The 57,671-nt window shown below is 71.3% G+C and carries 50 protein-coding genes, 1 tRNA gene and 1 pseudogene (2 of these 52 cut by a window edge); 40 read left to right on the top strand and 12 right to left on the bottom strand.

Annotated features, from left to right (window positions below; all coding sequences use genetic code 11):
* From AB0I72_RS04715 to AB0I72_RS04700, 4 genes are all read right to left on the bottom strand, one after another.
* Nucleotides 1-1,065, bottom strand: the 5' portion of a protein-coding gene (locus AB0I72_RS04715; RefSeq protein ID WP_358563024.1) for an AMP-binding protein. 804 nt of this gene lie to the left of the window's left edge; 1,065 of the gene's 1,869 nt are visible here — the first part of the coding sequence; it begins with the start codon at nucleotides 1,063-1,065; its stop codon lies off the left edge, out of view.
* A 131-nt stretch (nucleotides 1,066-1,196) separates the two neighbouring features.
* Nucleotides 1,197-1,655 carry a Cys-tRNA(Pro) deacylase gene (ybaK, locus tag AB0I72_RS04710; RefSeq protein ID WP_358563728.1) on the bottom strand — a complete coding sequence of 153 codons (459 nt, stop codon included), beginning with the start codon at nucleotides 1,653-1,655 and terminating at the stop codon, nucleotides 1,197-1,199.
* Between the two features lie 197 nt (nucleotides 1,656-1,852).
* The gene (locus tag AB0I72_RS04705) at nucleotides 1,853-2,629 is read right to left on the bottom strand and encodes an LON peptidase substrate-binding domain-containing protein (RefSeq protein ID WP_358563023.1); all 777 of its coding nucleotides are present in this window, start codon (nucleotides 2,627-2,629) and stop codon (nucleotides 1,853-1,855) included.
* Between the two features lie 219 nt (nucleotides 2,630-2,848).
* Nucleotides 2,849-3,409 (bottom strand): ferritin, encoded by a 561-nt coding sequence (locus AB0I72_RS04700; RefSeq protein ID WP_358563021.1) that lies wholly within the window; start codon nucleotides 3,407-3,409, stop codon nucleotides 2,849-2,851.
* A gap of 249 nt (nucleotides 3,410-3,658) precedes the next feature.
* Here AB0I72_RS04700 and hisD point away from each other — a divergent pair, with 249 nt between their 5' ends.
* The 11 genes and pseudogenes from hisD to AB0I72_RS04645 all read left to right on the top strand — a co-directional run bounded on the left by hisD (nucleotide 3,659) and on the right by AB0I72_RS04645 (nucleotide 14,048).
* Nucleotides 3,659-4,960, top strand: a complete 1,302-nt coding sequence (gene hisD / locus AB0I72_RS04695; protein WP_358563020.1) for a histidinol dehydrogenase — start codon at nucleotides 3,659-3,661, stop codon at nucleotides 4,958-4,960.
* 40 nt (nucleotides 4,961-5,000) lie between these two features.
* On the top strand, nucleotides 5,001-6,077 hold the full coding sequence (locus AB0I72_RS04690; RefSeq protein ID WP_358563018.1) for a histidinol-phosphate transaminase: 1,077 nt from the start codon (nucleotides 5,001-5,003) through the stop codon (nucleotides 6,075-6,077).
* Between the two features lie 51 nt (nucleotides 6,078-6,128).
* The gene (gene hisB / locus AB0I72_RS04685; RefSeq protein ID WP_358563016.1) at nucleotides 6,129-6,722 is read left to right on the top strand and encodes an imidazoleglycerol-phosphate dehydratase HisB; all 594 of its coding nucleotides are present in this window, start codon (nucleotides 6,129-6,131) and stop codon (nucleotides 6,720-6,722) included.
* Nucleotides 6,723-6,884 carry a hypothetical protein gene (locus AB0I72_RS04680; protein WP_358563014.1) on the top strand — a complete coding sequence of 54 codons (162 nt, stop codon included), beginning with the start codon at nucleotides 6,723-6,725 and terminating at the stop codon, nucleotides 6,882-6,884.
* A gap of 16 nt (nucleotides 6,885-6,900) precedes the next feature.
* The gene (gene hisH / locus AB0I72_RS04675; protein WP_358563012.1) at nucleotides 6,901-7,557 is read left to right on the top strand and encodes an imidazole glycerol phosphate synthase subunit HisH; all 657 of its coding nucleotides are present in this window, start codon (nucleotides 6,901-6,903) and stop codon (nucleotides 7,555-7,557) included.
* A gap of 46 nt (nucleotides 7,558-7,603) precedes the next feature.
* On the top strand, nucleotides 7,604-8,356 hold the full coding sequence (priA, locus tag AB0I72_RS04670) for a bifunctional 1-(5-phosphoribosyl)-5-((5-phosphoribosylamino)methylideneamino)imidazole-4-carboxamide isomerase/phosphoribosylanthranilate isomerase PriA (RefSeq protein WP_358563010.1): 753 nt from the start codon (nucleotides 7,604-7,606) through the stop codon (nucleotides 8,354-8,356).
* Nucleotides 8,353-9,126, top strand: a complete 774-nt coding sequence (gene hisF / locus AB0I72_RS04665; RefSeq protein WP_358563008.1) for an imidazole glycerol phosphate synthase subunit HisF — start codon at nucleotides 8,353-8,355, stop codon at nucleotides 9,124-9,126. The genes priA and hisF overlap by 4 nt, the downstream gene beginning before the upstream one ends.
* 235 nt (nucleotides 9,127-9,361) lie before the next feature.
* Nucleotides 9,362-9,559 carry a hypothetical protein gene (locus AB0I72_RS04660; RefSeq protein ID WP_116245207.1) on the top strand — a complete coding sequence of 66 codons (198 nt, stop codon included), beginning with the start codon at nucleotides 9,362-9,364 and terminating at the stop codon, nucleotides 9,557-9,559.
* Nucleotides 9,560-9,613: 54 nt separating this feature from the next.
* A pseudogene (locus AB0I72_RS04655) lies at nucleotides 9,614-9,784 on the top strand (type II toxin-antitoxin system HicA family toxin); the annotation flags it as partial.
* Nucleotides 9,785-10,191: 407 nt separating this feature from the next.
* Nucleotides 10,192-12,204, top strand: a complete 2,013-nt coding sequence (locus AB0I72_RS04650; protein ID WP_358563006.1) for an ABC transporter ATP-binding protein — start codon at nucleotides 10,192-10,194, stop codon at nucleotides 12,202-12,204.
* Entirely contained in the window at nucleotides 12,201-14,048 is a 1,848-nt protein-coding gene (locus AB0I72_RS04645) for an ABC transporter ATP-binding protein (protein WP_358563004.1), read from the top strand. The genes AB0I72_RS04650 and AB0I72_RS04645 overlap by 4 nt, the downstream gene beginning before the upstream one ends.
* A 28-nt stretch (nucleotides 14,049-14,076) precedes the next feature.
* On the opposite strand, the gene AB0I72_RS04640 is transcribed toward AB0I72_RS04645, so the two are convergent.
* Nucleotides 14,077-15,078: a sugar isomerase gene (locus AB0I72_RS04640; RefSeq protein ID WP_358563002.1), complete on the bottom strand. Its 1,002-nt coding sequence runs from the start codon at nucleotides 15,076-15,078 to the stop codon at nucleotides 14,077-14,079.
* Nucleotides 15,079-15,245: 167 nt separating this feature from the next.
* On the opposite strand from AB0I72_RS04640, the gene hisI reads away from it, so the two are divergent.
* The 14 genes from hisI (at nucleotide 15,246) to AB0I72_RS04570 (ending at nucleotide 27,445) form a co-directional block, all read left to right on the top strand.
* Nucleotides 15,246-15,590 carry a phosphoribosyl-AMP cyclohydrolase gene (hisI, locus tag AB0I72_RS04635; RefSeq protein ID WP_358563001.1) on the top strand — a complete coding sequence of 115 codons (345 nt, stop codon included), beginning with the start codon at nucleotides 15,246-15,248 and terminating at the stop codon, nucleotides 15,588-15,590.
* Entirely contained in the window at nucleotides 15,587-16,291 is a 705-nt protein-coding gene (locus AB0I72_RS04630; protein WP_358562999.1) for a Trp biosynthesis-associated membrane protein, read from the top strand. Before hisI ends, AB0I72_RS04630 begins: the two co-directional genes overlap by 4 nt.
* Nucleotides 16,291-16,605 (top strand): HGxxPAAW family protein, encoded by a 315-nt coding sequence (locus tag AB0I72_RS04625; protein ID WP_358562997.1) that lies wholly within the window; start codon nucleotides 16,291-16,293, stop codon nucleotides 16,603-16,605. Before AB0I72_RS04630 ends, AB0I72_RS04625 begins: the two co-directional genes overlap by 1 nt.
* A gap of 268 nt (nucleotides 16,606-16,873) precedes the next feature.
* Nucleotides 16,874-17,278, top strand: a complete 405-nt coding sequence (locus tag AB0I72_RS04620; RefSeq protein ID WP_358562995.1) for a CD225/dispanin family protein — start codon at nucleotides 16,874-16,876, stop codon at nucleotides 17,276-17,278.
* A gap of 112 nt (nucleotides 17,279-17,390) precedes the next feature.
* Nucleotides 17,391-17,909, top strand: coding sequence for a DUF2752 domain-containing protein (locus AB0I72_RS04615; protein ID WP_358562993.1), 519 nt, complete (start codon nucleotides 17,391-17,393; stop codon nucleotides 17,907-17,909).
* 88 nt (nucleotides 17,910-17,997) lie between these two features.
* A complete protein-coding gene (locus AB0I72_RS04610) occupies nucleotides 17,998-18,339 on the top strand; it encodes a CD225/dispanin family protein (protein ID WP_358562991.1) in 342 nt (113 codons plus the stop codon).
* Between the two features lie 249 nt (nucleotides 18,340-18,588).
* Nucleotides 18,589-19,395 carry an indole-3-glycerol phosphate synthase TrpC gene (gene trpC, locus AB0I72_RS04605; RefSeq protein ID WP_358562989.1) on the top strand — a complete coding sequence of 269 codons (807 nt, stop codon included), beginning with the start codon at nucleotides 18,589-18,591 and terminating at the stop codon, nucleotides 19,393-19,395.
* Nucleotides 19,396-19,793: 398 nt separating this feature from the next.
* The gene (gene trpB, locus AB0I72_RS04600) at nucleotides 19,794-21,011 is read left to right on the top strand and encodes a tryptophan synthase subunit beta (RefSeq protein WP_358562987.1); all 1,218 of its coding nucleotides are present in this window, start codon (nucleotides 19,794-19,796) and stop codon (nucleotides 21,009-21,011) included.
* A complete protein-coding gene (gene trpA / locus AB0I72_RS04595) occupies nucleotides 21,008-21,823 on the top strand; it encodes a tryptophan synthase subunit alpha (RefSeq protein ID WP_358562985.1) in 816 nt (271 codons plus the stop codon). Before trpB ends, trpA begins: the two co-directional genes overlap by 4 nt.
* 360 nt (nucleotides 21,824-22,183) lie before the next feature.
* The gene (locus tag AB0I72_RS04590; protein WP_358562983.1) at nucleotides 22,184-22,699 is read left to right on the top strand and encodes a MauE/DoxX family redox-associated membrane protein; all 516 of its coding nucleotides are present in this window, start codon (nucleotides 22,184-22,186) and stop codon (nucleotides 22,697-22,699) included.
* 56 nt (nucleotides 22,700-22,755) lie between these two features.
* Nucleotides 22,756-23,736 (top strand): thioredoxin domain-containing protein, encoded by a 981-nt coding sequence (locus AB0I72_RS04585; protein ID WP_358562981.1) that lies wholly within the window; start codon nucleotides 22,756-22,758, stop codon nucleotides 23,734-23,736.
* A gap of 52 nt (nucleotides 23,737-23,788) precedes the next feature.
* On the top strand, nucleotides 23,789-24,901 hold the full coding sequence (lgt, locus tag AB0I72_RS04580; RefSeq protein ID WP_358562979.1) for a prolipoprotein diacylglyceryl transferase: 1,113 nt from the start codon (nucleotides 23,789-23,791) through the stop codon (nucleotides 24,899-24,901).
* A 99-nt stretch (nucleotides 24,902-25,000) separates the two neighbouring features.
* Nucleotides 25,001-26,182, top strand: coding sequence for a hypothetical protein (locus AB0I72_RS04575; protein WP_358562977.1), 1,182 nt, complete (start codon nucleotides 25,001-25,003; stop codon nucleotides 26,180-26,182).
* A 168-nt stretch (nucleotides 26,183-26,350) separates the two neighbouring features.
* Nucleotides 26,351-27,445, top strand: a complete 1,095-nt coding sequence (locus AB0I72_RS04570) for a hypothetical protein (RefSeq protein WP_358562975.1) — start codon at nucleotides 26,351-26,353, stop codon at nucleotides 27,443-27,445.
* A 92-nt stretch (nucleotides 27,446-27,537) separates the two neighbouring features.
* Here the strand turns inward: AB0I72_RS04570 and AB0I72_RS04565 are convergent, their stop codons facing one another.
* Entirely contained in the window at nucleotides 27,538-29,304 is a 1,767-nt protein-coding gene (locus tag AB0I72_RS04565) for a bis-aminopropyl spermidine synthase family protein (protein ID WP_358562973.1), read from the bottom strand.
* 580 nt (nucleotides 29,305-29,884) lie between these two features.
* Here AB0I72_RS04565 and gltB point away from each other — a divergent pair.
* The 3 genes from gltB to AB0I72_RS04550 all read left to right on the top strand — a co-directional run bounded on the left by gltB (nucleotide 29,885) and on the right by AB0I72_RS04550 (nucleotide 36,990).
* Entirely contained in the window at nucleotides 29,885-34,441 is a 4,557-nt protein-coding gene (gene gltB, locus AB0I72_RS04560; RefSeq protein WP_358562971.1) for a glutamate synthase large subunit, read from the top strand.
* A gap of 33 nt (nucleotides 34,442-34,474) precedes the next feature.
* A complete protein-coding gene (locus tag AB0I72_RS04555; protein WP_358562969.1) occupies nucleotides 34,475-35,929 on the top strand; it encodes a glutamate synthase subunit beta in 1,455 nt (484 codons plus the stop codon).
* Between the two features lie 167 nt (nucleotides 35,930-36,096).
* Nucleotides 36,097-36,990 (top strand): prenyltransferase, encoded by an 894-nt coding sequence (locus AB0I72_RS04550; protein ID WP_358563726.1) that lies wholly within the window; start codon nucleotides 36,097-36,099, stop codon nucleotides 36,988-36,990.
* 67 nt (nucleotides 36,991-37,057) lie between these two features.
* On the opposite strand, the gene AB0I72_RS04545 is transcribed toward AB0I72_RS04550, so the two are convergent.
* The gene (locus AB0I72_RS04545) at nucleotides 37,058-37,768 is read right to left on the bottom strand and encodes a maleylpyruvate isomerase N-terminal domain-containing protein (RefSeq protein WP_358562967.1); all 711 of its coding nucleotides are present in this window, start codon (nucleotides 37,766-37,768) and stop codon (nucleotides 37,058-37,060) included.
* A gap of 181 nt (nucleotides 37,769-37,949) precedes the next feature.
* Here AB0I72_RS04545 and pyk point away from each other — a divergent pair, with 181 nt between their 5' ends.
* Nucleotides 37,950-39,383, top strand: a complete 1,434-nt coding sequence (gene pyk, locus AB0I72_RS04540) for a pyruvate kinase (protein ID WP_358562965.1) — start codon at nucleotides 37,950-37,952, stop codon at nucleotides 39,381-39,383.
* Nucleotides 39,384-39,516: 133 nt separating this feature from the next.
* On the opposite strand, the gene AB0I72_RS04535 is transcribed toward pyk, so the two are convergent.
* From AB0I72_RS04535 to AB0I72_RS04525, 3 genes are all read right to left on the bottom strand, one after another.
* Nucleotides 39,517-40,476, bottom strand: coding sequence for a DUF1266 domain-containing protein (locus AB0I72_RS04535; protein WP_358562963.1), 960 nt, complete (start codon nucleotides 40,474-40,476; stop codon nucleotides 39,517-39,519).
* Nucleotides 40,477-40,693: 217 nt separating this feature from the next.
* Complete coding sequence (locus AB0I72_RS04530) at nucleotides 40,694-40,897, bottom strand: hypothetical protein (RefSeq protein WP_358562961.1); 204 nt, start codon at nucleotides 40,895-40,897, stop codon at nucleotides 40,694-40,696.
* Between the two features lie 94 nt (nucleotides 40,898-40,991).
* Nucleotides 40,992-41,067: transfer RNA gene (locus AB0I72_RS04525), tRNA-Leu, on the bottom strand.
* Nucleotides 41,068-41,229: 162 nt separating this feature from the next.
* On the opposite strand from AB0I72_RS04525, the gene AB0I72_RS04520 reads away from it, so the two are divergent.
* The 5 genes from AB0I72_RS04520 to AB0I72_RS04500 all read left to right on the top strand — a co-directional run bounded on the left by AB0I72_RS04520 (nucleotide 41,230) and on the right by AB0I72_RS04500 (nucleotide 46,401).
* Nucleotides 41,230-41,799: a response regulator gene (locus AB0I72_RS04520; RefSeq protein ID WP_358563724.1), complete on the top strand. Its 570-nt coding sequence runs from the start codon at nucleotides 41,230-41,232 to the stop codon at nucleotides 41,797-41,799.
* A 325-nt stretch (nucleotides 41,800-42,124) separates the two neighbouring features.
* Entirely contained in the window at nucleotides 42,125-43,690 is a 1,566-nt protein-coding gene (locus AB0I72_RS04515) for a branched-chain amino acid ABC transporter permease (RefSeq protein ID WP_358562959.1), read from the top strand.
* Nucleotides 43,691-43,702: 12 nt separating this feature from the next.
* The gene (locus tag AB0I72_RS04510; RefSeq protein WP_358562957.1) at nucleotides 43,703-44,692 is read left to right on the top strand and encodes a branched-chain amino acid ABC transporter permease; all 990 of its coding nucleotides are present in this window, start codon (nucleotides 43,703-43,705) and stop codon (nucleotides 44,690-44,692) included.
* Entirely contained in the window at nucleotides 44,682-45,554 is an 873-nt protein-coding gene (locus AB0I72_RS04505; RefSeq protein WP_358562955.1) for an ABC transporter ATP-binding protein, read from the top strand. Before AB0I72_RS04510 ends, AB0I72_RS04505 begins: the two co-directional genes overlap by 11 nt.
* Nucleotides 45,547-46,401, top strand: a complete 855-nt coding sequence (locus AB0I72_RS04500; RefSeq protein ID WP_358562953.1) for an ABC transporter ATP-binding protein — start codon at nucleotides 45,547-45,549, stop codon at nucleotides 46,399-46,401. Before AB0I72_RS04505 ends, AB0I72_RS04500 begins: the two co-directional genes overlap by 8 nt.
* Before the next feature lie 717 nt (nucleotides 46,402-47,118).
* On the opposite strand, the gene AB0I72_RS04495 is transcribed toward AB0I72_RS04500, so the two are convergent.
* Nucleotides 47,119-48,366, bottom strand: a complete 1,248-nt coding sequence (locus AB0I72_RS04495) for an ABC transporter substrate-binding protein (RefSeq protein WP_358562951.1) — start codon at nucleotides 48,364-48,366, stop codon at nucleotides 47,119-47,121.
* 381 nt (nucleotides 48,367-48,747) lie between these two features.
* A complete protein-coding gene (locus tag AB0I72_RS04490) occupies nucleotides 48,748-49,179 on the bottom strand; it encodes a hotdog fold thioesterase (protein WP_358562949.1) in 432 nt (143 codons plus the stop codon).
* A 116-nt stretch (nucleotides 49,180-49,295) separates the two neighbouring features.
* Here AB0I72_RS04490 and polA point away from each other — a divergent pair, with 116 nt between their 5' ends.
* The 6 genes from polA to uvrB form a co-directional block, all read left to right on the top strand.
* Nucleotides 49,296-52,091: a DNA polymerase I gene (gene polA / locus AB0I72_RS04485; protein ID WP_358562947.1), complete on the top strand. Its 2,796-nt coding sequence runs from the start codon at nucleotides 49,296-49,298 to the stop codon at nucleotides 52,089-52,091.
* 137 nt (nucleotides 52,092-52,228) lie between these two features.
* On the top strand, nucleotides 52,229-52,654 hold the full coding sequence (arfB, locus tag AB0I72_RS04480; RefSeq protein WP_358562946.1) for an alternative ribosome rescue aminoacyl-tRNA hydrolase ArfB: 426 nt from the start codon (nucleotides 52,229-52,231) through the stop codon (nucleotides 52,652-52,654).
* A gap of 562 nt (nucleotides 52,655-53,216) precedes the next feature.
* The gene (rpsA, locus tag AB0I72_RS04475; RefSeq protein ID WP_358562944.1) at nucleotides 53,217-54,707 is read left to right on the top strand and encodes a 30S ribosomal protein S1; all 1,491 of its coding nucleotides are present in this window, start codon (nucleotides 53,217-53,219) and stop codon (nucleotides 54,705-54,707) included.
* Between the two features lie 1,087 nt (nucleotides 54,708-55,794).
* The gene (locus tag AB0I72_RS04470) at nucleotides 55,795-56,274 is read left to right on the top strand and encodes a GNAT family N-acetyltransferase (RefSeq protein WP_358562942.1); all 480 of its coding nucleotides are present in this window, start codon (nucleotides 55,795-55,797) and stop codon (nucleotides 56,272-56,274) included.
* Complete coding sequence (gene coaE / locus AB0I72_RS04465; RefSeq protein ID WP_358562941.1) at nucleotides 56,268-56,864, top strand: dephospho-CoA kinase; 597 nt, start codon at nucleotides 56,268-56,270, stop codon at nucleotides 56,862-56,864. The genes AB0I72_RS04470 and coaE overlap by 7 nt, the downstream gene beginning before the upstream one ends.
* A gap of 38 nt (nucleotides 56,865-56,902) precedes the next feature.
* Nucleotides 56,903-57,671, top strand: the beginning of a protein-coding gene (gene uvrB, locus AB0I72_RS04460; protein ID WP_358562939.1) for an excinuclease ABC subunit UvrB. Its footprint extends 1,313 nt past the window's final position; 769 of the gene's 2,082 nt are visible here — the first part of the coding sequence; its start codon is at nucleotides 56,903-56,905; its stop codon lies beyond the right edge, outside the window.

The following is a 57,671-nucleotide window of genomic DNA, read 5'->3' as shown; positions in this document are numbered from 1 at the left end:
CTTCGAGAACACCAGCCGGTCGGCGATCCGGTACTGGACCGCCAGCACCCCCGCCGGCTCGCGGCCCTCCTCGCGCTCGCGCGCGACGCGGTCGGCCACACCGGCGGCCCACCGGAAGATCCGGTACCGGGCCGTCCCGCCCTCCCTGGCCTGCATGACCACCCGGTTGAACACCTTCTCGAAAATGCGCGGCGCGGCGGCCATGAACGTCGGCCGGACCACGGCGAGGTTGTCCACGATCCGGTCCATCCGCCCGTCCACCGCGGTCCGGAAACCGATGCGCAGCTGGCTGACCTGGATCACCTTGCCGAACACGTGCGCCAGTGGCAGCCACAGGTACTGCACGTCGTCACCGGTCATCAGGGCGTGGCCACGCTCGCGCAGCTCCTGGTCCATGGTGTGCAGCGCCTCGGCCTCGTACACCCAGTTGGCGTGGTCGAGCCGGACCCCCTTGGGCCTGCCCGTGGTCCCCGAGGTGTAGATCAGGGTGGCCAGGTGTTCGGGCCGCACGCTCGCGACCAGCTCGTCGAACAGCTCCGGGCGCTCGGCCGCCACCCGCGCGCCGCGCTCCTCCAGTTCGGCGAGCGGGATCACCCAGTCGTCGTCGCCCCCGGCGTCCCCCTCGAAGGCCACCACCCGGGACAGGCCGGGCATCCGCGCACGCTGCCGCCGGAGCTTGGCGACCTGTTCGTCGTCCTCGGCGAAGGCGACCATGCTGCCGGAGTCGGAGACGATGTAGGCGCAGTCGGGAGCGGTGCACGAGGGGTAGATCGTCGTGGTCGCCCCTCCCGCGCACAGCACGCCGAGGTCGGCCAGGATCCACTCGATCCTGGTGCTGGACGCGATCGCGCACCGGGCCTGGGAGGTCACCCCGAGCGAGTGCAGGCCCAGGGCGATGTGGCGGACCCGGTCGAGCGTCTGGGCCCAACTGAGGGTCGCCCAGGTCTCGCCGTCGCCCGTGGGGTCGGGGACGGGGTGGCTGAAGGCCTCGGCGGCACCGGATGCGGCGACCCGGGAGGTGAACATGGCGGCGATCGAGGGAAAGGGGGACGAACTGTTGTCCATGTCACAACGTTACCGCTGGGTAGGAGCTCCGGCAACGGTCCGTGGCCGACTGTGCGCGAGTCCACCGGCCCCTGTGGCGCAGGGGATGCGCGCTCGTGCCCACCGTCACTCCGCGCGACCGGAGGCGGCGGTCAGGAGACGCCGATCGGGGCGGTGACCGCCTCCGTCAGTCGGATCAGGTCGGCGGCCGCCAGCTCCATCTGGAGGCCCCGCCGCCCCGCCGACACGTAGACCGACGGCAGCTCCGTCGCCGAGGCGTCGACCACCGTGCGCAACCGCTTGCGCTGGCCCAACGGGCTGATGCCGCCGCGCACGTATCCGGTGATCCTCTCCGCCCGGGCCGGGTCGGCCATCCTCGCCCGCTTCCCGCCCACCGCGGCGGCGAGCGCCTTCAGGTCCAGCGACGTGCTCACCGGCACCACCCCGACCGTGAACACCCCGTCCACCTCGGCGACCAGCGTCTTGAAGACCCGCTCACGGGGGACCCCGAGCGCGTCCGCGGCGTCGGTTCCGTAGGAGTGCCCGTCCGCATCGCCGTCCACCTCGTAGGGGTGCAGGGTGTAGGCGGTCCTGGTCCGCCCGGCGGCCACGGTCGCGGGTGTGCCCCGTCCACTCATGCCCGGGATCTCCTCAACTCTCGCGCGAACACTGACGGTCGCGGGCATCGGACACGCGTCGCGCACGGTGACCGCACCGGCCCACACCAGCAGGCTAGCGCCGGTCCCGTCACCACCGCGCCGGTCCCACCGCCGACCGCGCGGACCACCGCCCGGTCGGCCCGCTCCGCCTAGTTGAAGCAGACGCCGTTGTTGAGGAAGGGACCGGCGGGCAGGTTGGGCAGGGTGGGAGCGTCCACGATCCGGTTCTCCCGGCGCAGGAAGCGCGCGGCCACCGCCAGGCGCGTGGCGGCGTCCTCCGCCTCCAGCAGCCGCTGCTTCTCCGCCTGGTCGAGCACCATCGACGCGGCCACGGTGTAGGACAGCGCGATCGGGTCCTTGGGCAGCTCGGGGTGGGTCTCCGGCGCCATCCCGATGGCGGCCAGGCGCTGGCAGTAGGTGTCGTACAGGTCCCGGACCCGTTCGGCGTGCTCGTCGGCGTCCGGACCCACGGCCTCGGGCAGGAACGCCACGGACGCGGTCGAGTACTCGTCGGGCGAGGAGGGGTCGACCTCGGACAGGTCGGTGACGGTGAACCGCGCGCCGCCCTCGACGACCAGGTCGTAGCGCCCGTCCTGGTAGGTGCGCACGTCCCGCACCACGGCCGTGCAGCCCGTTCCGCTCACCCTCGGCAGGGTCACGTCCGAGCCGCCGGTGCTGGGGACCCCCGTGTCGGCGCCGCCCGAACCCTGACCGGACTCGCTGGCCACCTCGTGGCCCAGTTCGATCCACACCACGCCGAAGCGGTGCGGACCGCCCCGGTGCGTCCCTCCCTCGCCCCCGGTCAGGGTGGGTCCCAGGAGTTCGGAGACGAGACGGCGGTAACGCCGCTCGAACACGTGCAGGGGGACGCTCATACCGGGGAAGAGCACGGTGTTGAGCGGAAAGATCGGCAGTGCCACGGGCATGGTTCCAGTATGCCCGCCGCGCCGTGACCGTGGCGTGGCACGGCCATCACGCGGGCCTCACGTGGACCACGAGCACCGGACCACGCGCGCATCGGGCCGACCGGGCCGCGCGCACAGCACGGCCCGGGTGGGCGTCCGGCCTCCCCTCGGGACCGGACGCCCCTACCCGGGCCATCCGAACGGGCCGTCCCCCGACCGAACCCGGGGGCCGGCCCGAGGTCAGGACACCGCCGGACCCGCCGTCTCGGGCGCGTCCTGGCTTCCGTGGTCCTCGCTGGGCATGTCGCGCGCCACGAAGGTCTCCACGTCGAAGAGGTTGCCGTTGGCGCGGTCGACCACGTTGAGCAGGGTCGACATCGTGGCGACCTCCTCCGTCTGCTCCTGGACGAACCACTGGAGGAACTGCTCACCCGCGTAGTCGTCCTCGTCACGCGCGACCTTGGCCAGGCGGTGGATCTGGTCGGTCACCTCACGCTCCTGGCGCAGGGCGAGCGCCACCAGGTCGCGGGCGGTGGTGAAATCGGTCTCGATCGCGTCCACGCCGGGAAAGACGAAGTCCACGTCGCTGTCGATGAGATAGCGCACGATCATCTGCGCGTGGTCGCGCTCCTCCAGCGACTGATCGTAGAAGACGCGCGCCAACTGCGGCAGGTCGTGGGTGTCGAACCACGCCGCGATGGCCACGTACTGGTGCGACGCGGTGAACTCGTGCCGTACCTGGTCAACCAGGAGGCGGTGGAACTTGGAAAGACCGCTGTCGCCGCTCTTGCTCGAAGTCATGCCATCACAATAACGCATTCAAATGCATTTAGCGACACGCGGCAAAACGCCTTGGAATTTCTTAGGCAAGCCTTTCAGAACATAACTGAGGTTAGGTGTTCCAAAGTAAGGCGACACTTCTTCGGGTCATTTGTGCGGGGCTGGTCGCCGATGTCCCCGAACGCCGCGACCCTCCGGCCGCGCACGTGTGCTGTCCAACATTCGGACACGACACCCGCGGTCACGGGGGAAGCACCCTAGACTGGGGCCGTGATCAGTCGAATCGACCTCCGAGGCACCCAAGGCGACCCCCGCGCGGCGCTCCCGCGCGCGGAACTGGACGTGGCGGACGCGGCCGAGCGCGTCCGCCCCCTGTGCGAGGACGTGCGCCATCGCGGGACCGAGGCGCTGATCGAACTCACCGAACGCTTCGACGGCGTGCGCCTCACCGACATCCGGGTCCCCCGCGAGGCGATCGACGCCGCCCTGACCGACCTCGACCCCGCCGTGCGCGCCGCGCTGGAGGAGTCCATCCGCCGCGCCCGCAAGGTCCACCGCGACCAGCGCCGCACCGACCACACCACCCAGGTCGTGCCCGGCGGCACCGTCACGGAGAAGTGGATCCCCGTCGACCGCGTCGGCCTCTACGTCCCCGGCGGACGCGCCGTGTACCCGTCCAGCGTCATCATGAACGTCGTCCCCGCCCAGGAGGCGGGCGTGGCGTCCCTGGCCGTCACCTCGCCGCCCCAGCGCGAGTTCGGCGGGCTGCCCCACCCGACCATCCTCGCCGCCTGCGCCCTGCTCGGCGTCGACGAGGTCTACGCCGTCGGCGGCGCCCAGGCCGTGGCCATGTTCGCCTACGGAGCGGGCGGGTGCGCGCGCGCCGACATGGTCACCGGCCCCGGCAACATCTGGGTCGCCGCCGCCAAGCGCCTGCTCAAGGGCGTCATCGGCATCGACGCCGAGGCCGGGCCCACCGAGATCGCCGTCCTGGCCGACGCCACCGCCAACCCCGACTACGTCGCCGCCGACCTCATCAGCCAGGCCGAACACGACGTCGTCGCCGCCTCCGTCCTGGTCACCCCGGACGAGGCCCTGGCCGACGCGGTCACCGAACGCCTGGCCGAACGCGTCCCCGCCACCAAGCACGCGGACCGCGTCCGCGAGGCCCTCGGCGGCCCCCAGTCCGGCATCGTCCTGGTCGACGACGTCGAGCACGGGCTCGCCGTCGTGGACGCCTACGCGGCCGAGCACCTGGAGATCATGACCGCCGACGCCGCCGACGTCGCCGCCCGCGTGCGCAACGCCGGAGCGATCTTCGTCGGCGACCACTCACCGGTCTCCCTCGGCGACTACGCCGCCGGGTCCAACCACGTCCTGCCCACCGGCGGGTGCGCCTGCCACAGCGGCGGTCTGAGCGTCCAGACCTTCCTGCGCGGCGTGCACGTGGTCACCTACGACCGCGACGCGCTGGCCGAGGTCGCCCATCACGTCGTCACCCTGGCCAACGCCGAGGACCTGCCCGCGCACGGTGAGGCGATCACCGCGCGCACCGGCGACGGCGCGGCCTGAGGACCTGACGGACGACCCGAGACACCAAGAGCGTGCAACCGTGAGCTTCACACTGAACGACCTGCCCCTCCGCGACGACCTGCGCGGCCAGTCGCCCTACGGCGCGCCGCAACTGCCCGTGGACGTGGCGCTCAACACCAACGAGAACCCGTACCCGCCCTCGCCGCGGCTGGCCAAGGCCCTGGCCGAGGCGGTCGCCGACACCGCGCTGGGCCTCAACCGCTACCCCGACCGCGACGCCGTGTACCTGCGCGAACGGCTCGCCGACTACCTCGGACACGGGCTGGACGCCCGCCAGGTGTGGGCGGCCAACGGGTCCAACGAGATCCTCCAGCAGATCCTCCAGGCCTTCGGCGGCCCCGGGCGCACCGCGATGGGCTTCGAGCCGTCCTACGCCATGCACCCGGTCATCTCGCGCGGCACCAACACCGGGTGGGTGTCCGTGCCCCGCGACGACCGGTTCCGGATCGACGTCGACGCCGCCCTGGCCGCGATCGCCGAGCACCAGCCCAGCGTCGTCTTCCTCACCTCGCCCAACAACCCCACCGGCACCGCGCTCGACGTCGACGAGATCCGGCGCGTCGCCGAGGCGGCCCCGGGCGTGGTCGTCGTCGACGAGGCCTACGCCGAGTTCCGCCGCGAGGGCACGCCCAGCGCCCTGACCCTGCTGCCGGAGTACCCCCGGCTCATCGTCTCGCGCACCATGTCCAAGGCCTTCGCCCTGGCCGGGGCCCGCCTCGGCTACCTCGCCGCCCACCCGGCCGTGGTCGACGCCCTCCAGCTGGTCCGCCTGCCCTACCACCTGTCCGCCGTCACCCAGGCGGTCGCCGCCACCGCGCTCGACCACGCCGACGAACTCCTCTCCGCCGTCGCCGACCTGCGCGCCGAACGCGACCGCCTCGTCGACTGGCTGCGCGAGCGGGGCTTCTCCGTCGCCGACTCCGACGCCAACTTCGTCATGTTCGGCGAGTTCGCTGACCGCACCGGGGTGTGGAACGCCATGCTCGACCAGAAGGTCCTCATCCGCGAGGTCGGCCCGCCCGGCTGGCTGCGCGTCACCGTCGGCACCCCCGACGAGATGGCCGCCTTCCGCCGCGCCCTGCTCCAGGCCACGTAGCCGCTGGGCCGCCGTCCTCCCCACGCTCCAACCACCACCGAGAGAGTCACCATGAGCCGCACCGGACGCGTCGAACGCACCACCAAGGAAACCAAGGTCCTGGTCGAGATCGACCTCGACGGCACCGGCGTCGCCGACGTCTCCACCGGCGTCGGGTTCTTCGACCACATGCTCGACCAGCTCGCCAAGCACGGCCTGTTCGACCTCACCGTGCGCACCGAGGGCGACCTGCACATCGACTCCCACCACACCATGGAGGACACCGCGCTCGCCCTGGGCGCCGCCTTCCGCGAGGCGCTCGGCGACAAGCGCGGCATCCGCCGCTTCGCCGACGCCAAGGTGCCCCTGGACGAGGCCCTGGCCGAGGTGACCGTCGACGTGTCCGGACGCCCCTACCTCGTGCACAGCGAGCCCGAGGGCATGGCGCCGATCATCGGCCGCGACTACGACACGACCATGACCCGCCACATCCTGGAGTCGTTCGTGGCCCAGGCGCGGGTGGCCCTGCACGTCCACGTGCCCTACGGACGCAACGCCCACCACATCGTCGAGTGCCAGTTCAAGGCCCTGGCCCGCGCCCTGCGCGCCGCGACGGAGAACGACCCGCGCGTCACCGACATCCCGTCCACCAAGGGCGCCCTGTAGATGGACACCACCCTGTGGGGAGTGCTCCTCCTCGTCCTGGGCGGCTTCCTCATCGGGGGCGCGTACTCCCTGTGGAAGGTCAACCGGATCGTCGCCGTCGGCCTGGGCGTGTGCGCGGCACTCGCCGTGGCCGCCGGTGTGCTCCGGCTGGGCTACTTCTAGCGGAAAGGCAGGCTTCATGCCGTCACGAGTGGTCGTCTTCGACTACGGATCGGGCAACCTGCGTTCGGCGCAGCGCGCCATGGAGCGCACCGGAGCGGACGTGACCGTCACCTCCGACCCGCACGCCGCCCTCGACGCCGACGGGCTCGTCGTCCCCGGTGTGGGCGCGTTCAGCGCCTGCATGTCCAGCCTGCGCGCGGCGGGCGGCGACCGGATCATCGGCAAGCGCGTGGCCGGGGGCCGCCCCGTCCTGGGCATCTGCGTGGGCATGCAGGTCCTCTTCGAGCGCGGCGTCGAACAGGCCGACGTGCACGCCGCCGACGTCGCCACCGAGGGTTGCGGCGAGTGGCCCGGCACCGTCGAGCGCCTGCGCGCGCCGGTCGTCCCGCACATGGGCTGGAACACCGTCCGCCCGCCCGAGGACACCCGGCTCTTCGCCGGGACCGGCCCCGAGGACCGCTTCTACTTCGTGCACTCCTACGCCGTGCGCACCTGGGAGTTCACGCCCACCAACGAGCGCATTCCCGCCCCGGGGGTGACCTGGTCCGAGCACGGCGAGCCGTTCGTGGCCGCGGTCGAGAACGGACCCCTGTGCGCCACCCAGTTCCACCCGGAGAAGTCCGGCGACGCGGGCGCCCGCGTACTGGCCAACTGGGTGGCCACGCTCGGGTGACCCCGGCGCCCCACCGACTCCTCAGTACCGACCACGAGAAGGTTCCATGACTGACACCGCGCCGTCCACCGCACTCGAACTGCTGCCCGCCGTGGACGTGGCGGGCGGGCAGGCCGTCCAGCTCGTCCAGGGCGAGGCGGGCTCCGGCGGCCGCTACGGCGACCCGCTCACCGCCGCCACGCGGTGGCAGGAGGCCGGGGCCGAGTGGATCCACCTGGTGGACCTCGACGCCGCCTTCGGCCGCGGCCACAACCGGGACCTGCTGCGCGAGATCGTCGGCCGCCTGGACGTGAAGGTGGAGATGTCCGGCGGCATCCGCGACGACGAGTCGCTCGCCGCCGCCCTGGCCACCGGCTGCACCCGCGTCAACATCGGCACCGCCGCCCTGGAGAACCCCGCGTGGTGCGCCAGGATCATCGCCGAGCACGGCGACCGCATCGCCATCGGCCTCGACGTGCGCGGCACGACCCTGGCCGCCCGCGGCTGGACCCGCGAGGGCGGCGACCTGTTCACCACCCTGGAGCGGCTGGAGTCGGAGGGCTGCGCCCGCTACGTCGTCACCGACGTCAACAAGGACGGCACGCTCAAGGGCCCCAACCTCGACCTGCTGCGCTCGGTGTGCGCGCGCACCGACAAGCCCGTCGTCGCCAGCGGCGGCGTGTCCAGCCTCGACGACCTGACCGCCATCGCCTCGCTCGTCCCCGAGGGTGTGGAGGGCGCCATCATGGGCACGGCCCTGTACGAGGGCGCCTTCACCCTGGAGGACGCCCTGGCCGCGGTGCGGGGGGAGCAGCCGTGAGCCTCGCCATCCGCGTGATCCCCTGCCTGGACGTGGACGCCGGGCGGGTCGTCAAGGGCGTCAACTTCGAGAACCTGCGCGACGCGGGCGACCCGGTCGAGCTCGCGGGCACCTACGACGCGGGCGGCGCCGACGAGCTCACGTTCCTCGACGTCACCGCCTCCAGCGGCAACCGGGAGACCACCTACGACGTGGTGCGCCGCACCGCCGACCAGGTGTTCATCCCATTGACCGTCGGCGGCGGCGTGCGCACCGCCGAGGACGTCGACCGCCTGCTGCGCGCGGGCGCGGACAAGGTCGGCGTCAACACCGCCGCCATCGCCCGCCCCGAGCTCATCGAGGAGATCGCCGAGCGCTTCGGCCGCCAGGTCCTGGTCCTGTCCGCCGACGTGCGCCGGGTCCGCGACGGCGACCGGCCCACCCCGAGCGGCTTCGAGGTGACCACCCACGGCGGACGCCGGGGCACCGGCATCGACGCCCTGGAGTGGTGCGAGCGCGCCGCCGACCTCGGCGCGGGGGAGATCCTGCTCAACTCCATGGACGCCGACGGCACCAAGGAGGGCTTCGACCTGGAGCTCATCCGCGCCGTGCGCGCACGCGTGGACGTGCCGCTCATCGCCTCCGGGGGAGCCGGGGCCGTCGAGCATTTCGCCCCGGCGGTCGCCGCGGGCGCGGACGCGGTCCTGGCCGCGACCGTCTTCCACTTCGGCGAGTTCACCATCGCCGACGTCAAGGCGAGCCTGCGCGAGGCCGGGTACGCCGTGCGCTGACCCCGGCGCCCGGCCGCCCACCCGCGAAAGCGCTGACGGAGCCGCGTCCCACCGACAGGCGGGGCGCGGCTCCGTCGTGTCCGCCGAACACCGCGGTGAACGGGAGGCGCACGGCGCGTCCGAGGCGAGCGCGGGAACGCGGTGTGGATCCGCGTCATCGGCCTGTGGAAAACCCGGATGCCGTGGCGGCGGCATGGCATCCTGGACGGGAGAGGTGAGAAGAGGAGCCGCCGTCATGACCGCCCACATCGACATCGAGATCTCCGTGGCCACTGACGAAGACGGTGCCTGGTGCGCCAGAGCCGAGGTCACGGGGGGTGGTACGGCCTACGGAGAGGGTGACACCAAGGCGGAGGCGCTCGCCGACCTGCGTGCTGGGCTGGCCGCCCTGTTCGAGGTCATCGAGCTTCCGGACGTGGAGGTGGCGGCGTAGGTGCCACCCCTCCCCTCGCTCCCCCCACGTGTCGTCGTCTAGGCACTCGCGAAGGTCGGCTACAGGCTCGACCGTGTCACGGGCAGCCATCACGTACTGGTCCACCCCGACAGACCACCCGTGTCCGTGCCCGTCCACAGGGGCCGAGACATGAAGAAGGGAACGCTGCGCGGGATCATCCGGGACGCCGACCTGACCGAGGCGGAATTCCTCAAGCTCATCTGATCGATCAGCCCGGGCCGGAGCGCAGTGCTCGCTCCACCCGCCAGACCCTCACCACGGTGCCCGGAGCCCAGGACGACCTGGGCGTCGCGGTCGACGGCGTCGTCGGCCCGAACACCTTCCGCGCCCTGATCAGCTACCAGGACGACGACCGCTGACCCCGGCACCGCCCACGGCCACGCGGACCTCGGCTCCGGACCACGTGGCCGATCACACCCCGGAACCGGCAGACACCGGTGGAATAGCCCCGACACGCTCGGCGCTGAAACAACTCGGTGGAACCTGTCGGCACCCGCGGATAGGTTGACCGACGAACGCCCCGCCCGCCTCCGGCACGACCGGAGCCACGCGGGGCGTCAGCGGTCGGCCCCACACGGGCCGACCCGCACGCAGACGTGAACGGGGGGCGTATGGCGCAGGCGACGACGACCGCGGAACAGCGCGAGCAGGACGACACCGCCCCACCCGGCCCCCGCGATGACACCGACGAGCCCGGCTCCGCCCGGTCCGGCGGCGACCACACCCGCGTCTTCACCCGCGGCCTGCGCGTCCTGGGCGCCGCCGTCCGCACCGAACCCTGGGTGTTCCTCATCGCCGTCGCCGGCGCCATGCTCCACGCCGCGATCACCGTCGGCTCCGCCTCCGTCCTCGGCCACCTCACCGACAACACGATCCTGCCCGCCTTCGAGAGCGGGGCCACCACCACCGCCGCCCTCCTCGGCGCGGCGGCGCTCCTGCTCGCCGTCGGACTCGGCAAGGCCGTCGGCCTCGCCCTGCGCCGCCTCTACGCCGGACTCATGCAGTTCCGCATGCAGGCCCGCTTCCGCCGCGCCGTCGCCCGCAAGTACCTCGACCTCCCCCTGGCCTGGCACCACCGCCACCCCACCGGACAGCTGCTGTCCAACGCCAACGCCGACGTCGAGGCCGCCTGGCAGCCGCTCGCACCGCTGCCCATGGCCGTCGGCTCCGTGTTCATGCTCGGCACGGCCGCCGTCGCCATGGTCGTCACCGACCCCGTCCTCGCCCTGGTCGCCTTCGTCGTCTTCCCCCTGCTCACCGCCGCCAACGTCGCCTTCCAACGCCGCGTCTCGCCCATGGCCTCCCGCGCCCAGGCCCTGCGCGCCGAGGTCAGCGGCGTCGCCCACGAGTCCTTCGACGGCGCCCTCGTCGTCAAGACCCTCGGCCGCGAGGACACCGAGACCGAACGCTTCACCGAGGCCGCCCACCGCCTGCGCGACGCCCTCATCCAGGTCGGCCGCATGCGCTCCCTGTTCGACCCCTTCATGGAGGCCCTGCCCAACCTCGGCGTGCTCGCCGTCCTCCTCCTCGGCATGTGGCGGCTGTCCACCGGCGCCGTCGACCCCGGCGAACTCGTCCAGATCGCCTACCTGTTCACCCTCATGGCGCTGCCCATCCGCTCCTTCGGGTGGCTCCTGGGCGACCTGCCCCGCAGCGTCGTCGGCTGGGACCGCGTCCAGTCCGTCCTGCGCGCCGAGGGCGGCATGCGCCACGGCGAGCGCACCCTGGACGCCACCCCGACCGGCGTCGCCCTCACCGCACGCGACGTCACCTTCTCCTACGCCGACGGCTACGACGCCGACGGCCGCGTCCACGACCTCATGGACACCACCGACGACCAGGCCCGCACCACGGTCCTGAGCGGCGTCGACCTCGACATCGCCCCCGGCCGCACCGTCGCCCTCGTCGGACCCACCGGGTCGGGCAAGTCCACGCTGACCACCGTGCTCATGCGCCTGGTCGACCCCGACTCCGGCACCGTCGCCCTCGACGGCGTCGACGCCCGCGACCTCGCCCGCGACCAGATCCCCCGGCACGCCGCCCTCGTCCCGCAGAGCACCTTCGTCTTCGAGGACAGCGTCCGCGACAACATCACCCTCGGCGCCGCCGACATCGACGACGACCAGGTCTGGGCCGCCCTGCGCCTGGCCCGCGCCGACGGGTTCGTCCGCGAGCTCGACGGAGGCCTCGACGCCCGACTCGGCGAGAAGGGCACCACCCTCTCCGGCGGTCAGCGCCAACGCCTCGCCCTGGCCCGCGCCGTCGTCCGCCGGCCCCGCCTGCTCATCCTCGACGACGCCACCTCGGCCGTCGACCCGCAGATCGAGGCGCAGATCCTCGCCGGACTGCGCGAACGCGACGACGCCGCCACCGTCGTCGTGGTCGCCTACCGCCGCGCCACCATCGAACTCGCCGACGAGGTCGTCTACCTGGAGGGCGGCCGCGTCCTAGCCCGGGGCACGCACGACGAGCTCCTGGCCACCTCACCCGGGTACACCAGGCTCGTCACCGCCTACGAACGCGCCTCGGCGGAGAACGGCACCGCGCGCACGCCCACACCCGAGCACCCCGCCCCACCCGCCGCCCACCGCCAGCCCGTCGTCACCGAGGAGACCAGCCGATGAGCGCACCCGCCCAGCCCCGCACCGGGCAGCGGCCGGGCCCGGAGGCCGACGACCGCGCCGAGCAGGTCACCGCCCCCGCACTCAGCCGCTCCCAGGACTCGGCCGTCCAGACCCTGCGCCGCGGACTCCAGCTGTCCCCGGAGTTCGCCCACGGCCTGTGGCTGACCCTCGTGCTCGCCGTCGTGGCCACCGCGGGCAAGATCATCGTCCCGGTCGCGGTGCAGCAGATCATCGACAACGGGCTCTCCGGCCCCGACGGCCCCGACCTCGGCTTCGTCACCCGCATGGTCGGCGCGTGCGCCGCCCTGCTCGTGCTCACCATGGTCTGCTCCTACCTGATGAACCTGCGCCTGTACCGGGCCACCGAGTCCGGGCTGGCCACCCTGCGCCGCAAGGCCTTCCGCCACGTGCACGACCTGTCCGTGCTCACCCAGAACAGCGAACGCAAGGGCGCCCTGGTCTCCCGCGTCACCGGCGACGTCGACCAGATCAGCACCTTCATGCAGTGGGGCGGCCTGCTGCTCATCGTCAGCACCGGTCAACTGCTCGTGGCCACCACCCTCATGGCGGTCTACTCCTGGCAGCTCACCCTCGTGGTGTGGATCTGCTTCCTGCCGCTGCTCTTCGGCGCCCGCTGGCTCCAGAAGCTGCTCTCCCGCGCCTACCTGAAGGTCCGCGAACGCACCGGCGACATGCTCGGCGTCATCGGCGAGACCGTCATGGGCGCCGCCGTCATCCGCGCGCACGGCACCGAGGAGCGCACCGCCCAGCGCATCGACACCACCGTCCTGGCCACCCGCCGCGCCCAGGTCAGGGCCCAGCGGCTGTCCATGTCCGTGTCGCCCTTCGCCGAGATCGTCGCGGCCGTCGGCAACGTCGCCGTCGTCCTGGTCGGCGTCTGGCTCGGCATCGACGGCCAGCTCACCGCCGGCCAGCTCGTCGCCTTCCTCTTCCTCATGACCCTGTTCGTCATGCCGATGATGATGGCCACCGAGATCTTCAACGAGGCCCAGAACGCCATCGCCGGGTGGCGCCGCGTCCTGGGCGTCCTCGACACCGTCCCCGACATCGCCGACCCCGGCGAGGCCGGACACGTGCTGCCGCGCGGCCCCGTCAGCGTCCGCTTCGACGGCGTCACCTACGCCTACCCTGACGGCCCGGTCGTCCTCGACGCCGTCGACGTCCGCGTCACCCCCGGCACCCGCCTGGCCGTCGTGGGGGAGACCGGCTCGGGCAAGACCACCTTCGTCAAGCTCCTCACCCGCCTGATGGACCCGGTGGACGGCCGCGTCCTCCTCGACGACGTCGACCTGCGCGAGGTGGCCTTCTCCTCACTGCGCAGCCGCGTCGTCATGGTGCCGCAGGAGGGCTTCCTGTTCGACAGCTCCCTGGGCGACAACATCCGCTTCGCCCGCCCCGAGAGCACCGACGCCGAACTGGAGGCGGCCATCGCCGAACTCGGCCTCACCGACTGGCTCGCCAGCCTGGCCCACGGCCTGGACACGCCGGTCGGCCAGCGCGGCGAGTCCCTGTCGGCGGGGGAGCGGCAGCTCGTCGCCCTGGTCCGCGCCTACGTCGCCGACCCCGACCTGCTCGTCCTGGACGAGGCCACCTCCGCCGTCGACCCGCACACCGAGGTACGCATCCAGCGCGCCCTGGACCGGCTCACCCGCGGTCGCACCTCCGTGGCCATCGCCCACCGCCTGTCCACCGCCGAGGCCGCCGACCGCGTCCTCGTCTTCGACCAGGGACGCATCGTCCAGAGCGGGACCCACGACGAACTCGTCGGCCGACCGGGCGTCTACGCCGACCTGTACGCCTCCTGGGTGCGCTCCTCGGCCTGACCCCGTCCGCTCCCGCCGGAGAACCGGGTCAGCGCCCGGAGGCGCGCCACCAGTACGCCGCCACCAACTCCGCCACCAGCGGCTCCACCAACAGGTTGACGTCCGGGTCCGTGTCGCCCGGATACCGGATGGTCAGCTCCGCCCCCGGAACGCTCTCGCGCCCGGGGGTGGGGCCCACGGCCACGAACCGGCCCCGCAACTGCCCCAGGTGCTCGGCGAACCGCTCGTCGTAGGCCGAACCGGCGAACAGCAGCGCCCGGTAGTCGGTCACCGCCGCCAGGAACCGGTCGGTGTGCGACCACTCGCCGGTCTCGACCGCGTGCGCCGCCCGCACCGGCCCACCGCGCATCACCCGAACCCCCTGCCCCGCCGACGACAGCCGCTCGGCCGGAGCCACCAGGTGCACACCGTTCGGGGAGTCCAACGCCCGCGCCGCCTCCGGAACCCACCGCGGCGCGTCGGCCAGCAACGCCCGCGTCGCGTTGGCCGCCCTGTGCAACAGCCCGGGGAAGTTCCGGCTGCTCCCCGACACCGGCGCGCCGAGACGGTGCCCCAGCAACAGGGCCAGCGCCATCGCGTGCGGGAAGGCCCGGCACCCCAGCCCGGCGGACTCCGCGCCCGCGTGCAACGGCACCACCAGGTCCGCCAGACCCGTGACCACCGCGTCCGGATCGGGCGTGAGCACGATCACCGGCGACCGCGCGACGTACCGGTCCAACACCGTGCACAGCTCACGCTGGCCGCCACCCAGACTCACCCCCACCACCAGCGTCTCCGGGCCGGCCGGGGGCTCCTCCGCGGACGAGGCGTGCTCCGCGCTCGCCGCCACGCCCGCCCTGCGCAACCGCGCCGCCGCCGTCTCGCACACGTGCCGGGCCGCGCCCAGACCGAGCAGCCGCACCGCCGCGGGCTCGTCCTCCAGCAGCGCGGGCAGCGCCGCGTAGGGGTCCCACCGGGGGAAGCGTTCGGCGAGCGCGGTCAGTACGGCGGGCTTGTCCGCGAGGTCGGCGGACAGGGACTCGGCGGTCACGGGACTCCCCTCATGCGGGACCGTCGGAACGGGACGGTGACGGACGCACGAACTCTACGCCCCGCGCCGCCGCGACCGCGCCGCCGCGACCGCGCCGCCGCGACCGCGCCGACACGAAAGGCCGGGCCGGTGCGCGACGGTGGCGAGGCGGCCATAACCTGGGAAACATGAGCGTCTCCAGTCTCGACCCGGACATCGCAGCGCGCCTGAAGCGGACCCCGGACGGGCTCGTGCCCGCCGTCGTGCAGCAGCACGACACCGGGGAGGTCCTCATGCTCGCCTGGATGGACGACGAGGCACTCCACCGCACCCTGACCACCGGCGCCGCCACGTACTGGTCGCGCAGCCGAGGCGAGTACTGGGTCAAGGGCGCCACCTCCGGGAACACTCAACGTGTGGTGTCGGTCGCACTCGACTGTGACGGCGACACCCTCCTGGTCCGCGTCGACCAGACCGGGGCCGCCTGCCACACCGGCGACCGCACGTGCTTCGACGCCGGACGGCTCCGGTGAGTTCCGCCGAATCCCGCACCCGCGCGCGCCGCGAGTACGCCGTCGCCACCCTCGCCCTCGCGGCCGGTGGCGGGCTGCTGCTCGCCGCCGGCGGGCGGCTCTGGGCCACCGGTGAACTCACCGTGCCCGGTCCCGTCGCGCCCGCGCCCGTCGAACTCACCGGAGGCGACCTGACCGGCGCCTTCGCCGGGATCGGCTGGGCGGCGCTGGCCGCGATCGCGGGCCTGTACGCCAGCCGCGGCTGGGCGCGCCGCGCCGTCGGAGCGCTCGTCGCGCTGGGCGGGGCCGTCGCGCTCGCCGCCGTGTGGACCGCCACCCGGCCCGGCGCGCTGACGGAGGCGCTCACCGACCGCGCCGCCGAGACCACCGGCGCGGCACAGGCGTCCGCCGACCCGCGGCTGCTGGTCCTCGGACCGCTCATGGCGGCCGGAGGGGCGCTGCTCGTCGCGCTCGTGGGAGCGTTCGCGGCCGTACGCTCGCCCGCCTGGCCGGGTATGGGGACCCGGTACGATCGGGACGCCACACCGCGTTCGACCCGGGCGGACACACCCGCCGACCTGTGGAGATCGTTGGACGCCGGTGACGACCCCACACTGGACCACCAGGGGGGCGCCGTCGTGACCGACACCGCCGACACCGCGGACGGCACCGCACCCGCACCGCTGGCAGCACGGCCAGCCGAACCGAAGGAGAACCACTGATGGCTGACGAACACCACGACGACCACGGCAACACCGTCTCCGCCTGGTTCCTCACCCTCTCCTGGATCGTCGCCTGGACCGTCGCCGGCGTCGCCATCATCTTCGGGGGCGGGCTGGTCCAGTGGACCGTGATCGCCCTCGGCCTGAGCGTGGTGCTCGCCATCATCGCCGGTGTGATGAAGAAGGCGGGGCTGGGCCGCAAGGAGCCGCGTCCGGTTCCGCCCACGCGCGAGCAGTGGGAGGCCGCGCGCAAGGCCCAGACCAAGGACTCGAACGCGAACCGTGAGGTCGCGGCCACGGCGGGCAAGGCCTGAGACGCACCTCACCGTCCGTGGTACGCGCAGCTCGCAACGAGTGCGTAACGAAAAATGGACGTGGATCCGGTGGGGCGGGTACATTCTCCCCACCGGCCCGGCCCCCCGTGTCGGTTTTCGCCGGATCGGTGTCTGACCGGTCTGGCATGATTTCTGTGTGCGGCGTGTGTATCCGCCGGTCCACCCACCCTGCCCCCGCATAGGACCCCTCTGCGCTGGCGCGCGCCGCATCTTCCCTTCAGTCCGCTTCAGGAAAGTTCTCTCGAACATGAGCTACGGTCCCCCGCCCCCCGGCAACCCCGGCCCGCCCCCGCCGCCCCCCGGCGGCGGCTACGGCCCGCCCCCCGGCAACCAGCCGCCCCCGCCCCCCGGCGGCACCGGCGGCTACGGCGCTCCCATGTCCGGCGGAACTCCGCCGGACAATGGTCTGACCTGGGCCATCGTCGCCATCTTCTGCTGCTGGCCGTTCGCCATCCCGGCGATCATCAACGCCACCAAGGTCAACGACCTGTGGAACCGCGGCGACCAGGCCGGTGCGCTGGAAGCCCAGGCCCAGGCCAAGAAGTGGACGAAGATCGCGTTCATCCTGGGCACCATCTGGATCGTCCTGTGGGTCTTCGGCTACGGCTGCCTCGCCGTCCTCGGCGGCGCCGCCAGCACCACGGGGTACTGAGCCCCTGGCTGAAGCCGCTTCTGCCCCCGGACACCTCGTTGTGCGGGGGCAGACGCCTGTCCTCCGGCGTCACCGCGGCCCGCTGTACCCCGTCGCCCCACCTCGTAGGCTGGTGTCCGTGCAACCTCAGCAGACCGACCCGTCCGTGACCGACCGGGGCCCGGTCGCCGCCTCCCGTTCCCTGACCCACAGGGTCCGCCACCTCCTCCGGTCCCTGCACCCCGTGGTCTGGCCCGCCGGACTCGGTGTCCTGGGTCTGGCCGGGGCCACGCTCCTCCATTTCGTGGACCCCAACGAGCCCGGCAACTACCCCACCTGCCCCTGGCTGTTGACCACCGGGACGTTCTGTCCGGGCTGCGGCACGATGCGCGCCATCGCGCTCACCACCCACCTGGACATCACCGCGGCGATCAGCATGAACCCGCTGCTGTTCCTGCTGCTGCCCTACATCGCCTGGGCGTACGGCCGCTGGTTCGTCTGGTCGGTCCGCCCGCCCAAGACGCCCCCCAAGCTCACCCCCGGCTGGTTCCTGTGGGCCATGTTCACGGTGATCACCGCGCACTGGGTCCTGCGCAACCTGCCCTGGTTCGACTTCCTCGCACCGGGCGTCCCGCTCCTCCCCGGCTGGTGACCACGGGCCCGCGCCCTACCGGAACCCCGGAACGACTTCCGGCGTCCCATGACGAGACGCCGTCACTCTTACCCGGAAGGAACACCCCATGAGCTACGGTCCCCCTCCACCCGGCGGGTACAACACGGGCGGGTACGGAGCGATGCCTCCCGCCACGGAGCCGCCGAAGAACTACCTGGTGCACAACATCCTGGGGATCTTCGGCTGCACCGTGATCGGCGTCATCGGCCTGATCTTCGCCCTCCAGGTCAACAGCAAGTGGCAGGTGGGCGACTACAACGGCGCCATGGAGTCCGCCAAGGTCGCCAAGATCATGGGGATCATCAGCCTCATCAGCTTCATCCTCATGGTCGTCTTCGTGGTGATCTACGTGATCTTCATCGTGTTCATCATCGGCGTGGCGGCCACGGCGCCCACCACGACCTACTAGGCACGGGCCACCCGCCTCCGGGCCACGACGGCGCCCCGCCCCGACACACCGGGGGCGGGGCGCCGTTCGCGTGCGTCCACGGAACTCCGACCCGCCTCACCCGGGGTCGACGACCCCCCACGCCCCGAGGGTGGATACGATGACCAGCAACACGGTGTGTGGGCGGTCGACCGGTCCCGCCACGCAGCCGAGCCCGCGAACGCGGGTCCGACCACCGCGACCGGCCACACCACGAGGGAGCGGTAACTGGTGAGCGTGCTCGACGAGATCCTCGACGGAGTACGCGCTGACCTGGCACGGCGGCAGGAGGCCCTGCCCCTGGACGCCCTCAAGGCCCGAGCCGAGTCAGTGCCCACTCCGCAGGACGCCGAGGCCGCCCTGCGCCGCCCCGGCGTCCACGTGATCGCCGAGGTCAAGCGCGCCAGCCCCTCCAAGGGGCCGCTCGCGACCATCGCCGACCCCGCCGCCCTGGCCCGCGACTACGAGGCCGGCGGCGCCACCTGGATCAGCGTCCTCACCGAGGAGCGCCGCTTCAACGGCAGCCTCGCCGACCTGGACGCGGTCCACAAGGCCGTCGACACCCCGCTGCTGCGCAAGGACTTCGTCGTCAGCTCCTACCAGCTGTGGGAGGCCCTCGCCCACGGCGCCTCCGCCGTCCTGCTCATCGTCGCCGCCCTGCCCCAGGAGGCCCTGGTCTCCCTGGTCGAGCGGGCCCGCTCGCTGGGCCTGACCCCGCTGGTCGAGGTGCACGACGAGGAGGAGGTCGCGCGGGCCCTCGACGCCGGGGCGACCGTCATCGGCGTCAACGCCCGCGACCTGAAGACCCTGGAGGTCGACCGGGACACCTTCGCCCGGCTCGCCCCCCTCATCCCCGCCGACCGCGTCAAGATCGCCGAGTCCGGGGTACGCGGCCCGCACGACCTGCTGGCCTACGCCGGAGCCGGAGCCGGAGCCGTCCTCGTCGGAGAGAGCCTCGTGCGCGGCGGCAACCCGCGCGAGGCCGTCGCCGACCTGGTGACCGCCGGCGCCCACCCCGCCCTGCGCGACCGGAACTAGCCCAGGGCGATGGTGACGACGATGGCGAACCCGCTCCACCCCGGTCGCCGATGGCGTTAGGGCGTGTTCCGCGGACACATACTCTGCTGCGCGACGCCCCAGCACAACTCTCGCCGCGTTCTCATCAGTCGAAAGCGCACCCAGGCTTACTCCTTCTTCGGCCTTGCGAGAGCCGCACCGGATGCGCCGCTCGCGACGAGCAGCGTCCACGGAACACGCCCTTGCCCCAGGGAACCCGCACCCCCACCCGCACGGGTGAGCCGCGGGTTCCCGACGCCGCGTCGCCCCAACAGCCCGAAGCGCGCCGCCCACCGCGGCGCACGGCCGGTCGGCGCGCGGGTCCCGAGGCCGTGCCCGGGGCGCGCACCGCCGTCGGCCCCGTACCAGGAGACCCATCCATGAGCCACGACCAACCCGTGCCCGACGCGCGCGGGCACTACGGCCGCTACGGCGGCAGGTTCGCCCCCGAGGCGCTCATCGCCGCCCTCGACGAGGTCGAGGCCGAGTGGGACAAGGCCCGCCAGGACCCCGACTACCTCGCCGAACTCGACGAGCTCCTGCGCAGCTACACCGGCCGCCCCAGCCCGGTCACCGACGCGCGCAACTTCTCGGAGCACTGCGGCGGGGCGCGGATCCTCCTCAAGCGCGAGGACCTCAACCACACCGGCTCGCACAAGATCAACAACGTGCTCGGCCAGGCCCTGCTCACCAAGCGCATGGGCAAGACCCGCGTCATCGCCGAGACCGGCGCCGGACAGCACGGCGTGGCCACCGCCACCGCCTGCGCCCTGCTCGGCCTCGACTGCGTCATCTACATGGGCGAGGAGGACACCCAGCGCCAGGCGCTCAACGTCGCCCGCATGCGCCTGCTCGGCGCCGAGGTCGTCCCCGTCACCATCGGCAGCCGCACGCTCAAGGACGCCATCAACGAGGCGTTCCGCGACTGGGTGGCCAACGTCGACCACACGCACTACCTGTTCGGCACCGTCGCGGGCCCGCACCCCTTCCCCAAGCTCGTGCGCGACCTGCACTTCGTCGTCGGCAAGGAGGCCCGCGCCCAGGTCCTGGAGCTCACCGGGAAGCTGCCCGACGCGGTCGCCGCGTGCGTGGGCGGCGGCTCCAACGCCATCGCGATCTTCGCCGCCTTCATCCCCGACGAGTCCGTCGCGCTGTACGGGTTCGAGGCCGGAGGCGACGGCGCCCGGACCACCCGGACCGCCGCCTCCATCACCGCGGGCAGCCCCGGCGTCTTCCACGGCGCCCGCACCTACGTGCTCCAGGACGAGTACGGGCAGACCCTGCCCAGCCACTCCATCTCCGCCGGGCTGGACTACCCGGCCGTGGGCCCCGAGCACGCCTACCTCGCCGACACCGGGCGAGCCACCTACGAACCCGTCACCGACGCCGAGGCCATGGAGGCCTTCCGGCTGCTGTGCCGCACCGAGGGCATCATCCCGGCCATCGAGAGCGCGCACGCCCTGGCCGGAGCCCGCAAGCTCGGCGAGCGCCTCGGCCCCGACGCCGTCATCCTGGTCAACCTGTCCGGGCGCGGCGACAAGGACGTCGACACCGCGGCGACCTACTTCGGTCTCGTGGACCCGGAGGGACACCGATGACGACCACCGCACTGCGCACCACCCTGGCCGCGGCCCGCGAGGCCGACCGCGCCGCGCTCATCGGCTACCTTCCCGCGGGCTTCCCCGACGTGGCCTCCTCCATCCGGGTCATCGAGGCCATGGTCGAGGGCGGCTGCGACGTCATCGAGGTCGGCCTGCCCTACTCCGACCCGATGATGGACGGCCCCACCATCCAGCGGGCCGCCGACCGCGCTCTGTCCGCCGGAACCACCACCGAGGACGTGTTCCGCGTCGTCGAGGCCACCGCCGCGACCGGCGCCGCCGCCGTGGTCATGTCCTACTGGAACCCGATCGAACGCTACGGCGTCGACCGGTTCGCCGCACAGCTCGCCAAGGCGGGCGGCGCCGGGGTGATCACGCCCGACCTCATCCCGGAGGAGGCCGACGCGTGGGTCGCCGCCTCCGACGCCGCCGGGCTCGACCGGATCTTCCTCGTCGCGCCCTCCTCCACCGACCGGCGCCTGGCCCTGACCACCGACGCCTGCACCGGCTTCGTGTACGCGGCCTCGCTCATGGGGGTCACCGGCACCCGAACCCAGGTCGCCGACACCGCGGAGACCCTCGTGCGGCGCACCCGTGAGGTGACCGGCGCCTCCGGCCTGCCGGTCTGCGTCGGACTGGGCATCTCCACCGGCGCCCAGGCGGCCGAGGTCGCCGCCTACGCCGACGGCGTGATCGTCGGCGCCGGGTTCTGCCAGCGCGTCCTGGACGCACCCGACCTGGAGACCGGACTCATCGCGGTCCGCTCCTTCGCCGAGGAACTCGCCGCGGGGGTGCGCTCGCGCGGCTGACCCCTCTCCGACCACGACGGTGGGCCGTTCCCGACGACGGGGGCGGCCCACCGTCGTCGTGTCGGGCCCGTCCGGAGCGGCCCGAGGGTAAAGCCCGGTTCATGAAACGGGGTTAAAAGGGTGAGAATCCGGTGAGAGAGCGGCCCCCATCTCCCGCGGGTGGCCTGATCGGCCCGGGTCGGTGGTGAGATGGGAGACCAGGGGACATGACGCCGGGTGTCCACGTGGAACGGGTTGTCCACAGCCCAGCGTGACGAGTCGCCCACAACGAGTAGGATCTGTGGTGTCACTCTGAGAGACGCACCACGTACCACACGTCACCCGACCGACCGGTCCGCCACCTCCCGAAGGCCTGACACGATGGACACAGCCGAGACGACCTCCGCACCGCCCGCCCGCGACCGCACCCCCCGCTGGCGGACCGTCCAACCCTGGCTCACGCTGGCCTGCCGGGTGGGGCTCGCGGCGGTCCTCATCACCGCCGCCGTGAGCAAGTACCCGCCGGCGCTGTCGGTCCAGGCGGTCGAGGCCTACGACCTCTTCCCGACCGACCTCGCCCGGCTCATCGGGTACACCCTGCCCCTGTTCGAGCTCGCGCTCGCCGTCCTGCTCCTGGTCGGGCTCGCCACCCGCTACACCGCGGCCGTCACCACCCTGCTCATGATCGTGTTCATCGCGGGCATCGTCTCGGCCATGGCCCGCGGGCTGAGCATCGACTGCGGGTGCTTCGGCGGCGGCGGACAGGTCGACCCGGAGGAGACCACCTACGGCCTGTCCATCGCGCGTGACATCGGCTTCGCGGCCTTGGGCGCGTTCATCGCGATCTGGCCCCGATCACCCTTCGCCCTCGACCGCCCCCTGGGGCTGTTCCGGTGACCCCGGACACCCCCGCGTCGGTCGACCACGTCCAGTAGCAGAAAAAGGAAGCAATCATGGGGAGTGCAGCCCGCCAGCGTTCTCGCGAGCGGCTCAAGGAGCAGCGGGAGAAGGACAAGCGCAAGGCCGCGCGCATGCGGACCCTCGCCGTCGTGGGGGCCGCCGCCGGTGTGGTCATCCTCATCGTCGGGATCGGATACGCCATCCTCAACTCCGACCGCAGCGGCTCGGAGTTCGACGGCGCCCTCGCCCCGCAGGTCGTCCAGGAGGACGGCAGCGTCGTCATGGCCCAGTCGGGGGTCCAGGCGCCCGTCGTCGAGGTCTACGCCGACTACCAGTGCCCCGCCTGCCGCCAGTTCGAGCTGCTCAACGGCGACGTCCTCAAGGAGACCGCGGCCACCGGCGAGGCCATCGTCCACTTCCGCCCGGTCAGCATCTTCGCCCAGCAGCCGGTACCGATCAGCAGCAACTCCCTGCGCGCCGGAGCGGCCGCACGCGCCGCCGCCGACCACGGCGTCTTCGTCGAGTACAACGACCTGCTCTTCGAGAACCAGCCCACCGAGGGCGAAGCCGGGTTCACCGCCGACGAGCTCAAGGAGTGGTTCCGCGAGACCGGCGCCTCCGAGCAGGCCGCCACCGCCTTCGACGAACGCATCGACTCCGAGGCCGCCGTCGTCACCCAGTTCACCGAGGACTACCTGCCCGCCCTGACCGAGGACGCCGTCGAACAGATCGGCCAGGAGAACCTCACCACCATGGTCCTGACCGACCTGCTGGCCTGGGGCGCCGAGAACGGACACGACCCGTCCTTCCTGGACGGGACCTACACGGGCGAGATCATCGAGGCCACCGGGACGGCCTACACTCGCTACAGCGGAGACAACGCGTTCCGCGCCACACCCTCCGTGTACATCAACGGTGAGCTGCTCGACAACAGCACCACCATGACGGTCCGCGGCCTCAACGGAGCGATCGAGGACGCGAGCGCCGGCGAGGTCCAGACCGAGCCGTTGGCCGACGGGGGTGGCGCGGAGTAGTCAACTCAGACACCCCCGCGTGCGGGGCGAACCCGAGAGCAGAGAAGTGACTTTGTCGTCGACAGCTTCCGAGGGCGCGGCCGAACTCGGCCGCGCCCTCGCGGCCATCCCCAGTCCCCAGATCAACGCGATCAACATCGGTCCGCTGCCGATCCACTTCTACGCCCTGTGCATCCTCGCGGGTGTGATAGTCGCGGTGTTCTGGAGCGAGCACCGCTGGGCGGCGATGGGGGGTGAGAAGGGCACCATCCTCGACATGGCGGTGTGGGCCGTCATCCTCGGCCTGATCGGTGGTCGCCTCTACCACGTCATCAGCGACGCCCAGCTGTACTTCGCGCCCAACCGCGAACCGATCCGCGCCCTGTACGTGTGGGAGGGCGGCCTCGGCATCTGGGGCGCGATCCCCATGGGCGCGCTCGGTGTGTACCTGGTCGCCCGCAAGCGCGGGCTGTCGATGTCCAAGCTGTCCTTCGCCATCGCCCCCGCGCTGCCCCTCGCCCAGGCCATCGGCCGCTGGGGCAACTACTTCAACCAGGAGCTCTTCGGCCGCCCCACCGACCTGCCGTGGGCCCTGGAGATCTACCCCTCCCCCGAGGGCGGGCTCCGCCCGGGCATGCTTCCCGGCGAGACCACCTACCACCCCACGTTCCTCTACGAGTCCCTCTGGTGCCTGGGTCTGGCCCTCCTCCTCGCCTACCTCGGCCGCCGCTTCGAGGACAAGCTCCAGGGCGGGCGCCTGTTCGCTCTCTACGTCATGGGCTACTGCGCGGGCCGTTTCTGGATCGAGTACCTGCGCATCGACCCGGCCAACGACTTCTTCGGCATGCGCCTGAACAACTGGACCTCCCTCGTGGTCTTCCTCGGCGCCCTGGCCTACTTCGTCTGGGCCGGCCGTCGCCTCGACTCCTTCTCCAGCGCCGTCGTCCCGCACGGCCACGACGCCGGCACCCAGGTGATCGGCGCCACGGCCAAGGGCGAGACCGTCGACGACAGCACCGTCTACAGCGCCGTGGAGCCCGAGGAGTCCGCTCTGGACTCCGAGACCTCGGACTCCACCGAGGCGGGCACGGAATACCACCCCAGCCCTGAACGATCTAGTAGCGAGGGCTCCACGGAGGACGACGCCGACGACACGGGAACGGACTCCGGGGCGAAGCCCCAGTAGGGTCACCGGTCTGACGGTCGGTCGGACACGTCCGGCCAGACCGCACGGTGCGCCCCGATTCCCACCGATCAGACCACGGGTTGACGATTGAGAAGGACCGTGAGCAGAGCTGAGTCCGGTCACCGCCGGAGAAGTCGCCGCGGCGGTCGGCGCCGCGTAGAGGACACCCACGTCGAGGAGTACGCCGACGACCAGGGTCAGGACGTCGTCCAGGAGGATGACTACGACCCGGACGAGGACTTCTCCGCCGAGTACGGCCACACGCACGCCCGTGCCGAGGCCGAAGCCGGGCACGACGAGTACGACGACGAGGAGTACGACGACACCGCGCCCGCGGGCGACGACGCCGAGGGGTCGCGCTCCCGCGGCGCCCGCCGGAAGAGGGACGGGGGCGGCCGCGGCGCCGCGAACAGGCGCGGCGGCGTCGACCGCGTCTCCGCCTTCTCCGCCGCCGCGATCAAGCGTGTCTCGGTGCTGGGCGACCGGCCCAACCAGATCGTCTACACGCTCGCCGAACAGAGCAAGCGCAAGCGCGGAACCGCCGTCCTGGGCACCCTCATGGGGGCCTTCGGCGTCGCGCTCGTCGCCCTCCTCGGCCTGTTGCTCTACCAACTGTTCAGCCCCGGCGGCGGCGCGCTCGCCCAGGGTGAGAACAGCATCGTCGCCCCGCCCGAGGGCCACGGGACGCTCACTCCCGAGCAGTTCCTGTTCGGAGCCAACCTCGAGGACACCTTCGGCCCCATCGACGAGCGCCCCGAGGGCGCCGAACCGATGACCGAGGACCTCGTCTTCGGCGACGCCGAGGAGGCCGAGGTCAACGGGATGGAGCTGACCCTCAGCGAGGGCCGGGTCACCGACTCGTGCACCTCGCTCGTGTGGGGCGAGGACCTGGGACAGCGCCTGATCGACGCCAACTGCTCCGGCGCCGCCATCGGTGTCTACACCGACCCCGACGAGGAGTACGTCGCCCAGGTGGTCCTGTTCGACCTGGTCAACGCCGAGGGCGCCACCCAGGTGGCCCGGGCCCTGGACCCGAACGACACCGACACCGGCGCCGGGTTCCTGCTGGCCGACACCGGCGACGTGCCCGGCCTGCAGGAGGGCTACAGCCAGGCCTCCACCCAGGTCATGGGCCACTACCTGGCCGTCTCCTGGGTCGCGGGCACCGACGGCTCCCCGCCCGGGGACGACACCGACATGGCGTCGGTGAGCGTCGCCGCGATGGGCACCGTCCTGCTGCCCTACGAGGAGGTCGTCGCGCGGACCCAGGCTGAGGAGTGAGCGCTGTCCGGGGGCGTCGGGCGCCCCGATAGGATCGCGGACGGATCGACCCGCGCGGGGGCGCCCTGGGGCGCCCCCATGCCGTCCGGTGGACCGGTGCCCACGCACCGCCCGGGCCGTGCGCGCGGTCCCCGATCCGACCGTCGACGTCCAGACTTTCGAGGCCCGATGCACCCGGAACCCAACAGGCGATCCCTCCCCCGGGGCGCCGCGCAAGAACCAGCCCAAGCACCGGCGTCCGGCGCCGCGGAGCACCGCTCGCGGGACGGCGACCCCGACGGGGCGCCGGACGGGCGGGGAGCGCGGTCGGGCGGCCGCCGTCGCGGGGGCGGCAGGCGCAAGCGGGAGCCGCGCCGCGGCGGGCGCCTTCCGCTGATCGTCCTGGCCGTCGTGGTGGCCCTGGCGCTCGTCGGCGTCGGCGTCGTGCTCTTCCTGCGGTCGTCCGACGACGGGGGAGGGGACACCGCCCCCGTCCAGACCCGCCCGGCCGCCTACACCGTCCGCGACATCGGTGACGGAAGCAGCGTGAACCAGGTGCTCGCCTCCCGTGAGGACGACAGCCTCCCGCTCAACGAGAGCGAGCTGTTCGAGGGGCACAACGCGGAGATCGCCAACGCCGACGAGACCATCGTGTTCACGATCAGGGACTCGGAGCTGACCGACGACTGCTCGACGGCCGTGTGGGGCCAGGACCTCGCCGGCGCGGTCGAGGACGCCGGGTGCACCCAGGTCGGCCGGGCCGCCTACGTGTCGGAGACCTACTTCGCCGTCACCGCCGTGTTCAACCTGGCCGACGTCGAGGCCAGCCGCACGCTCGCCGCCACCATGGTCGACCCCGAGGACGCCGCTGAGGGTGAGGCCGCCGACGCCGCCGTCCGAGGGTTCGTGCTCGCCCCGTCCGGTGCCGACCCCTTCGACCGCCTGGGCGAGGGGTACAGCGCCAGCGACGCGATCGTCAGCGGCCACTACCTCATCGTGGTCTGGGTCCAGCCCATCTCCTCCGAATCGGTGGACGACCGGGTCAGCCTGGCCGGACCGCTCGTGGCGCTGGCCAACGTCAACGACCCGCTGCTGCGCAGGGTCGGATGGGCCAGGGACGGCAGCACCGACGAGGGGACCGACGGCACCGAGGGCACCGACACCACCGGGACGACGGGCACCGAGGGCACCGGCGGCACGGGACAGACCGGCACCGACACCACCGGCACCGGAGGAACGGACACGACCGACACCACGGGCACCGGGACCACCGGCACCGACTAGCCCGTGTTCCTCGGGGCCTCCGCGAGGCCGCGGCCCGCGTCACCCCCAACGGACGGGGCCCGGGAGGACGACCTCCCGGGCCCCGCGCCCGGTCACCCCTCCGCGTGCTCCACCCGCTCGATCAGCCCCTCCATCACGCCACGCAGCTCGCCCAACCGGTGCCCCGGCAGATCCAGCAGCGTGTGCCCGGACAGCCACGCCGGTGTCGTGGCCACCGCGTGCCGCGACGTGCGCTTGTTGATCGGCCGCCCCATCCACGCCGCGACCTCGGTCAGCCCGCCGCGCAGCGTCGCCCGCAGCATCCCGTGCGCGCGCTCCTGCACGTGGACCATCAGCCGGTCCACCGCCGACCCCGCCCGCGTCCGCCGCGTGAACCGCACCGCCGTCAGGTTCGGGGCCCCGAACCCCCGCAGGAACCGCACCTCGAACCGCGGCTCCACCATCGCGCGCAGCGCCCGCTGCCCCGCCTCGTCCCGCACGGCCGCCGCGGCCGACGGCACCAGCGCGTACACGGTGTCCGAGGCCGCCGCGAGCGCCGCCCGCGCCCCCAGCCGCTCCCACCCGGCGGTGAGGTTGACCACCGCGTGCTCCGTCGCCGAGGTCGGCGCCCCCATCCACGTCGAGAGCCGGACCCGCCCCGCCTCCGCCGCGACGTCCTTGGGCCACGCACCGACCAGCGTCAGCGCCCTCGGATCCGCCGCGCCGCCCAGGTCGTCGAGCACCGCCCCGACCACCGCCTCCGCCCGCTCGGCGTCCAGACCGCCTCGTGCCTCCTTGGCGTTGACCCCCTGGCTGTACACCCGCGCGGCGTCCCCCGACGGAGCGGGAGCGGTCCGCGACAGCGGCCGCAGGACGTACAGGTCCGAGGCGGCGCCGATCGACTCGGCCCCCTGGTAGCGGTTGAAGTCCGGCCAGACCGCCTCCAACAGCAGGTCCAACCGCACCATCCGCGTCTGCGTCGCCGCCGCCAACCGCGGGGTGGTCTCACTGGCCCCGTAGGCCACCAGCACCCGGCCCCTGCGCGGATCGGCCATCCCCTCCAGGCCCCGCCGGACGAACAGCTCCACCCCGTCCGGGGTGTACGGCGGATCGGTGAAGACCACGTCCGCGCCGCCGCGCAACGGCGACGGCAGACCCAGCCGCAGGTCCGCGAAGTGCGTGCGCACCGGCAGCTCCTCGCGCTCGGCCACCGCGTCGATGTGCGCCAGCACCCGTTCGTCGACGTCCACGACCTCCGCGCGCGCCCGAGGGCAGACCAGCGTCACGGCCAGCGCCGTCAGGTCGTGGTCGCCCACGCACAACAGCACCCGGTCCCTGAGGTCGAACCGCGTGCACAGGAACAGCGCGCGCCGCAGCGCCGTCTCCGCGGTCGCCGCCACGTGGTCCAGGTCAGGGTCGGACGCGGGCCCCTCGGCCACCGCCCGCGCGAGCACCGCGCCCGCCCGCGCGTACCTCGGCACGAGGTGGGCCACCGGGTCGGCGAGGTCGTCGGCGGCCGCGCTCCGGAAGTCGGCGGGGTGGACCAGGCGCACCCTGCGCTGCCCGTCCCCCGTCTCGGTGTCGAGCTCCTCGGCCTCGTCCAGGGCGCGGAGCGCGGCCGCCACGACGGCGTGGGCGACACCGCTGGCCCGCACGAGGTCGTTGGCGCCCCACCACCGGCCGTCCGAGAGCAGCGCCAGGATCCGGCGGACCCGGGGCGCGTCCACGCCCTGCTCGACGAGCAGTCGCAGCGCCGCCTTGGGCAACGGGTCGGAGCGCTCCGAGGTGACCGATACCGGTGCTCGTGAGGTTGAGGCGATCGGGTGTGCGTGCGCGGCGCCGGGGTCGTCCGCGCCGGGGGAAGTCGGGTGTCCTGCCATGCCCCGATCGTCCCACGTGCGGGCGGTGGGGATGGAATCGCTGGTCAGGGCGGTTCATGGTGGATGAGGGAGATATCACCCACCCGTGTGCGGAGGAGACCTTGGAGCTGACGTTAACACCGGGGTAATGTGGGTGTGCGGAGCGCCACGTTCACGTTCCGGAGTGGGGGCAGCCCGACCACCAGTCGGGGTTTTATCCACTTTGGGAGGTTTAGCAGGGTTCCCGCGTGGAAGAACGGCTAGGCCAGCCCTCATCGGAGAACAGCGTCCGAGAGGGACCCGCGCCGCCTCCCGCGAGGAGGCACGACCCTTCCGTGAGGGCGCACCGCAGCTCCCTCTGGTCTAGACCTGCGATTCGCATCGCGGCTGGACCAGCGTGTATAAGAGAACTTCCCGCAACGGGTGACCATCCGCCACCGCGGCCACGAGGACGTGGCCGACCCGACGGCAGCGGACACCGGCACCCGCCCAGCGGGCACCGGCCGCGACCCGGCCGCACAACTTCATTCCCGACGCAGCAGGGCCAACGTCGTCCCGGATGCGCTTTTCACGAAGCCGACGAAAGACGACAGGAGGGTAGATGCCTGCTGCTCAGGTGCGGCGTTCGTCCGTCCGAACGAACGCGGAAACCACGTCCCAGGGCCTGTACGACCCCGCCTTCGAGCACGACGCCTGCGGTGTGGGCTTCGTCGCCGACCTCACCGGTCAGCGCAGCCACGACATCGTCCAGAAGGCGCTCACCGTCCTGCGCAACCTCGACCACCGAGGCGCCTCCGGGGCCGACCCCGACGACGGTGACGGCGCGGGCATCCTCACCCAGATCCCGCACGAGCTCTACACCGAGGTCTGCGACTTCGACCTGCCCGACGCTGGCGCCTACGCCACCGGCATCGCCTTCCTGCCCGCCGACGCCGCCGACCGCGCCGACGCCGTCGCGCGCATCGACGCCATCGTCGCCGACGAGGGCCTGACCGTCCTCGGCTGGCGCGAACTGCCCTTCGAACCGCAGTACTGCGGCCCCGCCGCGCGCGAGGCCATGCCCTCCTTCGGCCAGCTCTTCGTCGCCGGGACCCCCGGCACCCCCACCGAGGGCCTCACCGGCATCGCCCTGGAGCGCTACGCCTACTGCGTCCGCAAGCGCGCCGAGCACGAGACCGACGTCTACTTCCCGAGCCTGTCCCCGCGCACCATCGCCTACAAGGGCATGCTCACCACCCCGCAGCTGGAGCCGTTCTTCCCCGACCTGTCCGACCGGCGCTACACCTCCGGCCTGGCCCTGGTCCACTCCCGGTTCTCCACCAACACGTTCCCGTCCTGGCCGCTCGCCCACCCGTTCCGCTACGTCGCGCACAACGGCGAGATCAACACCGTCAAGGGCAACCGGAACATGATGCGGGCGCGCGAGGCCAAGCTCGCCACCGACCTCATCCCCGGCGACCTCGACCGGATCTTCCCCATCGTCGACCCCGACGACTCCGACACCGCCTCGCTCGACGACGCCCTCGAACTGCTCCACCTGGGCGGGCGTTCGCTGCCGCACGCGGTGCTCATGATGGTCCCCGAACCCTGGGAGAACCACACCGAGATGGACCCGGCCGTCCGGGCCTTCTACGAGTTCCACTCCACCCTCATGGAGCCCTGGGACGGACCCGCCTCGGTCACCTTCACCGACGGCACCCTCGTCGGCGCCGTCCTGGACCGCAACGGCCTGCGCCCCGGCCGCTACTGGGTCACCGACGACGGCCTCGTCGTCCTGGCCAGCGAGGCCGGCGTCCTGGACATCGACCCGGCCAACGTCGTCCGCAAGGGACGCCTCCAGCCCGGCCGCATCTTCGTCGTGGACACCGCCCAGGGACGGATCATCGAGGACGAGGAGATCAAGGCCGAACTCGCCGCCGAACACCCCTACCAGGAGTGGATCGACTCCGGCCTGGTCCGCCTCGGCGACCTGCCCGACGCCGAACCCACCCCGGTCGCCGAACTCAACCTCGCCCAGCAGGTGTTCGGCTACACCGAGGAGGAACTGCGCGTCATCCTCACCCCGATGGCCCGCACCGGCGCCGAACCCATCGGATCCATGGGCACCGACACCCCCGTCGCCGCCCTCTCCGCACGGTCCCGCCAGCTCTTCGACTACTTCTCGCAGAACTTCGCGCAGGTCACCAACCCGCCGCTGGACGCCATCCGCGAGGAGATGGTCACCAGCCTGAACACCCTGCTCGGAGCCGAGGGCAACCTCCTCAAGGCCGAGGTGGGCGACACCCGGCGCCTCGTCCTGCCCACACCCGTGGTCGACCAGGCCCAGCTCGCCGCCATCGTCCAGGCCGGAACCACCAACCCGGCCCTGCGCACCTTCACCGTCGACGGCACCTACCCCGTCGACGGCGGCGGCGACGCGCTCTCCGAGCGCCTCGACCAGATCAACGCCGAGGTGTCCCAGGCCATCGCCGACGGCGCCCACATCCTCGTGCTCAGCGACCGCCGCGCCGACGCCACCCGCGCGCCCATCCCGTCGCTGCTGCTCACCGGCTCCGTCCACCACCACCTCGTGCGCGAGAAGACCCGCACCGAGGTCGGCCTGCTCGTCGAGGCCGCCGACGTGCGCGAATGCCACCACGTCGCGCTCCTCATCGGCTACGGCGCCTCCGCCGTCAACCCGTACCTGGCCCTGGCCACCGTCCAGGACCTCGTCGAACGCGGCGTCATCGGCGGCATCGACGCCGACCAGGCCGTCCGCAACACCGTCAAGGCGTTCGGCAAGGGCGTCCTGAAGATCATGTCCAAGATCGGCGTGTCCACGGTCAGCTCCTACACCGGCGCGCAGATCTTCGAGGCCCTCGGCCTCGGCCAGGACGTCATCGACCGGTGCTTCACCGGCACCACCTCCCGCCTGGGCGGCGTCGGCTTCGGCGTCCTCGCCGAGGAGGTCGCCATCCGCCACCGCCGCGCCCACGCCGCCAACGCCAACGCCCACCGGCGCCTGGAGGTCGGCGGCGAGTACCAGTGGCGCCGCGAGGGCGAACCGCACCTGTTCAACCCCGAGACCGTCTTCAAGCTCCAGCACTCCACCCGCACCCGCCGGTACGAGATCTTCAAGGAGTACACCTCCAAGATCGACGACCAGTCCCGGGAGCTCATGACCCTGCGCGGACTCTTCCGCCTCAAGGAGGGCGTGCGCGAGCCCATCCCCGTCGACGAGGTCGAGCCCGTCTCCGCCATCGTCAAGCGCTTCTCCACCGGCGCCATGTCCTACGGCTCCATCTCCGCCGAGGCACACGAGACCCTCGCCATCGCGATGAACCGCCTCGGCGGCAAGTCCAACACCGGCGAGGGCGGCGAGGACCCCGCCCGCTTCACCCCGGACGCCAACGGCGACCTGCGCCGCAGCGCCATCAAGCAGGTGGCCTCCGGCCGGTTCGGCGTCACCTCGCACTACCTCACCAACGCCGACGACATCCAGATCAAGATGGCCCAGGGCGCCAAGCCCGGCGAGGGCGGCCAGCTGCCCGGCCACAAGGTCTACCCGTGGGTGGCCCAGACCCGCCACTCCACCCCCGGCGTCGGGCTCATCTCCCCGCCGCCGCACCACGACATCTACTCCATCGAGGACCTCGCCCAGCTCATCCACGACCTCAAGAACGCGAACCCGTCCGCGCGGGTCCACGTCAAGCTGGTCTCCGAGGCGGGCGTCGGCACCGTCGCCGCCGGCGTGTCCAAGGCGCACGCCGACGTCGTGCTCATCTCCGGCCACGACGGCGGCACCGGCGCCTCCCCGCTCACCTCGCTCAAGCACGCGGGCACCCCCTGGGAACTCGGCCTCGCCGAGACCCAGCAGACCCTGCTGCTCAACGGACTGCGCGACCGCATCGTCGTCCAGGCCGACGGCCAGATGAAGACCGGCCGCGACGTCGTCATCGCCGCCCTGCTCGGCGCCGAGGAGTTCGGCTTCGCCACCGCGCCCCTCGTCGTCTCCGGCTGCGTCATGATGCGCGTGTGCCACCTCGACACCTGCCCCGTCGGCGTCGCCACCCAGAACCCGACCCTGCGCGAACGCTTCTCCGGCAAGGCCGAGTACGTCGTCAACTTCTTCGAGTTCATCGCCCAGGAAGTCCGCGAGTACCTCGCCCAGCTCGGCTTCCGCAGCCTCGACGAGGCCATCGGCGCCGTCGACCTGCTCGACACCACCGAGGCCGTCGACCACTGGAAGGCCCAGGGCCTGGACCTGTCGCCGATCCTCCACGAGGTCGAACCCTGGGGAGGCGACCACCGGCTGCACACACGCGGCCAGGACCACGGCCTGGAGAAGGCCCTGGACAACACCCTCATCCAACTCGCCGAGGGCGCCCTGGACTTCGGTCAGCCGGTCACGCTCGAACTGCCGGTACGCAACGTCAACCGCACCGTCGGCACCATGCTCGGCCACGAGGTCACCAAGCGCCACGGCGCCGACGGCCTGCCCGAGAACACCATCGACGTCACCTTCACCGGCTCCGCGGGCCAGTCCTTCGGCGCCTTCGTCCCCAAGGGCGTCACCCTCCGACTCGAAGGCGACGCCAACGACTACGTCGGCAAGGGGCTCTCCGGCGGCCGCGTCATCGTCCGCCCCGACCGGTCCTCCCCGCTCGTCGCCGAGGACCACATCATCGCCGGCAACGTCATCGGCTACGGCGCCACCTCCGGCGAGATCCTCCTGCGCGGCGTCGCCGGCGAACGCTTCTGCGTCCGCAACTCCGGCGCCACCGCCGTCGTCGAGGGCATCGGCGACCACGGCTGCGAGTACATGACCGGCGGCCGCGCCGTCATCCTCGGCCGCACCGGACGCAACTTCGCCGCGGGCATGTCCGGAGGCGTCGCCTACGTCCTCGACCTCGACCACCACCGGGTCAACCCCGAGATGGTCGAGATCGAACCGCTCACCGACGAGGACCGCACCTTCCTCACCGACGTCCTCACCCGCCACCGCGACGAGACCGGCTCCGCCGTCGCCGAGCGACTCCTCGCCGACGGCCCCGCCGCCCTCGACCGCATCGCCAAGGTGATGCCACGCGACTACAAGCGGGTCCTGCTCGCCCAGGCCGAGGCCGAACGCGACGGGCGCGACGTCAACGAGGCCGTCATGGCCTCCGCGCAGTCCTGAGCGTCAGCGAACACGAGAGGAGGAACACACACCATGGCTGACCCCAAGGGTTTCCTGAAGATCACCGAACGCGAACTGCCCGCCCACCGCCCGGTGGACGTGCGCATCCAGGACTGGCGCGAGGTCCACGAGGACTTCGACCGGGGCACCGTCACCAAGCAGGCGTCGCGCTGCATGGACTGCGGCATCCCCTTCTGCCACAACGGCTGCCCGCTCGGCAACCTCATCCCCGAGTGGAACCACCTCGTCCACACCCACGACTGGGCCGAGGCGATCGAACGCCTGCACGCCACCAACAACTTCCCGGAGTTCACCGGACGGCTCTGCCCCGCCCCCTGTGAGTCCGCGTGTGTGCTCGGCATCAACCAGCCCGCCGTCACCATCAAGAACGTCGAGGTCTCCATCATCGACCGCGCGTGGGAGGAGGGCTGGGTCAAGCCCCTGCCCCCCACCACCCGCACCGGCAAGAAGGTCGCCGTCGTCGGCTCCGGCCCCGCCGGACTCGCCGCCGCACAGCAGCTCACCCGCGCCGGACACGACGTCACCGTCTACGAGCGGGCCGACCGCCTCGGCGGCCTCCTCCGCTACGGCATCCCCGAGTTCAAGATGGAGAAGCGGCACATCGATCGCCGCCTCGCCCAGATGACCGCCGAGGGCACCGCCTTCCGCACCGGCGTCGACGTCGGCGTCGACATCACCGTCGACCGGCTCCGCGCCGACCACGACGCCGTCGTCCTCACCGGCGGCGCCACCGCCTGGCGCGACCTGCCCGCCACCGGCCGCCACCTCGGCGGCATCCACCAGGCCATGGAGTACCTGCCCCTGGCCAACAAGGTCCAGGAAGGCGACTACGACACGCCGCCCATCACCGCCGAGGGCAAGCACGTCGTCGTCATCGGCGGCGGCGACACCGGCGCCGACTGCGTCGGCACCGCCCACCGCCAGGGCGCCGCCTCCGTCACCCAGCTCGAGATCATGCCCAAGCCGCCCGCCAAGCGGCCCGACCACCAGCCATGGCCCACCATGCCCATGCTGTACAAGGTCACCAGCGCGCACGAGGAGGGCGGCAAGCGGATCTACTCCGTCAACACCCTCGAATTCCTCGGCGACGACAACGGCGACGTCCGCGCCCTCAAGCTCGTCGAGGTCAAGCGCACCGACAAGGGCTTCGAACCCGTCGAGGGCACCGAACGCGAGATCCCCGCCGACCTCGTCACCCTCGCCATGGGCTTCGTCGGCCCCCAGAAGGAGGGCATGATCGAACAGCTCGGCGTCGAACTCGACGGACGCGGCAACGTCGTCCGCGACGCCGACTACCAGACCACCGTCGACGGCGTCTTCTGCGCCGGGGACATGGGCCGAGGCCAGTCCCTCATCGTCTGGGCCATCGCCGAGGGCCGCTCCGCCGCAGCCGGAGTCGACCGCTACCTCACCCAGACCACCACCCTGCCGGTCGCCATCCCGCCGACCGCACGGCCCCTGGTCTGAGCCACACACGGCGGCGCCGGGCACGGGACCCCCGTGCCCGGCGCCGCCGCGCCCCTCCGCGGACGCCGCCGGACACACGCCGCCACCGGCGTAAAGATCGCATATATTGCACGGCCGACTATTCTCCGCGACGACCCACCGGTCGTACCGTCGAAGACATGAGCGTTGTGACCTGGGACGCATACCACGCCGCGGAGCACTTCACCATGCGCACCGCGCGCCTCATCGACCGCCATCGCTTCGCGTACCACTTCCAGAACGGCCCCACCGCCCCCATCCGCTCCGCCCTGGCCGCCTACCGCAACCTCGACGGCGGCTACGGCAACGGCATCGACCCCGACATGCGCGGCCACGCCAGCCAGCCCGGCGGCGTCGCGACCGCCCTGCAGTACCTCGACGAACTCGGACCCGTCCCGCACAGCATCGGCGCCGGCGTCTGCCAGTTCCTCGCCAACGTCTGCGACCCCGACGGCAGCGTCCCCCACGTCCTGCCCACCATCCGCCACACCGAGGCCGCCCCCTGGCTCCTGGAGACCGAGGACTTCACCGGCCGCCTCGACATCACCGCCCTCATCTGCGGATACCTGCACAAACACCACATCACGCACCAGTGGCGCGACACCGCCACCGCCTACTGCTGGAAGCGCGTCGACACCCTCGCCTGGACCGAACCCCACGAGGCCATCGGCGTGTGCACCTTCCTCCAGTACGCCCCCAACCGCACCCGCGCCATGCAGGCCCTCAACCGCCTTTCCACCATGATCCGCGCCGTCATCGACGTCCACCCGCGCACCGAGGCCCACGTCCACACACCACTCGACCTGGCCCCCCACCCGCACCACATCGCGCGCCCCCTCTTCACCGACGCCGAGATCAACCGCGCCCTCGACGTCCTCGAGGAACAGCAACGCGCCGACGGAGGCTGGGACGCCGCCTGGAACCACTGGGACCCCGCCGCCACCCTCGAACGCGAGGGCATGCGCACCATCCAACGCCTGCGCGTCCTGCGCGCCTACGGCCGCGTCGGCACCTACCTGCCCCAACCCCGCCAGGACAGGTGAAGGGGAGCCCCTCCGGCCCGCGCCCGACCCCCGCCCGCCGCCCAGCGGCACCACGCGCGAGCACGGGTCACCCCAGCGCCAGGAACCGCACCCCGGCCGCCGACAGCGCCTCCCGACCCGCGCCCCCCTCCGAACGGCCGGTCACCGCACGCACGGCCCGCACCGCCACCGCCGCGTCGGACCACACCCCCGGGAACACCCGCTCCACCGCATCCCGGTCCGCCGCGCCGAACACCAACCGCACCACCACATCCAACGCCGGCCGCGTCGTCCACACCTCGCGCCCCAACGCGTCCGCCACATCCCAGCCGTGCAGCACCGCCTCCACCACCCGCGTCACCAGGAAGTCCGTCAACGACATCGGATCACCGTGCCGTGTGAACACCCGACGACCACCCTCCTCGGCCGCCAGGCGCCCCCTCAACGCCGCCCAGCCCCCACGCAGCACCCGGCCCGGCTCCCCGGCGTCCGCCCGCCGCGCCGCCGCCTCCACCGCCGACCGCACCCGCTCCCCGTTCACCTCCGGCGAGAACCGCGCGTCCGGCGCGTAGTAGCCCGCCGCCGAGATCGCAGCGCCCCCGTCCTCACGCACCGGATCCGCAAGCATGTCCTCCACCCGCAGCACCGCCCCCACCGTGTGCGCCGCCAACGCCGCCACATCCCACGGCGAACAGCGGGTCGGCACCACCGCCTCGGCCTCCGACAACCCCTCCAGAACCCCCGCCAGCGCCGCGGTCTCCGACTCCAAAGCCGCCACGACCTCTTCGTACGCGAACACCACACACCCACCCTCGACAGAACCCCGCCACTACCGCCCGAACGCTACCGAAACCCGCCCCAACAGCCAGAAACCAGCCCCCGACCACCCCGCCGCCGTTCGCCCCACCGCAGCCAGACATACGTCCATTCGCAACCTGGTTTAGACCACTCCACCCACCCAACCCTCTAGAGTTGTGCACGTGACACGTCGAGCAAAGATCGTCGCGACCCTCGGTCCCGCCACCTCGAGCCCGGAAGTCCTCCGCAGGCTCGTCGACGCCGGACTGGACGTAGCGCGACTCAACCTCAGCCACGGAACCCACGACGACCACAGCGCCAACCTCGCCAACGTGCGAGCCGCCGCTGAGGCCGCACAACGATCGGTCGGCGTCCTCGCCGACCTCCAAGGACCCAAGATCCGCCTCGGCACCTTCGCCGACGGACCCCACGAACTCGCCCCCGGCGACGAGTTCACCATCACCACCGACGACATCCCCGGCGACGCCACCCGCGTCTCCACCACCTACAAGGGACTCCCCGGCGACGTCCGCCCCGGAGACCGCGTCCTCATCGACGACGGCCGCGTCGTGCTGGAATGCACCAAGACCACCAGCACCGACGTCCACACCCGCGTCATCTACGGCGGCGCCGTCTCCAACAGCAAGGGACTGAACCTCCCCGGCGTCGCCGTCAGCGTCCCCGCACTCACCGACAAGGACGAGGCCGACCTACGCTGGGCGCTCCGCAACGGCGTCGACATGGTCGCCCTCTCCTTCGTCCGCAGCCCCGCGGACGCCGAGGAGTGCCACCGCATCATGGACGACGAGGGCGTCACCGTCCCCCTCATCGCCAAGATCGAGAAGCCCCAGGCCGTCGAACGCCTCCACGACATCATCGAGGTCTTCGACGGCGTCATGGTCGCCCGCGGCGACCTCGGCGTCGAGCTCCCCCTCGAGAACGTTCCCATGGTGCAAAAGCGCGCCATCGAACGCTGCCGCGACAAGGCCAAACCGGTCATCGTCGCCACCCAGATGCTCGAATCCATGATCGGAGCCCCCCGGCCCACCCGCGCCGAGGCCTCCGACGTCGCCAACGCCGTCCTCGACGGCGCCGACGCCGTCATGCTCTCCGGCGAGACCAGCGTCGGGCAGTACCCCATCGAGACCGTCGAGACCATGGCGCGCATCGTCGCCGCCGCCGAACAGGAATCCCTCCGCGCCTCGCACATCCTCACCCGGGTGCCCGAGACCACCGGAGGAGCCATCGCCCGCGCCGCCGCCGAGATCGGAGCCACCGTCGGCGCCAAGGCACTCGTCGCCTTCACCATGTCCGGCGAGACCGCACGCCGCCTCGCCCGCTACCGGTCGCCCATCCCCCTCATGGCCTTCAGTACCGAGGCCAGCACCCGAGGCCTGCTGTCCCTCGTCTGGGGCGTGGAGACCAACCTCGTGCCGTGGGTCGACAACACCGACGACATGGTCCGCCAGGTGGAGGCCGAACTCCTCCAGCTCGGCGAGTACACCAAGGGCGACAAGGTCGTCATCGTCGCGGGCAGCCCGCCCGGAACCGTGGGGTCCACCAACTCCCTACGCGTCCACAAACTCGGTGACGCCGTCGCACTGAGCGCGCAGTAACACCGGAGCGCCCACGAGGCGCCCGCACACGGGCCGCATCAGGTCCGGCCCGGAGGAAGGCGAATGAGCCGCGCCGACCATCCGGGCCAGGACCGGTGCGGCCGACGCGTACCGGCCAGCCCCGGAGCCCCGCCTACTGCTCCTGGCCGCTGGCCACCCCGCCCTCGGAGATCACCCGCTCCAACGGCATGTCCCACGGCAGCAGATTCCACGGACTCCGCGGATCCTCGGTCAACAACCCCAACGCCGTCCACACCCGGTCGGCGCCCCCGTGCTCACCCTCCACACCGCGCTCCGGCCACAACAGGTACCCCGCGTGGAAGGCCACCGACAACTGGTGCCACGACGAGTACCGGCGCTGGAGATCGGAGGCCACCCGGCGCAACAACGTCTGCGTCTCCACCGGAGACAACCAGTCCAGCGACGCCCCGGCGCACACCAGACGGATCACGTGCACCGACTTCCACCACTGGAACGCGCCGATGATCACCGTCTCGTCGGCCTCGGGGGCGTCGGCCACCGAACGCAGCCGGTCGATCTGCTCCGGGGTCAGCCGCACGTTCGCGCCCGTGGAGTGGCCGCCCCGGTCCTGGGGCAGCCGCGACTTCGCGACGCCCGCGCGCAGGTCGACGACCAGGTCGAGGGAGGGGCCGGAGTGCAGTTCCTCCTGGAGACCGTCGACCGCCGCGAGCAGGGACTCGCGGTCGGTCACCGCCCACTGCCGCTCCAGGACGCGGCGGTAGCGGCGGCGCAGCGACGGCCGGGCCACCACGTCCCAGGGTTCGGCGAGCGCGACCCGGAACGGCGCGGCGACGGCGGCGGCCCACCGTTCGGTGCTCAGGGGCGCGTCGGGGTTCTTGGTGCGGACCGTGGGGGACTCGCGCGATCCGACGACCAGTTCGGCGAAGGACCCGGCGACCAGGGCGACCACGGGGAGGAACGCCCAGCCGGGTTGGCCGACGGCGACGAGGACGACGATGAGGAGGGCGACGGGGGTCAGCAGCCAGGGCAGGCGACGCCGGGACCCCCAGGCCACCACGACCCAGGCGCCGATGACGAGTGCTCCGATCACCCCGGCCACCGCGGTCAGCACCCGCTGCTCCTCTCCTGGAATCCGCTCTGCGTATCAAGGATCGGGGACGTCGGGGGCGAACGGCGACCGAACCCACGGGTTGTACCCAGGTTGTGGCCGTGATGTGACCCCTTCGGCCCGGTTGCCCCGGCATAAAGTGACAAAGGACCCAAGTAGGGTCGAACTGGCTGGGTAGATACCGGGGTTCTGGCCGGAACCCTCGCGGGCTCGCGCGCGGTCAGTACTTCGGCCCCACGAACGAGTCCATGCGGGCGACAGCGGCCTTCTGGCAGATGGAGACCACAGTCTGGTTCTGACATCCCCGCCGGGTCTTCTTGGCATGGCTCTTCCAGGCGACGCCGAGGCGTCGACTGGCCTCACTGTGGGAGATTCCGGAGTTCGGCATGTCCACCGCTGAGCGGCGCATGTGTGGTGCGTACATGGAGTGAACGATTGCTCACGTATGCGACATTCGGTTGATGTCAGCGATCCCCAGGCCCCTGGGCAGTAGAAAAGCCACCCCGGAGGATGGCCTTTGGTGCCCCGAGTGGGATTCGAACCCACACTGGATCGTGTTTGAGACGATTCTCTCTGCCGTTGGAGTATCGGGGCATTCTTAGTAAACCGGACAGCCGAGCGGGGGTGTCTGGTTCCGTCGGCCTGGCGATGCTCCGTCAACGCTGACGTCACGATTGGCACGCATTGCCGGTCCCGACGTCCAGCATCCTAGCGGATCTCGGTAACCTCGTGTACGTGACGAGGACGCAGAGCCGCGTGGTGATCGCGGAAGACGAGGCCCTGATTCGCCTGGACCTCAAGGAGATGCTGGAAGAGGACGGGTACGCCGTCGTCGGCGAGGCCGGTGACGGTGAGACCGCCATCCGGCTTGCCCGGGAGCTGAAGCCCGACCTGGTGATCACCGACATCAAGATGCCGGTGCTCGACGGCCTGTCCGCCGCCGAGCGCATCGCGGGGGAGCGGATCGCACCGGTCGTGATCCTCACCGCCTTCTCCCAGCGCGAGCTGGTCGAGCGGGCGCGTGAGGCCGGGGCCATGGCCTACCTGGTCAAGCCCTTCACCAAGTCGGACCTGGTGCCGGCGATCGAGATGGCCACCTCCCGCTACGCCGAACTGGCCGCGCTGGAGTCGGAGGTCAGCAGCCTTCAGGAGCGTCTTGAGACCCGCAAGCTGGTCGAGCAGGCCAAGGGGCTGCTCCAGAGCCGCCACGGGATGAGTGAGCCCGAGGCGTTCCGGTGGATCCAGAAGAACTCCATGGATCGCCGACTGACGATGCGCAAGGTCGCGGAGACGGTCGTCGAGACGCTCGGCGGCAAGCAGGACTGAGCCGCCTCAGCCCGACCGTTCCACGGGGGCCGCACCCACTACCGGGTGCGGCCCCCTTCTGTTCTCCCGCGCACGTCCGGCGGAGGAAACGTGCAGATCAGCTGGTGTTCGCGGCGAAAACCAGACACCCGTTCAGGGTCAACCGGGCGGACGTACCGGTTCGATCTCGGTTTCACACGATGGGGTGACGGTTGGGTCACGTGGCTTAAGCGGTGCTGAATGACCAGGCTAAATCGGGCTAAACTCACCGCACCGAACAGCAAAGGACAACGGTGTCGAATGCGCGCATTCGGCATCGCCAACCTCAGATGCGCAAGGAGCGCGCGTGCGCACACGTCTCGTGACCGTGCTGCTCGCCCTGATCACCGCCATCCTGGTGATCCCCGGGCCAGCTGCGACGGCAGACGAACAGGGCGGTGAGGCGCTGCACGGTCAGATCAGCCACCCGGACGACCGGGATCAAGGTGTCGAGGGCATCGGGATCACGGTCTTCCAGGGGGATGACGAGATCGGGGCGAGCGAGACCGACCCTGATGGAATGTGGGAAGTGGAACTGCCCGGACCGGGTGAGTACCGCGTCGTGGTGGATCAGGAGTCCATCCCCAGCGAGTTCGCCGTACGAGAGACGTCGCTCGTGGTCGACGGTGAGGCCCAGGTCGAGGTCGAGGCGGATGATCGCCGCCCTCTGATCATCGCGTTGGTGCCGGCCGGCGGTGGGACCGACGAGGGTTCTCCCAGCCCCTCGGAGGAGGCCTCGGAGGGCTCCGGCGAGGAGGGCGACACCCCGGCCGACGACGAGTCGATCGCGGTGGGTGACAGCGGCGGTTCCTTCGGGGAGCGGCTGGCCCAGCTCACGGCCGCGGGTGTTCTGTTCGGCCTGGTGATCGCGGTGTCCGCGATCGGCCTGTCGCTGATCTTCGGCACCACGAAGCTGATCAACTTCTCGCACGGTGACATGGTCACGTTCGGCGCGATGATGGCCATGCTCTTCAGCACGGGCGCGGCCGGTATGGGCAACGCCCTGCTGGCGATCTTCGCCGGTCTGGGCGGGGCGATCCTGTTGGGCGCGTTCGGCGAGGGCCGGGTGTCGCGGACGGGACTGATCGTCGCGCAGTGGGTGGCGATCTTCGCCGGTCTGGTGCTGGCGACGGTGCTGGGCGTACTCGGCGACAGTGTCGGCTGGCAGCTTCCGCTGTGGGCGGCCACGGTGGTCGCGGTCCTGATGGGCGCGGTGCTGGGCGGGTCGATGGAGCGGTACGTGTGGCGTCCGCTGCGGCACCGCAACGTCGCGCTGATCCAGATGTTCATCGTGTCGATCGGTCTGGCGCTGATCCTGCGCCACGTGATCCTGGTGCTCTTCGGTGCGCGCCGGGAGCGGTACGCGGGGTTCCAGATCCAGGATCTGGTGGAGATCGGTCCGGTGTCGCTGCCGCCGCGTGACCTGGTGGTCATGGGCGTGGCGCTGGTGGTGCTCGTGGCTGTGGCCTGCCTGTTGCAGTTCACCCGCATCGGCAAGGCGATGCGCGCGGTGTCGGACAACCGGGACCTGGCGGAGTCGTCGGGTATCGACGTGGACCGGGTGACCCTGTACGTGTGGGGTCTGGGTGGCGCTCTGGCGTCGCTGGGCGGTGTGCTCTTCGGTCTGAACCAGGTGGTCGACTACGAGATGGGCTTCCGCCTGCTGCTGTTGATGTTCGCGGCGGTGATCCTCGGTGGCCTGGGGACGGCCTACGGGGCGATGGTGGGCGGTCTGGCCGTCGGTCTGGTGGCGGTGCTGTCCACCCTGTGGTTCCCGTCCCAGCTCATGCAGGCATGGGCTCTGGCCCTGATGATCCTCATGCTCCTGGTCAGACCGCAGGGTCTGCTCGGTCGGCGTGAACGGGTCGGCTAGGAGAGGTAGACGATGGATATCCTTTCGATCCTCGCCGATTCGACCCGATCGGCGATCGGTCCGGTGGCGGCGATCTACGCGGTCGCGGCGATCGGTCTCAATCTGCACTTCGGTTACACGGGGTTGCTGAACTTCGGCCAGGTCGGCTTCATGCTGGTGGGCGCCTACGGTGTCGGGATCAGCGTGGCGGTGTTCGACCTGCCGTTGTCGGTGGGCGTCCTCATGGGGTTGGCCTGTGCGGTGGCGTTGGCGCTGTTGCTGGGTATCCCCACGCTGCGGTTGCGTGAGGACTATCTGGCGATCACGACGATCGCGGCGGCGGAGGTGCTGCGCCTGTTGTATCGGGCGGAGTTCGCCGATCCGTTGACGAGCAGCGTGTACGGGTTGCAGAACCTGGCGGGGGACTTCCGTGCCCTGAACCCGTTCGATTCGAGCCGGTTCTACACGCTGGGTCCGCTGTCGTACAACGGCAACCACCTGTGGGTGTTGGTGGTGACGTGGTCGTTGGTGCTGCTTCTCGCGGGGTTGACCTGGTTGCTGATGCACAGCCCGTGGGGCCGTGTCATCAAGGGCATCCGGGAGGACGAGGAGGCGGTCCGCAGCCTGGGTAAGAACGTGTTCGCCTACAAGATGCAGGTACTGGTGCTGGGCGGTCTGGTCGGTGCGCTGGCCGGGGCGATCCTGGCCGTGTACCAGGCGTCGATCGCGCCGGACCAGTTCAAGCCGCAGGTGACGTTCTTCCTGTGGGTGATCCTGCTGCTCGGCGGCGCCGGTCGGGTGTTCGGTCCGGTGCTGGGTTCGATGGCGTTCTGGTTCCTGATGACCTTCACCGACGGTGTGCTCAAGGGGCTCGGGGCCATGGGTTGGCTGCCGTTCCTGAGCGGGCCCGACTACGGTGCGCTCCAGTTGGCCTTCGCGGGTCTGATGCTGGTGGTGCTGATCGTCTTCCGGCCGCAGGGCCTCATCGGCGACCGGAAGGAGATGCTGGTCAATGTCAAGTGACGAGGTGAACACCGTGGCGGTCGACCGGATGGCCGGTGCGGAGCCGGAGCCGGGGTCGGGCAAGTCCGATCCGATCCTGGTGGCGGACCGGGTGCGGCGTTCGTTCGGCGGTCTGACCGCGGTGGACGTGCGGCACCTGGAGGTGCAGCGGGGGACGATCACGGCGTTGATCGGGCCGAACGGCGCCGGGAAGTCGACGCTGTTCAACCTGTTGACCGGGTTCGACCGGGTCGACGCCGGCCGGTGGACGTTCGAGGGTCGGCCGATCAACGGGCGCAAGGGCCACCAGGTCGCGAAGGCCGGGATGGTGCGGACGTTCCAGTTGACGAAGGCGCTCACGCGGATGTCGGTGCTCGACAACATGTTGTTGGGGGCGCCGGGGCAGCTGGGTGAGCGGATGGCGGGTGCGTTCCTGCGGCCGATGTGGCAGCACCAGGAGCGGAGGAACACCGAGCAGGCCCTGCAGCTGTTGGAGCGGTTCAAGCTCATCGACAAGCGGAACGACATCGCGGGTGCGCTCTCCGGCGGTCAGCGCAAGTTGCTGGAGATGGCGCGTGCGTTGATGACGAATCCGAGCATGATCATGTTGGACGAGCCGATGGCGGGTGTGAACCCGGCGTTGGTGCAGTCCCTGTTGGGTCACATCACGTCGCTTCGGGACGAGGGCAAGACGGTCCTGTTCGTGGAGCACGACATGGACGTGATCATGGGGATCAGTGACTGGATCGTCGTGTTGGCGCAGGGGCAGGTGATCGCCGAGGGGCGTCCCTCGGACATCCGCTCGAACCAGCAGGTGATCGACGCCTACCTGGGTGCCCAGGAGGTCGACGCGGACGAGGCCCGGGGGAGTGGTGATGACTGAGAACGACGACCTGGGGCCGATGAAGGTTCCGGCGGGGGCCGAGGAGGCCGCGGTCTTCGAGCGGCACCGCGAGGAGGTGCTGGAGCACGCGCGGTCGGAGCCGGTCGAGGAGGTGGGCGGTCCCGGGGACTACCTGCTGTTGGCGAAGGACCTGGTGGCCGGGTACGTGCCCGGGGTGAACATCCTCAACGGGTGCACGCTGACGCTCACCGAGGGTGAGGTCGTGGCGATCATCGGGCCGAACGGCGCCGGTAAGTCGACGTTGATCAAGACGGTGTTCGGGTTGATCCCGGTGCGGTCGGGGTCGTTGACGCTGCGGGGTTCGAGTATCGCGGGTCTGGCGGCGCACAGTCTGGTGGAGCGGGGTGTGGGGTACGTGCCGCAGACGCGGAACGTGTTCCCTTCGCTGACGATCGAGGAGAACCTCCAGATGGGGGCGTTCCTGCGACCGAAGGCGTTCGCCCAGCGGTTCACGGTGGTGGCGGATCTGTTCCCGCTGCTGGCGGACCGCCGCAAGGCCAAGGCCGGGTCGCTGTCGGGCGGTGAGCGCCAGATGGTGGCGATGGGTCGGGCGTTGATGATGGATCCGTCGGTGCTGTTGTTGGACGAGCCGACGGCGGGTCTGTCGCCGATCTACCAGGAGGAGGTCTTCCAGCGGGTCAAGGAGGTCAACTCCACGGGTGTCTCGGTGATCATGGTGGAGCAGAACGCCCGCCGGTGCCTGCAGATCTGTGACCGGGGGTACGTGCTGGACCAGGGGCGTAACGCGTACACGGGTACGGGGCGCGACCTGTTGAACGATCCGAACGTGATCGAGCTGTACCTGGGGACGCTCGCGAAGGGCTGATCCGGGGTTTCCCTGGCGGGGGGTGGGGTCTGCGGACCCCACCCCCCGTTCGTGTGCGCGGGGGGGGCACTGGTGGCCGGGGTGGTCGGTGTGGGGACCTCTGGTCGTTGTGCGGGGGATGCGCTGTGGAGGACCCCTCGACCTCGTGCGCCTTCGGCGGCGCCCACCCGCCTCTGGTCGTTGTGCGGGGATGTGTTGTGGAGGACCGGTGCTCGCGGGTGGCCGTGGGCCGGGTGGTCTCGGTCCGGTGGCGGTGTGTGTGATCCTCCGGCTGGTGCCGGGCCGCGGAGAGCCGGGTGCGGAGAACCGGGCGCGGAGAGCCGTTTGGCGCGGTGGGGACCGGTCGTGGGGGGAGGGTCCGGGGTACGCCGAGGCGAGGCGGGGACGTGGTCGGGGGAGAGGCCCGGAGACGCCCGGGACGTGACCGGGCTCGGGGGTGGGTGTCCCGGAGCCGGGTGTCGCGGGGACGGCGGAGCGCGGTCGCGGTGAGGAGGACCCGGGTTCGGATGGGGGCGGGGCCTGGTGGTCCGGTTTCCCGGGCGGTGGCGGCCTGGCTCCGATCCGGGGGGAGGGGGCCTCGTCGCGGGGGGCCGTCGGGGGTGGGGCGGCCGGGTCCCGGTCACACGGGGAGGCGCCCCGGGACGGTGTCCCGGGGCGCCTCGTGGTGTTCGGAGCGTCGTCGCGGGCGGGCGGGGGGCGTCCGCGACGGTGGGCGGGTTACTCCTCGACGGAGTACTCCTCGTACCCGGCCGTCTCGTAGCCTTCCTCACCGAAGTGGAAGATCTGGAAGGTGGCGGAGGTCGGGTCGCCGTTCTGGTCCCAGTCGATGTTGCCGCTGACGCCCTGGTAGTTGATCTCCTCGCCCTCGGCGAGCAGGTCACGGCACTCGGAGAAGCTGCCGCACTCGGTGCCGTCGGGGCTGGTCACGTTGGCCAGCTCGGCGGAGTAGTCAGCGGGGTCGGCGCTCTCGGCGGCCTCGGCGGCCAGGGCGATGGCGGTGACGCAGTCGAAGACCTGCGGGGCGAACTGGTAGACCTCAAGGTCGGGGGCGAACTCGGCCAGGCCCTCGTTGAACCCGGGGTTGTCGGCGCCGGGAGCGACACCGGTGATGCCGGTGACGATCTCGGGGTTGCTCTCGTCGACGGTGCTGCCGAGGTCGGGCGAGTTGAGGCCGTCGGTGATGTAGAGCTGGTCGCCCTCCACACCGCTCTCCAGGAGCGAGGCCAGCACCTGGCCGCCCTCCTCGAAGGAGATGAGCGCGATCGCGTCGGGGTCCTCGCTGGTCACGTTGTCGACGACGCCGGAGAAGTTGGTCGCGTCGGGGTCGTAGGTCTCGGTGACGACGACCTCGGCGCCGAGCGCCTCGAGTTCGGCCTGGAGGCCGCCCATGTAGCCGGAGCCGTAGTCGTCGGCGCGGGCGACGATGCCGACGGTGACGTGGCCGTCGTCGACGATCTTGCGGGCCATCACCGGACCGGAGAGGAGGTCGCTGGGCGCGGTCCGGTAGTAGAGGCCGTTGTCCTCGATGTTGGTGAGGTCGGGCGCGGTGTTGGAGCCGGAGCACTGGACGATGCCCGCGCTGGTGATGGTGTCGTAGCTCGCCTGGGTCATGGAGGAGGCGGCGGCGCCGATGACGGCGTTGACGCCGTCGCCGACGAGGGCGTTGGCGGCCTCGTTGGCCTGGGCGGCGTCGCCGGCCTCGTCACCCTCGATGAGGGCGGGGATCTCGGTGCCGAGGATGCCGCCGGCCTCGTTGATCTCGGAGATGGCGTACTGGGCGCCGGTGACCTGGGGCGGGCCGAGGAAGGCGAGGGCGCCGGTCTGCGGGTAGAGGATGCCGAAGGTGAAGGCCTCGCCGCCTCCGCCGCCTTCGCCGTCGCCCTCTCCGCCGTTGCCACACGCGGTGAGTCCGAGTACCAGGGCCGCGGTGGCGGCTGTAAGGCCTAGCAGCTTCTTGCTTGCCATGGTCGTGGTCAACTCCGTTCAACGGACGAAGCACGGGCTGCGTGGCGCAGACGTGCCGATGGTGCGAATGCGTCCTGTATGCCCGCGTTGTGTGGCATTGCTTAATCAGGAGCGTTAGCGGAGCTTAATCACGGAAGTTCGCGGCGTGGAAGTACGGTTCGGGCGTTGGTGCCGACTCGCCGTCAGGCTGTTATGGCTCTGTAGTCATCCCTGCTCGTCAGGGGTGTGCCGTTGGACGGACGGCACCGTTTCAGTGACCGCGGGGTGGCGATGTGTCGTGGACGGTGGGCATGACGAGGCCCGGCCGTCGAGGTACGCGGTGCCGTGCGGGGGGCGTGCGGTGCCGTCGTCGACCGGGCCTGGTGGCGTCTCCGCCTGGGGTCAGGCGCTGGGGAGTTCGCGCAGCATGCAGGTCAGCCGCGAGGTGCACACCTTCCTGCCGTTGTCGTCGGTGATGGTGATGTCCCAGGTGGCGAGGGTCCGTCCGAGGTGGACGGGTGTGGCGACGCCGGTCACGTGGCCCTCGGTGGCCGAGCGGTGGTGGGTGGCGTTGATCTCGATGCCGACCGCGACGAGTCCGAACTGGGACGCGTGGATGGTGGAGCCGATCGAGCCGAGGGACTCGGCCAGGACGCAGGAGGCGCCGCCGTGCAGGAGGCCGAAGGGCTGTTCGTTGCCCTTGACGGGCATCCGTCCGACCACGCGTTCGGCGGAGGCCTCGGTGATCTCGATGCCCATGCGGTCGGCGAGGGGGCCCATGGTGATCGTGCCCTCGTCGAACTGGGTGCGCAGGGACTCGATGTCTGCGGGCATGGTGGTGCCTTCCGATCCGGTGGGGCGCCCGTATGGGGCGGTGGCGTGCGGCTCGGTCGCCGATCTCTCGGTGATGGCCGCGGATTGTCTGGTGCGCATCTTAGGATTCACCTGTGGTGACCAAGCGAGAGACCCCCGACCAGAATTCCCGTGCCGGCGCCGGGGCGGGCAGCGGCTCCCCCGCGGCGGGTGGTGGCCGACGGCCCCGCCTGCTGCTCCTGGACGGCCACTCGATGGCCTTCCGGGCGTTCTTCGCGCTGCCGGTGGAGAAGTTCGGCACGAGTACCGGTCAGTCGACCAACGCCGTCTACGGTTTCACGTCGATGCTGGTCAAGCTGTTGCGGGATGAGGAGCCCACGCACGTGGCGGTGGCGTGGGACCTGTCGGGGCCCACGTTCCGGCACGAGGAGTACGACGAGTACAAGGGCGGGCGGTCCGAGACGCCCGAGGAGTTCCCGTCGCAGGTGCCGCTCACCCAGGACCTGATGCGGTTGATGGGGGTGGCGAACCTGTCGGCCCCGGGCTACGAGGCCGACGACGTGATCGCCACGCTCGCGTACCAGGGCGGCGAGGCCGGGATGGAGGTGCTGATCGCCTCCGGTGACCGGGACGCCTTCCAGTTGGTGACCGAGGACTGCACGGTGCTGTACCCGGGCAAGAGCCTGTCGGACCTCAAGCGCATGACTCCGGAGGCGGTCGAGGAGAAGTACGCCGTCTCGCCGGAGCGGTACCGGGACCTGGCCGCGCTGGTGGGGGAGAAGGCGGACAACCTGCCGGGTGTGCCGGGGGTGGGGCCCAAGACGGCGGCGAAGTGGATCGCCAAGTACGGGTCGCTGGACGCACTGGTCGCCCACGTGGATGAGGTCACCGGCAAGGCGGGCCAGAACCTGCGCGACCACCTGGATGACGTGCTGCGCAACCAGCGGCTGAACCGGTTGGCGACCGACGTCGACCTGGGCGTGGCCGTGGACGATCTGCTGATCGCGGAGGCGGACCGGTCCGGGATCGACGCGTTGTTCGACAACCTGGAGTTCGCGTCGAACCTGCGTGAGCGCCTGTACGCGGTGATCCGGGTCGGCGAGCCGGAGGGCGGGGCCGAGGCCGAGGCGGCGGAGGGGTTCTCCGTCGACGTCACCGTCGCCGGGACGGGCGCGGTGGCGGCGTGGCTGACCGAGCACGCGGCGGCCGACGCGCTGACCGCCGAGGCGCCCGCCGGTCTGGCGATCGAGGGCACGTGGGGGAAGGGGACCGGGCGGGTCGACGCTCTGGCGGTGTGCGTGCCGACGGGCGCCGCGCTGTACGTGGACCCCGAGGTCCTGGACCCCGCGGACACCGACGCGCTGTCGGCGTTCCTGGCGGACCGGGCGCGTCCCAAGGTCGTGCACGAGTACAAGGGCGCCCTGCTGGCGTTGGGCGCGCACGGGTGGTCCCTGGATGGGGTGGTCAGCGACACGGCGCTGGCGGGCTACCTGGCGCAGCCGGGGCAGCGGCGGTTCGAGTTGGCCGACCTGTGCCGCAAGTACCTGGGCCGGGAGCTGGAGGAGGACACCGACGGCGCGCAGATGACCCTGGACCTGGGGGACGGCGGTGACGCGGCCGGTGGCCGTCAGCGGCTGTTGGCGGTGCGGGCGGCGGCCACCCGCGACCTGGCCGGGGTGGTGGCGGCGGAGCTGGACAGGCGCGGCGGCGCGCATCTGCTGCGCGAGGTGGAGCTGCCGCTGGTGGACGTGCTGGCGCGGATGGAGCGGGCGGGGATCGCCGCCGACCTGGAGTACCTGGAGGGGCTCCAGGGTGAGTTCGCGGCGGCGGCGCGCGGCGCGGTGGAGCGGGCGCACGAGATCGTGGGGCGCGAGTTCAACCTGGGTTCGCCCAAGCAGCTCCAGCAGGTGCTGTTCGAGGAGCTGGCGCTGCCCCGGACGAAGAAGATCAAGACGGGGTACACGACCGACGCGGACGCGTTGGCGTGGCTGGCGACGCAGACCGACAACGAGCTGCCCGGGGTGCTGCTGCACCACCGGGACCAGACCAAGCTCCGGACGACGGTCGAGGGGCTGATCAAAACGGTCGCCGACGACGGTCGCATCCACACGACGTTCAACCAGACGGTGGCGGCGACGGGGCGGTTGAGCTCGACCGACCCCAACCTCCAGAACATCCCGGTGCGCACGGACGTGGGGCGGCGGATCCGGCGGGCGTTCGTGGTCGGGGAGGGCTTCGAGGAGCTGCTCACCGCGGACTACAGCCAGATCGAGCTGCGGATCATGGCGCACCTGTCGGGGGAGCGGGCGCTGATCGACGCGTTCAACAGCGGCTACGACTTCCACGCGCACATGGCGGCCCAGGTGTTCGGCATCGGGGTCGACGAGGTGGACGGTGAGAGGCGGTCCCGGATCAAGGCGATGAGCTACGGGCTGGCCTACGGGTTGAGCGCGTACGGGCTGTCGCAGCAGCTGGGGATCACGCCGGACGAGGCGAAGAAGCTGATGGAGGACTACTTCGCGCAGTTCGGCGGGGTGCGCGACTATCTGCGTTCGGTGGTGGACGACGCGCGCAGGGCCGGGTACACCGAGACCATCCTGGGGCGGCGGCGGTACCTGCCGGACCTGACGAGCGACAACCGGCAGCGTCGGGAGATGGCGGAGCGGATGGCGCTCAACGCCCCGATCCAGGGGTCGGCGGCGGACATCATCAAGGTGGCGATGCTCCAGGTGGACGCCGCGCTGACCGAGGGCGGGTTCGCCTCGCGGGTGCTGCTCCAGGTGCACGACGAGCTGGTGGTGGAGGTGGCGCCGGGCGAGCGGGAGCGGGTGGAAAACCTCGTGACGCACGAGATGAGCACGGCGTACGATCTGCGTGTTCCGCTGGCCGTGTCGGTCGGCAGCGGGCAGAACTGGCACGACGCCGCGCACTAGTGCGGTAGCTCACTGGTGCAGTAGCGCAGTAGCGCAGTAGCGCAGTAGCGCAGTAGCGCCGTGGTGCGCTGGCGTGCTGGGACGGGCGGGATCTCGCGAGCCGCGTCCGCCCGGGTGGAGGAAGGGGGGAGATCGCCATGACGGACGGGTTGACGGTCGGTTCGGTCACCGTGCCGGCCGACGCGTTGGTGTGGCGGTTCTCCCGTTCCTCGGGGCCGGGCGGTCAGCACGTCAACACGTCCGACACGCGCGTGTCGCTGTCGTTGGACGTGGCCTCGTGCGGTGCGCTGGGGACGACACGCCGTGAGCGCGCCCTGGAGAGATTGGGCGGGCGCCTGGTCGACGGGGTGTTGACGGTGTCGGTGCAGACGCACCGGTCCCAGGCGCGCAACCGGGCCGAGGCTCGCGAGCGGATGGCCGCCCTGCTGGCGGAGGCGATGGCGCCGCCGACCCGGAAGCGACGGGCGACGCGGCCGAGCCGGGCGTCCCGTCAGCGGCGTCTGGACGCCAAGCGGCGGCGCGGCGACGTCAAGCGCGCGCGGTCGCGGCCCTCCTGGGAGTGAGGCCGGCCCCGGCGTGGTGCTGGGGCGATCCCGGTTTCGGGGGGCGTTGGGGAGGTCCCGGCGCGGCGGCCCCGGTCCCGGCGTGGCGTCGGGGCGGTTCTGGTTCCGGCGTGCCGCGGCGGTTCTGGTTCCGGGGTGGCGCCGGGGTTGGTTTGGGGAACTTTTCCGTTGCTTGCCCGCTACGTTCCGCGTCGATGACCGTGCGGTGGGAACACCCCTTCGGACATGGGGCGGCGTGTAGTTGATCTTGACCACCATGCTCGGGTAAATTGCCGCCAACGCGGCCTTCGTCGGGTTGGCGGTCCTGGGTTCCGATTGACCAGGACGCCCATGTCTCATATTCTGGCCGGAGCGTTGTGGGTTCGTGCGGGCGTCTGTCGTCCCCGGTTCGGGGATCGGTGATCGCACCGCTTCGGTCAACACTCTGGACCCGGCGGCCAGCGGCCACGGACGGTTTCGCCTTCCGTGCTCCTGGTTCTCACTTCTGGATGACGGATCGACGGGCTCGAACTCGCGGCGTGCCCATTTTCTGAACCTGTCCGTATCCGGAGTCCACCCACAAATGACGAGCAGCACCGAGGCCACCTCGACACCCCAGGTAGCGGTCAACGACATCGGGTCCGAGGAAGCCTTCCTCGCGGCGATCGACGAGACCATCAAGTACTTCAACGACGGTGACATTGTCGAGGGCACCATCGTGAAGGTCGATCGAGACGAGGTCTTGCTCGACATCGGTTACAAGACCGAGGGTGTCATCCCCTCCCGGGAGCTGTCGATCAAGCACGACGTCGACCCGGGCGAGGTCGTCGCCGTCGGCGACCAGGTCGAGGCCCTGGTCCTCCAGAAGGAGGACAAGGAGGGTCGCCTGATCCTGTCCAAGAAGCGCGCCCAGTACGAGCGCGCCTGGGGCACGATCGAGAAGATCAAGGAAGAGGACGGCGTCGTCACCGGTACCGTCATCGAGGTCGTCAAGGGCGGCCTCATCCTCGACATCGGTCTGCGCGGCTTCCTGCCCGCCTCCCTGGTCGAGATGCGTCGCGTCCGCGACCTCCAGCCCTACGTCGGGCGTGAGCTCGAGGCCAAGATCATCGAGCTGGACAAGAACCGCAACAACGTGGTCCTGTCCCGCCGCGCCTGGCTCGAGCAGACGCAGTCCGAGGTTCGCCAGACGTTCCTCAACACCCTGCAGAAGGGTCAGATCCGCAAGGGCGTCGTCTCCTCGATCGTCAACTTCGGTGCGTTCGTGGACCTGGGCGGCGTCGACGGTCTGGTGCACGTCTCCGAGCTGTCCTGGAAGCACATCGACCACCCGAGCGAGGTCGTCGAGGTCGGCCAGGAGGTCACCGTCGAGGTTCTCGACGTGGACATGGAGCGCGAGCGCGTCTCCCTGTCGCTCAAGGCGACCCAGGAAGACCCGTGGCAGCAGTTCGCCCGGACCCACCAGATCGGCCAGGTCGTTCCCGGCAAGGTCACCAAGCTGGTTCCGTTCGGTGCGTTCGTGCGCGTCGAGGAGGGCATCGAGGGCCTGGTCCACATCTCCGAGCTGGCCGAGCGCCACGTCGAGGTGCCCGAGCAGGTCGTCCAGGTCGGCACCGAGATCTTCGTCAAGATCATCGACATCGACCTCGACCGCCGCCGCATCAGCCTCTCGCTGAAGCAGGCCAACGAGTCGGTCGAGCCCGGCCAGGTGGACTTCGACCCCACCCTCTACGGCATGGCCGCGGAGTACGACGAGCAGGGCAACTACAAGTACCCGGAGGGCTTCGACCCCGAGAGCGGCGAGTGGCTCGAGGGCTTCGAGGCTCAGCGGGACGAGTGGGAGCGCAGCTACGCCGAGGCGCAGACCCGCTTCGAGGCGCACCGCAAGCAGGTGGAGGAGGCGCGCGCGGCCGAGGCCGACGCCGCCAACGCTCCTGCCGAGGAGGCCGAGGAGGAGTACACCGGCGGCGGCCAGGCTGGCGCCACGTCCGGCTCCGAGTCGACCAGCGGCGCCCTCGCCTCCGACGAGGCGCTGGCCGCGCTCCGCGAGAAGCTCGCGGGCGGCGAGGCCTGACCGGTAGGTCCCTGCCAGTAGGTCCCTGAGGATCCGCTGGAGGATCCGCTGACAGCCCCGAAGGGCCGTCCCCGTGAGGGGGCGGCCCTTCGTCGTGCGCCCTGTGGTGGGGCGGGGCGGGCGGGGAGGTTTCCGTGGGCTCCCTGGGGCGGGCGGGGTGGTTGGGTGTCCCCAGCCCCCTGGGGTGCCGTAGCGGTCGTGCGGTCCCTAACCCCCTGGGGTCCTGTAGTGGTCGGGTTTCCGGCTGACCCCCTGTGGTTGGGCGGGTGGGGAGGTTTTCGTGGGCTCCCTGGGGTGGTCGGGGTGGTCGGGTTGTCCCCAGCCCCCTGGGGTTGGGCGTCCAAGGATGATGACCGTCCAACCCCCTTGTGGTGGCCGGGGCGGTCGTGCCGTCCCCAGCCCCCTGGGGTGGGGCGGGCGGGGAGGCTTCCGTGAACCCCCCTGTGGTGGTCGGGGCGGTCGTGCCGTCCCTAACCCCCTGTGGTCCTGTAGTGGTCGTGCCGTCCCCAGCCCCCTGTGGTGACCGGGACGGTCGGGTGTCCGGCCAACCCCCCCTGTGGCTGGGCAACCAGGGACGCTTCCGCGAACCCCCCTGTGGTGGCCGGGACGATCAAGCCGTCCCCAGCCCCCTTCGGTGACCGGCGTGTGGACTTGTGTGGGGCTTGGGGCCGGTGGTCCCTGAACCGTCCACCCCCCGCTCCTGGGGCCGGGGGTGTCATCACTTCGGAATCACGTTTCCACGTGGTGGCCGTGTCCTGCATATCTGTGGAGGGCGGATGGCGGGTGTGGGTGAGGGACCTCGCCCTCCGGAACGAATTCGCTACGCGAACACGCCCTCCGGGTCGAGCCACACCCCCAGTGGTGACCGGGTGAGCAGGACACCACACCCAGCCCCCTATGGACCCGAGAACCGGTCGACCCAACCCCCCTTGGGTGAGTCGGGGCGGTCACGGTGTCCGTTCAACCCCCCTACGGTGGCCTGGGGCGGTCACGGGTTTCGTCCGACCCCCTGTGGCTGGGCGGCCGGGGATGGTGACCCCACGCGCTTGTGGCGGGGTGTGGAAGACTCGCCACACGAGGAGGCGATGTGATCGACATCCACCGGGCCACGCGCGAGGACGCGGGCGAGATCCTGACGCTCCAGCGTGCCGCGTTCGTCGACGAGGCGCAGGCCTGCGGAGACCCGTTCATTCTGCCGTTGACTGAGGGGCTGGAGCGGATCGAGCGGCTGTTGGGGAAGGAGGACGCGCTTGTTCTCAAGGCGGTCCTCGGCACGCGGATCGTCGGGGCGGTGCGCGCGAGCGTGGCCGGTTCCCACGGGGTGGTCGGCCGCCTGGCCGTCGCACCGGATCTGAGGCGGCGCGGGATCGCCCGAGCCCTGCTCGCGCGGGTGGAGGAGGAGCTGCGGGCCGGGTTTCCGGGGCTGACCGCGTTGACGCTGTTCATCGGTGCGCAGAGCGTCGGCCGGTTGTATCGGGAGCGGGGATACGCGGAGACGCATCGGGAGAGGGTGGCCGAGCACCTGGTCATGGTGCATATGCGCAAGGAGTTGGTTGAGCCGTGCTGACAGTGGGACTGACCGGGGGGATCGGTTCTGGGAAGAGCGCCGTCTCGGCGGAGCTGGCTCGTCTGGGCGCGACGGTCATCGACGCCGACGCGATCGCGCGCGAGGTGGTCGAACCCGGGACGGAGGGCCTCGCGGAGGTCGTCGCGGAGTTCGGCGAGGGCGTGCTCACCCCCGAGGGGAGACTGGACCGGGCGCGGCTGGGGGAGATCGTCTTCGCGGACGGGGAGCGTCTGGCCCGGCTCAACGCGATCGTCCATCCCCGGGTGGCGGAGCGCAGCGCCGAGTTGATGGAGCACGCGCGGGCGGAGGTCGTGGTCTACGACGTGCCTCTGCTGGTGGAGAACGACCTGGGGTCCCTCTACGACGTGGTGGTCGTGGTGGACACGCCGGACGAGGTGCGGGTCGAGCGGGTGGCCGCTGACCGGGGGATGCCGCGTGAGCAGGTCTGGGCGCGGATCCGGGCGCAGGCGGACCGGGAGAGCCGTCTGGCCGCCGCTGACCTGGTGGTGGACAACGCGGGGACGCGCGAGGAGCTGGTGGCGCGGGTCGGGGAGCTGTGGGAAGAGCTGCGTGTCAGGGGTGGTCTGTAGCGTAGGAGGCAGAGGCGGCTTGTTGAGGAGTTGGGGACATGCGACCGGTCAGCGACATGAAGCGCAGTGAGGCACCGTTCGAGGTCGTCTCGGACATGACCCCGGCGGGTGACCAGCCGGGGGCGATCGCCGAGATCGCGCGGCGGGTGGAGGCGGGCGACGCGCACACGGTCCTGCTGGGTGCGACGGGTACGGGCAAGACGGCGACCGTGGCGTGGACGGTGGAGCAGCTCCAGCGGCCGACGCTGGTGATGCAGCCGAACAAGACGCTCGCGGCGCAGTTCGCGAACGAACTGCGGCAGATGATGCCGAACAACGCGGTCGAGTACTTCGTGTCGTACTACGACTACTACCAGCCCGAGGCGTACGTGCCGCAGAGTGACACCTATATCGAGAAGGACTCGTCGATCAACGACGAGGTGGAGCGGCTGCGGCACTCGGCGACCAACTCGCTGCTCACGCGCAGGGACACGATCGTGGTCGCGTCGGTGTCCTGTATCTACGGTCTGGGCACGCCGCAGGAGTACGTGGACCGGATGGCGCAGCTGTCGGTGGGCATGGAGGTGGACCGGGACGAGCTGCTGCGCCGGTTGGTGGAGATGCAGTACTCGCGGAACGACACCGCGTTCACGCGGGGCACGTTCCGGGTGCGCGGGGACACCGTCGAGATCATCCCGGTGTACGAGGAGCTGGCGATCCGCATCGAGATGTTCGGTGACGAGGTGGAGCGGTTGATGACCCTGCACCCGTTGACCGGCGAGGTGCTGGGCGAGAGCCAGGAGATGTTCATCTTTCCGGCGTCGCACT

It is taken from the genome of Nocardiopsis sp. NPDC049922 (genome assembly GCF_040660275.1).
Taxonomy (GTDB): domain Bacteria; phylum Actinomycetota; class Actinomycetes; order Streptosporangiales; family Streptosporangiaceae; genus Nocardiopsis.
The sequence above is the reverse complement of the archived record's forward strand: the minus strand, read 5'-3'. Positions and strand labels throughout refer to the sequence as shown.

Bases quoted from the DNA above. Each gene is read 5' to 3' on its own strand.
- hisH (WP_358563012.1), top strand. From the start codon at position 6,901: ATGCCGTCACGAGTGGTCGTCTTCGACTACGGATCGGGCAACCTGCGT.
- AB0I72_RS04495 (WP_358562951.1), bottom strand. From the start codon at position 48,366: ATGGCAAGCAAGAAGCTGCTAGGCCTTACAGCCGCCACCGCGGCCCTG.
- AB0I72_RS04585 (WP_358562981.1), top strand. From the start codon at position 22,756: ATGGGGAGTGCAGCCCGCCAGCGTTCTCGCGAGCGGCTCAAGGAGCAG.
- AB0I72_RS04625 (WP_358562997.1), top strand. From the start codon at position 16,291: ATGGCTGACGAACACCACGACGACCACGGCAACACCGTCTCCGCCTGG.
- AB0I72_RS04500 (WP_358562953.1), top strand. From the start codon at position 45,547: ATGACTGAGAACGACGACCTGGGGCCGATGAAGGTTCCGGCGGGGGCC.
- AB0I72_RS04555 (WP_358562969.1), top strand. From the start codon at position 34,475: ATGGCTGACCCCAAGGGTTTCCTGAAGATCACCGAACGCGAACTGCCC.
- AB0I72_RS04590 (WP_358562983.1), top strand. From the start codon at position 22,184: ATGGACACAGCCGAGACGACCTCCGCACCGCCCGCCCGCGACCGCACC.
- arfB (WP_358562946.1), top strand. From the start codon at position 52,229: ATGACGGACGGGTTGACGGTCGGTTCGGTCACCGTGCCGGCCGACGCG.
- trpB (WP_358562987.1), top strand. From the start codon at position 19,794: ATGAGCCACGACCAACCCGTGCCCGACGCGCGCGGGCACTACGGCCGC.
- AB0I72_RS04530 (WP_358562961.1), bottom strand. From the start codon at position 40,897: ATGTACGCACCACACATGCGCCGCTCAGCGGTGGACATGCCGAACTCC.
- AB0I72_RS04650 (WP_358563006.1), top strand. From the start codon at position 10,192: ATGGCGCAGGCGACGACGACCGCGGAACAGCGCGAGCAGGACGACACC.
- hisI (WP_358563001.1), top strand. From the start codon at position 15,246: ATGAGCGTCTCCAGTCTCGACCCGGACATCGCAGCGCGCCTGAAGCGG.
- AB0I72_RS04680 (WP_358563014.1), top strand. From the start codon at position 6,723: ATGGACACCACCCTGTGGGGAGTGCTCCTCCTCGTCCTGGGCGGCTTC.
- AB0I72_RS04620 (WP_358562995.1), top strand. From the start codon at position 16,874: ATGAGCTACGGTCCCCCGCCCCCCGGCAACCCCGGCCCGCCCCCGCCG.
- AB0I72_RS04505 (WP_358562955.1), top strand. From the start codon at position 44,682: ATGTCAAGTGACGAGGTGAACACCGTGGCGGTCGACCGGATGGCCGGT.
- hisB (WP_358563016.1), top strand. From the start codon at position 6,129: ATGAGCCGCACCGGACGCGTCGAACGCACCACCAAGGAAACCAAGGTC.
- priA (WP_358563010.1), top strand. From the start codon at position 7,604: ATGACTGACACCGCGCCGTCCACCGCACTCGAACTGCTGCCCGCCGTG.
- trpA (WP_358562985.1), top strand. From the start codon at position 21,008: ATGACGACCACCGCACTGCGCACCACCCTGGCCGCGGCCCGCGAGGCC.
- gltB (WP_358562971.1), top strand. From the start codon at position 29,885: ATGCCTGCTGCTCAGGTGCGGCGTTCGTCCGTCCGAACGAACGCGGAA.
- AB0I72_RS04490 (WP_358562949.1), bottom strand. From the start codon at position 49,179: ATGCCCGCAGACATCGAGTCCCTGCGCACCCAGTTCGACGAGGGCACG.
- AB0I72_RS04610 (WP_358562991.1), top strand. From the start codon at position 17,998: ATGAGCTACGGTCCCCCTCCACCCGGCGGGTACAACACGGGCGGGTAC.
- AB0I72_RS04570 (WP_358562975.1), top strand. From the start codon at position 26,351: ATGCACCCGGAACCCAACAGGCGATCCCTCCCCCGGGGCGCCGCGCAA.
- AB0I72_RS04700 (WP_358563021.1), bottom strand. From the start codon at position 3,409: ATGACTTCGAGCAAGAGCGGCGACAGCGGTCTTTCCAAGTTCCACCGC.
- rpsA (WP_358562944.1), top strand. From the start codon at position 53,217: ATGACGAGCAGCACCGAGGCCACCTCGACACCCCAGGTAGCGGTCAAC.
- AB0I72_RS04660 (WP_116245207.1), top strand. From the start codon at position 9,362: ATGACCGCCCACATCGACATCGAGATCTCCGTGGCCACTGACGAAGAC.
- AB0I72_RS04565 (WP_358562973.1), bottom strand. From the start codon at position 29,304: ATGGCAGGACACCCGACTTCCCCCGGCGCGGACGACCCCGGCGCCGCG.
- AB0I72_RS04705 (WP_358563023.1), bottom strand. From the start codon at position 2,629: ATGCCCGTGGCACTGCCGATCTTTCCGCTCAACACCGTGCTCTTCCCC.
- AB0I72_RS04645 (WP_358563004.1), top strand. From the start codon at position 12,201: ATGAGCGCACCCGCCCAGCCCCGCACCGGGCAGCGGCCGGGCCCGGAG.
- AB0I72_RS04510 (WP_358562957.1), top strand. From the start codon at position 43,703: ATGGATATCCTTTCGATCCTCGCCGATTCGACCCGATCGGCGATCGGT.